Consider the following 57,671-nt stretch of genomic DNA (forward strand, 5'->3'; position numbering starts at 1 on the left):
CGGAAAACTGGCGCACCGAAAACATCGATGGCGGTATCCGCATCTACACCGGCAGCGCCGACCGATTTCTGACGACCGGCGAACATATCTTCCAGATCACCTACACGACCGCACGGCAGATCCGTTATTTCGACGACTACGACGAACTGACCTGGAATGTCACCGGCAATGGCTGGCAGTTTCCGATGGGCGAAATATCCGCAACCATTGTTCTGCCGGATGGGGTGCGTGCGACCGATACCGCCGTCTTTACCGGCGCTTACGGCGCAAAGGGCTCAGATGCCCGTGTTCTGAACGAAGGAAACGAGGTGTTCTTCGCCTCTTCACGTCCGTTTTCAGTCGGCGAAGGCATGACCATCGCAGTTAAGTTGCCGAAGGGCGCAATCGCTGCCCCCGATTCTTCGCAGGAAGCGGGCTGGTGGTTGCGCGACAATCTGGCGATCCTGCTTTCGGGTGGTGGGTTGTTGGCCGTCCTGCTCTATTATCTGCGGGCCTGGTTCGCCGTCGGGCGTGATCCGGCCAAGGGGGTTATCGTTCCACGCTGGGATGCTCCGGACGGGCTTTCGCCCGCACTGGTCAATTACGTCGATAACAAGGGCTTCTCTGGCGCGGGCTGGACGGCGCTTTCGGCATCCGCCCTTGATCTTGCGGTCAAGGGCTATGTGGTTCTCGAAGACCTAAAGACGTCCATCGTCATTCGCCGGACTGAGAAACAGCAGGGTGGGGAGTTGCCTATAGGTCAGAAAACGCTGCTCTCTTCCATCGGCGGACCGGGTAAAACGCTGACCATCGACAAGGCGCATGGCACGCAAGTCGAGACCGTTGGAAAACAGTTTCGCGCGGCCATCGAAAAGGAACATCGCGGCAAATACTACAAGAGCAATGCTGGCTACACGATATTCGGCATCATTCTCAGCATCGTCATTGTCGTCGCAACACTGGTGTTTGGGGAGCTTGATGAAAGTGCCATCGCCGCTGTCCTGGTATTCGGTTTCTTTGCGTTTTTTTTCAGCATTCTGTCGATTGGTATCGGCAGGCAGTTTTCGCGGGGCGCACCGTTGCGCAAACGGATCGGTGGCATCGTCATGCTGGCTTTCGCCGGTTTTGTCGCCTTCTCTGCCATCGGCGGTATCGCCACGCAGCTGCTGCTGGATGTGACACATGACACGAAGTCGCTGGCGCTTGCCGCGATGGGTGGCATCGTGCTTGTGAACGCTCTTTTCCTGTTCCTGATGGGAGCACCCACGCCGCTCGGTCGCAAGCTGATGGATGGTATCGAAGGGCTACGCACCTATCTGACGCTCGCCGAAAAGGACCGGATGAACCTGCGCGAAGCGCCAACGATGTCGCCGCAGCATTTCGAAACGCTGTTGCCCTATGCGGTGGCGCTCGGTGTCGAAAAGCCATGGAGCCGCACGTTCGAAACATGGCTTGCAACGGCTGCAGCCGGTGCCGCTGTGGCGAGCTATGCGCCCGGCTGGTACGCCGGGGGGCACTACGGCAGTTTCGGCGACCGGATTGGTGGCTTCTCCGCATCGATGGCAAACACCATCGCCTCCACGATCCCGCAGCCGGTCAGCTCTTCCGGCTCCAGCTTTTCCGGTGGTGGCGGAGGTGGTTTTTCCGGTTCCGGCGGCGGCGGTGGCGGTGGTGGGGGGTGGTAATCCCAGCAGGTGGTAATTTAACCGATTGCTGATGACTTTTGCTGCTGGTCTTGCTAAGTCCGCCACACTCTTTTGAAACAGATTAAAGTCCTGATCCCATGCCCGATCTTCTGCTAGAACTCCGCTCCGAGGAAATCCCGGCCCGCATGCAGCGCAAAGCTGCCGGCGACCTGAAGAAACTCGTCACCGATGCGCTGGTGGAAGCGGGGCTGACCTATGAGGGTGCGCGCGAATACTGGACGCCGCGCCGTCTGACGCTGGATATTCGTGGCCTGAACGCCCGCTCTGCCGATGTGCGCGAGGAGAAAAAGGGGCCGCGAACCGACGCCAACGAAAAGGCGATCGAGGGCTTTTTACGTGGTGCGGGTCTCAGCGACATTTCGCAGGCGCAGGTCGTTTCTGATCCGAAGAAGGGCGATTTTTACATCGCGATCATCAATAAGCCGGGTCGGCCTGCCGAAGATATCATCGCCGAGGTGATGCCCGGTATCATCCGTTCGTTCCCCTGGCCGAAGTCGATGCGCTCCGGATCGGCTTCCATGCCGAAAGGCTCCAGCTACGGCGGCGTAGAGGGCAAAGGATCGGAAAGCCTGCGCTGGGTTCGCCCGCTGCAGTCCATCGTCTGCATGTTCGGCCCCGAACATGACGAGACGCAGGTTATCCCGTTTGCGATCGACGGCATCGTCGCCGGCAACGTGACCTATGGTCATCGCTTCCATGCGCCTGGCCCGATCACCGTGCGCCGCTTCGAGGATTATGTTGCGAGCCTCGAAAAGGCCAAGGTCGTTCTGGATGCAGAACGCCGCAAGGATATCATTCTGCATGACGCCAAGGATCTGGCTTTCGCCAATGGTCTGGAGCTGGTGGAAGACGAGGGCCTGCTGGAAGAGGTCTCCGGTCTCGTTGAATGGCCGCAGGTGCTGATCGGCACCTTCGAGGAAGATTACCTGCAGATCCCGGCAGAAATTATCCGCCTGACGATCAAGACCAACCAGAAATGTTTCGTAACCCGTCCGCAGGGTGCGACCGAAGGGCTCTCCAACCGTTTCATTCTGGTGTCGAACATTGAAGCCATCGATGGCGGTAAGGAAATCATCCACGGCAATGGCAAGGTCGTGCGCGCCCGCCTTTCAGACGCCAAGCATTTTTGGACCCGCGACCAAGGTGACCTGCCGGACCTCGATACGCTCAAGGATTCCGCTGCCAAGTTCGGTCTCGATCTCAAGAAGCCGCTCGATCAGCGTATGGCCAAGCTCGACGCGCTCAACGTTACCTTTCATGCCAAGCTCGGTTCGCAGGGTGAACGCGTTGCGCGTATTCGCGGTTTGGCCAAGCAGCTTGCGCAGATCGTTGGTGCCGATGCCGCGCTCGTGGACCGTGCTGTCGTTCTTGCAAAAGCAGACCTGCGCACGGAGGCTGTCGGTGAGTTCCCTGAACTTCAGGGCTTGATGGGCCGAAAATACGCAACCCTGCAGGGTGAGGACGAGAGCGTCGCCACGGCAATTGAAGATCACTACAAGCCGCAGGGTCCGTCGGACCGGGTACCGCAGGATAAGGTGGCGATCGCAGTCGCTCTGGCAGACAAGCTGGACACGCTGGTCGGCTTCTGGGCAATCGATGAGAAGCCGACGGGTTCGAAGGACCCCTATGCACTTCGTCGTGCCGCCTTGGGCGTCGTGCGCATCATCTTGGAGCGCAACGTCAGGCTGCCGCTGTTGAGCGTCGTCAAGGATGCGGATCTTCTGACGTTCTTCCATGATCGTCTGAAAGTCTACCTCCGTGATCTCGGCGCACGTTACGACCTGATCGAAGCGGTGCTGACGCCGGAGTCCGATGATCTGCTGATGGTTGCCCGCCGTGTCGAGGCGCTGACGGCTTTCATTACCGGTGAGGATGGCAAGAACCTGTTGGCAGGCACCAAGCGCGCCACGCAGCTTCTCGCGGCCGAGGAGAAGAAAGGCACCGTGGTTGCCGATGGCGTGGCGGAAGAGCTTCTGAAGCTCGATGCCGAAAAGGCGCTTTACGCGGCGATAAAGTCTGCGTCCGCCGATGCCGCCAAGGCAGTTGCGGGTGAAGACTTCCGCTCGGCCATGCAGGCCCTTTCGACGCTGCGCGCTCCCGTTGACAAGTTCTTCGAAGACGTTCTGGTCAACGATGAAGACGCGGCCATCCGTGCCAACCGTCTCGCGTTGCTCAAGGCCATCCGCGAAGCCACCGGCACGGTTGCCGACTTTTCCAAGATCACGGGTTAAGGCAGAACGCGCTGATGGTGGGAAAAATCCTCATCAGCGCCTGCCTGCTCGGCCATGCCGTACGTTATGACGGCAAGGGAAAGCCCCTTTCTCATCCCGCTATCGAGCGATGGAAAGACGAGGGCAGGCTGGTAACAATCTGCCCGGAAATGGCAGGCGGCATGCCAGTACCAAGACCACCCGCTGAAATCGAAAACGGCGCGTCCGGCCTTGATGTGCTGGAGGGCCGTGCCCGTGTGCTGGAAGTTACCGGCGGCGATGTGACCGACGCATTTATCGCCGGTGCCAGAAAGGCGCTGGCATTTGCGCGGCAGAACGATTGTACGCACGCGCTGCTGATAGATGGCAGCCCATCCTGCGGCTCTCTGGCCATCTATGACGGTTCGTTTTCAGGCAGCAAACACGCTGGCAACGGCGTAACCGCAGCGCTTTTGCAAAAATCTGGCATCGCCGTTTTTTCCCATGTCGACGTCGACACGCTGGAGGCTCTGACAAAATAAAAACGCCGGGAAAGACCCCGGCGTTTCTGTTTGTCATTACGTCGCGTGTTTCAGCTTGCCATGCGCATCTGCTGCGCCATGCCATAGAGCTGGTTGCCCGACGCGCCGGACGAGACGCGGAAGCTGCGGATCAGGTTCAGCAGTTCTTCAGTGTCGACAGCCAACGCTTCCGCCGACGCTGTGGTTTCTTCCGCCATTGCCGCATTGTGCTGGGTGGCAACGTCGAGCTGGTTGAGCGACGAGGAGATGGAGCGCAGTGTCGTATCCTGCTCTGCCGCGGAGTGGGCGATCTTGCTGACAATATCGTTTGCCGAGCGGATCTGGTCCGAAATGCGCTTCAGCGCATCGCCGGCCTCGCCGACGAGGCGAACGCCGTTTTCAACCTGGCCGGACGAGCGGGCGATCTGATCCTTGATCTCCTTTGCGGCCGCGGCCGACTTCTGCGCCAGTTCACGCACTTCCTGTGCAACGACAGCAAAGCCTTTGCCAGCTTCGCCGGCACGGGCCGCTTCCACACCAGCATTCAAGGCCAGAAGGTTGGTCTGGAAGGCGATGTCATCGATCACGCCGATGATCTTAGAGATTTCCGATGAGGATTGTTCGATGCCGCTCATGGCACTGATGGCTTCTGCCACCACGCGGTCGCTGCGGATCGCTTCGGAGCTGACGGAGGTGACGCGCTGGGCTGCGTCGGCTGCACCTTCAGCGGTCTGGCGCACGGCAACCGTCAATTCGTCGAGTGCAGCCGACGTTTCCTCAAGATTGGCTGCCTGACGTTCGGTGCGTTGAGACAGCTCGTTGGAAGCCTTGCGGATTTCTTCCTTGGAACCGCCAATGTCGATGCTCTTGGCATTTACCTTGGCCATGGCGGCGTCGAGATGCGTCAAAGCCTCGTTGAAATTGTCGCGCAGCGTTGCATAGCGGCTGCCTAGGTCGCGACAGCGCACGGTCAGATCGCCGGATGCCAGCTTCTCCAGTGCTTCGCCGATGGTGGAAACAACCCGGGCCTGAAGTTCGGCTTCGTCGCGTTGCATGTCGAGATTGGTCTGTCGTTCGCTGTCGAGTTGCTGTTGCTGCTCTTCCTGGCGGCGCTGCATGGCATGCCGCTCGCGCACCTTTTCCTGAAGCGAGGCGGTGGCCTTTGCCATCATGCCCACTTCATTTGTCAGGCCCGTATGCGGAATGGTCATCGAGACATTTTCATTGGCAACTTCGCCAAGCGCCCGGTGAATATCGCCGAGCGGCTTGGAGATGCCACGGATGACATAGAACGCTGCGGCCAGTGCCAGCGCGAAGATCACCGCACCGATGGAGAGGGCCTTGAGAACTTCTGTGCGAACCTGCGCGGTCAGATCGTCGATGTAAACACCGGTGACGACAACGACTTGCCAGGGTTCGAAAGCCAGCGCGTAGGAGCTTTTTGCAAAGTCGTCACCTTCCATGCCGGGCTTTGGACCGTAGAAATCGGTCTGCCCACCGCCATTGCGGCCAAGACGCACGAGTTCGTCGCGATAGGCGTAGCCGTTGCTGTCCGGTTTACCCTTATAGCTCTCACCGACACGCTTGGCGTCGGGGTGGAACTTCATGGTCACATCATAGTCGTAACCGAAGAAGTAGCCATCCGGTGTGAATTTCATCGCGCTGACGGTGGCGAAGGCCTGTTTCATCGCTTCGTCGCGCGTCAGCGTACCGGCTTTTTCCTTGTCCTGGAAAGACTGAAGGACGGAAATGGCTGACTGAACCTGCGTGCGCAACATGCCGTAACGCTCGTTATAGATCGCGTCGGTGGCTGACTTGAGCTGGTAGTAGGTCGCTACGGTAAAGGCAGCCATCAAGGCCACTACCAGAACGATGAGTTGCCGGGAAATCGAGAGGTTTTTCATGGGCGCTCACAAGCGTTAGCGACGTCGCAGCCTGACAGGCCGTACGCGGATGAAAATTCGGGAGAAGGAAATGGCGCGTGATGCGCTTGCTGAGCGGACTGAATGGCGGGAGCGTATTTCAGGCCTTCATGATGTGCTGCATCGCACAACGCTTCTACATAGCGGCCAGAAATTTGAATAAATATTTAATCATCACGTCATTCCACGCGCATTCGCGCAAAATGGGTGTGAGAAATAGAAAAATATACTATTTAATGCTACTCTCGGTAGTGCGGTTTAGGCGGAAGCAGTCTTGCGTTTTATCAATGCCCGCCTTTTGTGAAATCGCTCACTCTGTGCGCAGTTTGAAATCCGAGAAATCTGTACCGCCTGAAGCGACACCCGCTTTGATGGCGCCGGTCGTTGCCGATGCATCAATGCCGACAGGTCCGGTGGCGGCGGTCTCTGGCGCGCTGGTGGCGGGCGCTGCACTCCCATGGCCTGCGATTGCAGTGCCAGCATCCTCCAGCGGCAGCCAGGCGGGATTTTTTGTTACGAATGTCACGGGTGCTCCGCCAAGCCATGCCTCGGTACGGATCATTTCCTTGTGGCCGTTAATTTCGCGCATTTCAGTCTGCTGCGTTCCTGGCGCAATCGACGGGATGGCGTAGGTGTCAGGCCTGGTGCGCTCTTTCAACGGTGGGCAACTGACGCATTTCATGGGCGTGAAGCTGCCGTTGCTGACCTGCGCGCCATCGACATATTCGATGGACGATGCCATTGCCGACCCGCTGGTCAGCGCTATGATCGCTGTCACAAGAGCACGATGCATGGAAAAGCCCCCGAAGTTCAGGCGGTCGAAGCCGCCATATGCCTTCCGAGACTTTATCGGAGTTTCGTTTCCATCCGGTCAGTAAACTTGGTAAAAATTGAACGAATGGCCAAACGCGTGAAGCGGTTCAGGCTTTTTCGCGTGCTACGGCCTGCCAGCCAATATCGCGACGGCAAAAACCGTTGTCCCATTTCACATCGTCCACAAGCGCATAGGCGCGCGTCTGTGCTTCCGTCACGGTCTTGCCAAAAGCAGTGGCGTTGAGAACGCGTCCACCAGTTGCAACCAGCTTGCCGTCTTTTAACGCCGTGCCGGCATGGAACACCTTGGCGTCGGCGCTTGCATCCGGAATATGCGCGATCGGCGTATTCTTGTCATAGGAACCGGGATAGCCCTTCGATGCGAGAACGACAGTCAGCGCGGCGTCGTCTCGCCATTCTGCCGTCACCTGATCAAGCGTGCCCGTCGCTGTGGCGTACAGGATCGGTAACAGATCGCTTTTCAAGCGCATCATCAGCACCTGGCATTCGGGATCGCCGAAACGCACGTTGTACTCGATCAGCTCCGGACCCTTTTGGGTAATCATCAGGCCCGCAAAGAAGACGCCGGAGAAAGGATGGCCGTCTTTTGCCATACCCTTGATTGTTGGCTCGATGATTTCCTTCATGGTGCGTTCCACCATGGCAGGCGTCATCACGGGGGCAGGGGAGTAAGCGCCCATGCCGCCGGTGTTGGGGCCGGTGTCGCCGTCACCGACACGTTTGTGATCCTGCGCGGTGGCAAGCGCGAGCGCCGTTTTGCCGTCGGAAAGGCAGAAGAAGCTTGCCTCTTCGCCGTCCAGAAAAGCTTCAACAACGACTTCAGCACCGGCGGAGCCGAAGGCGCCGTCAAAACAATCGTCGATGGCGGCAAGAGCTTCCGCCTCGTTCATGGCAACAGTCACACCCTTGCCTGCCGCCAGGCCGTCAGCCTTGATGACGATGGGTGCTCCCTGTTCACGCACATAGGCCTTGGCCGGCTCTGCGGACTTGAAGCGCTGGTACGCGCCGGTCGGGATGTCGTAGCGGGCGCAGAGGTCCTTGGTGAATCCCTTGGAGCCTTCCAGCTGTGCTGCAGCCTTTGAAGGGCCGAAGGTGGCAATTCCCGCTGCGCGCAGATCGTCCGCGAGGCCGGCGACGAGCGGCGCCTCGGGGCCAACCACGACGAAATCCAGTGCCTTTTCTTTTGCGAAGGCGATGATGGCGGCGTGATCTTCGACATCAAGCGAAACAAGTGTCGCATGGTCGGCAATGCCAGGGTTGCCCGGTGCGGCGTAAAACTTTTCGAGCAGGGGAGATTGGGTGATTTTCCATGCAAGCGCATGTTCGCGTCCGCCAGAACCGATCAACAGAACTTTCATAGTCAATACCCCTGTAATCTCGTTTCTGCGGCGTTAAGGGCAGGGGCATCAAAGGTCAAGCGTAAAGCGGACGCGAATGCCTGCCTTTCCTGTGGAATCGCCGTCATGGCATGTTGTCATGCCACAATCAGCCTCTATGTTCAGCCCGATTTCAAACAGTCCAGAGAAGAACATGTCCGCAGACAATGCCCGCCTTTCCACATTGATTGCCTCCGAAATCAACGCTCGCGCCGAGCAGGTGAAGGCGGCGATAGGATTGCTGGACGAGGGGGCGACGGTTCCCTTCATCGCCCGTTACCGCAAGGAAGTGACGGGTGGCCTGGATGACACGCAGCTTCGTGTCCTGGCGGAACGCCTTTCTTACCTGCGTGAACTCAATGCGCGCCGCAGCTCAATCGTTGAATCCATCAACGGTCAGGGCAAGATGACGGACGAGTTGATGGTGAAGATCATGCAGGCAGCCACCAAGGCTGAACTGGAAGACCTCTACCTTCCCTACAAGCCGAAGCGCCGCACCCGTGCCGAAATTGCCCGCGAACGCGGTCTTGGCCCCTTGGCTCAGGCCATTTGGGACAACCGTGGAGCCGATCCGTCCAAGCTGGCGGAAAGTTATGTTCAGGGCGAGGTCGCCGATGTGAAGGCGGCACTTGAGGGAGCTCGCGATATCGTCGCTGAAGCGATGACGGAAAATGCCGATCTGTTGAAACGCCTGCGCGACTATATGCGCCAGGGCGCCATGCTGCGCGCCAAGGTGGTCGATGGCAAACAGGCGGCTGGCGAGAAATTTTCCGATTACTTCGAGCATAATGAAAAATGGGCGACAGCTCCCGGCCATCGCGCGCTTGCCATGCTGCGCGGTTGGAACGAGGAAGTGCTGACCTTGACCATCGATGTCGATGCGGACGATCCTTCACCGGTCAAGCCCGCGCAGCGCACCATTGCCAGCAGCTTCGATATTCGCAATGCAGGTCCGGCCGATGCCTGGCTGATGGACGTGGCCGGCTGGACCTGGCGCGTGAAGCTTTCCATGTCGCTGTCGCTCGATCTGATGCGCGAGTTGCGTGAACGCGCAGAAGAAGAAGCAATCCACGTCTTCGCGCGCAACCTCAAGGATTTGTTGCTGGCTGCACCTGCCGGCTCGCGCGCAACGATGGGTCTCGATCCGGGCATTCGCACCGGCGTCAAGGTGGCGATCGTGGATGGCACCGGCAAATTGCTAGACACCACGACGGTTTACCCCTTTCCGCCGAAGAACGATATTCGGGGCACGCAGGCGGAGCTCGCAAGTCTTATCCGTAAACATGGCGTTGAACTGATTGCCATCGGCAATGGCACCGGTAGCCGTGAGACGGAAAAGCTGGTGGCGGATATGCTGGCGCAACTGACCGGGCCAAAGCCAACCAAGGTCATCGTGTCGGAGGCTGGAGCTTCGGTCTATTCGGCATCGGAACGCGCCGCGAACGAGTTCCCCAACCTTGATGTATCGTTGCGTGGTGCCGTCTCCATCGCACGTCGTCTGCAGGACCCATTGGCGGAACTCGTCAAGATCGAGCCCAAATCCATCGGTGTCGGCCAGTATCAGCACGATGTCGATCAGGGCAAGCTGTCCCGTTCGCTCGATGCGGTGGTAGAAGATGCCGTGAACGCCGTCGGCGTCGATCTTAACACCGCGTCTGCGCCTTTGTTGTCGCGGGTGTCCGGTCTTGGTGCGTCGATTGCCGATGCCATTGTCCTGCACCGCGATCAGGTCGGGCCTTTCTCCAGCCGCAAGGAGCTTTTGAAGGTTCCGCGTCTCGGCCAGCGCACCTTCGAACAATGCGCGGGCTTCCTGCGTATCCCGAATGGCAAGGAGCCTCTGGATGCGTCGTCCGTTCACCCTGAAGCTTATGGTGTGGCCAAGAAGATTGTTGCGGCCTGCGGCCGCGACCTGCGCACGCTGATGGGGGACAGTGCCACCTTGAAGGCGCTCGATCCGAAGCAGTTCATCGACGAGCAATTTGGTCTGCCGACGGTCAAGGACATCATTGCCGAACTGGAAAAGCCTGGCCGTGACCCGCGTCCAAGCTTCAAGACGGCAACCTTTGCTGAAGGCGTGGACGAAATCACTGACCTCAAGCCGGGCATGTTGCTGGAAGGTACGGTCACGAACGTTGCCGCCTTTGGGGCCTTCGTCGATATCGGTGTGCACCAGGACGGGCTTGTCCACGTTTCGCAACTGGCCGATCGTTTCGTGAAGGACCCGCATGAGGTGGTTAAGGCGGGTGACGTGGTCAAGGTGCGAGTCGTTGAAGTGGATGTGAAGCGTAAGCGCATCGGCCTTACCATGCGCAAGGACGGCGGCGAGGCCGCCCCCCAGCCGATGCGTGAGAAGGGCAATGCGAACGCGATGCGACATGCCAACGCCAAGCCACAGGGGCGCAACGAAGGGTCGCAATCCGGCGGCGCTTTGGCGGCTGCCCTGGCAGAGGCGATGAAGCGCCGATAACTCAAGGTTGAAATGTTGATGGAATGAAATGCCCTCGCCGTTTTCTGCGGCGGGGGCATTTTCTTATGAAATCGTTCAATTTTTTTGAAAAACAACTATCTTGAAAGTCTCGATGAAAGGAATACGGTCAGGAAAAATTGATAAGCGAGACTTAGCAATTGGGGGTGTCATGGCGTTGTCTCTGCATGCTCTGCTTGAAAAGATTATCAAGATCGGCGATCTCCTCGTAACCTCGCCGACCGGAAGTTACAGCTACGGCGACGGTTCAGGACGAAAGGTCATCCTGAACTTCTCCGATGAGGCCGCAACCCAGGAGATTGCCGCCGATCCCGCCTTGAAACTCGCGGAAGTTTTCATGGAAGGGCGAATGACGGTCGCGCAAGGCGATATCTACGACTTCCTGGCACTGGTCAAAAGCAACACATTGAGCGAGGCGTTGTCCTTCGGCATGATCTGGCGCGGTGTTGCCCGCATCATCGCATCGCGTGTCAAGATGCACTTGCCGGTCAACCACAACAGGAGCAATGTCTCCCATCACTACGACCTGTCGGCCAAGCTTTTCGATTTGTTTCTGGACGAGGACTGGCAATATTCCTGCGCCTATTTCAATCCGTCGGGGATCAGTCTTGAAGAGGCGCAGCGCGCCAAGAAGCGGCACATTGCAGCCAAGTTGATGACCGAACCCGGTCAGAAGGTGCTGGAGATCGGCTCCGGCTGGGGCGGCATGGCCATGTATATCGCCGAAAGCGCAGGTGCAGACGTCACTGGTATTACGCTCAGCGAAGAGCAATTGCGCGTGTCGCGAGACAGGGCGCAAAAGCGCGGTCTTGCAGACAAGGTTCGCTTCGAATTGCAGGATTACCGTTATCTGCCGGCATCGAAGAAGTTTGATCGTATCGTTTCGGTGGGCATGTTCGAACACGTCGGGCCGACCCATTATCGCGACTATTTCGACAAGGTTGCGGAAGTGCTGGACGACGATGGCGTGATGGTGCTGCATTCCATCGGTCAGCCGTATCCGGGTCTGGCGACGAATCCCTTCATCGAGAAGTACATTTTCCCCGGCGGATATATTCCGTCGCTGGCTGAGGTGTTGCCGGCGATTGAAAAGGCGCGATTGCTGGTGAAAGATATCGAAATCCTGCCCATGCACTATGCCCATACACTCAGGCACTGGCGGGAACGTTTCGTCGCGCGCAGGGAGGAGGCAATTTCTCTCTACGACGAACGCTTTTTCCGGATGTGGGAGTTTTATCTCGCTGGCTCGGAAATGGCTTTCAGCCATGAGAACTTTCACATTTTCCAGATCCAGCTTGCGAAGTCGCGCGATGCCGTGCCGCACAGCCGCGATTACATCCAGGCCAACGAAGCAAGGCTGCTCGAATTTGAAAAAAAACGACCGCCGCTGGAAAAGGTCACGTTCTGAGAAGGCAAGGCACGAGGCGAGCTTTTTCGTGCTGGTTAATGGAATGGAAACAGAATCCCTCTAATTCTGCGGGTCTCCTGTCTGTATTGCGTTTCTGGGGACCTTTCCATGTTCAAGCCATCAGTGGCCGTCGCCGCTTGTGTTCTATCGTTTTTTGCCGTCGGCAATGCCCAAGCCGAAGGCTGGTTTTCCGGTGACTGGTATCTGAAACTCGGCGGTGCCGGATTTACGGCGCCGAAGTATCAGGGCGATAACAAGAACGAATTCGGTTTTTCGCCGATCATCTCTCTCGGCCGCGCCGGGCAGGGAGCACGTTTCACCTCTCGCAACGACAGCGCGTCGATTTCGCTGCTGGACAACGGGCCGATCAGCGCAGGTCTTGCCGGACGTCTGATCTCGCCGCGTGATGATGGCGACTCTGCCGATCTCAAGGGCATGCGGCGGATCAAGCGCGGCGGTGAGCTTGGCGGTTTCGCCGAAGCCTATCCGACAGACTGGCTGCGCATCCGCGGCGAAGCGCGTCAGGGTATCCGCAGCCACAGTGGCGTCGTTGCCGACCTTTCTGCCGACGTCTTCACTGATCTCGCGCCCGGCATCCAGATTTCTGCCGGTCCGCGCGCAACTTGGGTCAGCAAGAAGTACAATGAGCGGTATTACGGCGTCACCGCCGAACAGACGGCAGCCGGTGCGCCTTCGCCTTACAGCCCAAATGGCGGTCTGCATTCCGTTGGTGTCGGTGCGGCAATCACCTGGAAGGTCACAGAGAATGCCGAGGTCGGCTCCTTTGCCGAATATCGTCGTTTGACCGGCGATGCTGCTGACAGCACGTTGGTCAGCGAGCGCGGGTCGCGCAATCAGTTCATCGTTGGTGTTCAGGCAAGCTACAAGTTCGGCTTCTCGCTGCCCTGATCCGACGACATCATTGTTATTCAAAAGGCTCCGCAGCGTTCAGCGCTGCGGAGCCTTTCTTTTTCCGCCTAGCACACCATTGTTCGGGCTCTGCTGCATCTGAAAAAGATTCCGCTTTTCGGGCCGATGCTGTAGAACCGATCCATGGTTCATCACAGCGATTTGTCAGGCCGCGTTTCGGACGCGCCATCCAACAATTGGGTTTACCGGATCTTGCCGCGAACCCTCTGGCCCTATGCGCAATTGGCACGGTGGGATCGTCCCATCGGCTGGCAACTTCTGATGTGGCCATGCTTCTGGTCAGCCGCGCTCGCGGCCAATGTTGCGGCGCAGACCGGAACCTTTTCCTGGGGCACGTTGCTTTATCATCTCGCCCTGTTCTTCATCGGTTCGGTCGCGATGCGCGGGGCTGGCTGCACCTACAATGATCTGGTCGACCACAAGATCGATATGGCTGTGGCGCGTACCCGTTCGAGGCCTTTGCCATCAGGCCGGGTCAGCCGGATGCAGGCCAAGGTCTTCATCGTGCTGCAGGCGCTGGCGGGGCTGGGTGTGCTCCTTCAGTTCAACAGATTCGCCATTGCTGCAGGCCTGTTTTCCCTCGTCTTCGTGATGATTTACCCCTTCGCCAAGCGCTTCACCAACTGGCCGCAATTCTTCCTTGGTCTGGCGTTCAGTTGGGGTGCGTTGATGGGGTGGGCCGGACAATTCGCCTCGCTCGACTGGCCGCCTGTGCTGCTTTATGTCGGCGCCATTGTCTGGACGATCGGTTATGACACAATTTATGCGCATCAGGACAAGGAAGACGACACCGCTGTCGGCATCGGCTCAACGGCGTTGTTGTTCGGGGACAGGACACATGGCTGGCTGGTCTTTCTTTATGGCACAGCCCTTGTCTGCCTCTTTTTGTCGTTCTGGATGGCCGGCGTTAACATCCTCGCTTTCAGCGGACTTGCCGTCGCTGCGCTGATGTTGTTCCGACAGGTATGGGTACTGGATATCGACAACGTGGCACAGTGCCTGTCGCTGTTCAAATCCAACAATCGCGTCGGCGCGCTGGTTTTTGCCGGCCTTGTCCTGCCGCTTCTTCTGGCCTGACACGCAATCCTATTGCCCAAACAAAAAGCCCGGCCGCGTTATCCGCGCCGGGCTTTTGTCCTCCTGGAAACTGGAGCTTAGTTGCGGGCGATGATTTCCTTGCCCTCGATCTTCATGCGCATGCCGAGCGATCCGGTCGAGCGGCGTACGAGGAAGCGTGGGCGACGCTCTGCAAAGTAGGAGTGGCGGCGACGGGGACGGGCGTTTTTCGTCCGGACCTTGCCAAGATGTTCTTCCAGCGGACGGGCAACGCCATCGGCTTCAACCATCAGCATGGGAATACGATAGGCTTCCGACCAGCTGCGCCAATCGGCAGCGATATCGCAGAGGTCGTGCGCCACCAGCAAGGGGATGCACAGATCGGGATCGTCGTGGTGAAGTTCCAGCGTGACTGTAACTTGACCGTTGCCATGGTCGATGGCGCGGGCGGCAACGCCCTTGAATGCGCGGGCCGGTAGGGCGAAAGACAGTGGCAGGCCACTGGAGGAAAGCGTCTTGCGCATGACCGCGCCGCGCTCATCGAGCGTTACAGCGACATCGGCCGAGCCTTGTCCCTTGCCATAGGTGACCTGTTGCGGAAACCGCGCGGGATCGACTCTCAGTGTGGCGACGGCCCAGTCGGGCTTAAGAACGGTCTTGGTCATGTTTATTCTACCCTTGTTTTACCTGAGAGCCGGTTTCCGGTCTTCTCATCGGGACTTTTTCGTCCTCTGATATGGTCAAGATAGACCGCCGCTGTTCGAGACTGCTTAAAAATCGCGGTTAAGAAAACTTTGCATTCCCAAATGGTTAGCAAAACGCACCAAGGCATGGTTTCGAACGGGTAAAGCAAATCTAGACAATGCGGCTTTTTCCGCGCGCAGGACTGGATCAAGCTACGGGCAAGGCGAAGCCTGCATGGTGCCATCGGGCTTGCCTTGCGCATGCAGCACTTTCTGGAGTTTTTCGATGGTATCGACCTATCTCAGCTACGACCTTATCAATCGCGATATGAAGGCGAGTCTTTCACGCGTGTCGCAGCAGGCGATGATCGAACGGCAGACGAATTACTACAAGGAAAACATCGGCAAGGTCACAAGTGTCGATGAGTTTCTCGATGACTACCAGCTGTATTCCTACGCCATGGATGCATTCGGTCTGGGCGAAATGACCTATGCCAAGGCCTTCATGAAAAAGGTTCTGGAAAGCGATCTGAACGACGACAACAGCTTCGCAAACAAGTTGACCGATGAGCGTTACCGGGACTTTGCTGCCGCTTTCAACTTTACGCAATCGACGGCTTCCGTGCAGTCCGATGCGCAGCTGGACAAGCTGATCGGCCTATACGACACATCGATTTCGGATCTGGACAACAGCCTTTCCGAGGAGACACGTTATTACAAGTCGATGATGGGAACGGTGACGAATGTCGACCAGGTCCTACGCAACGACAGACTTCGCGCTTACGTCTTCCAGGTTTTTGATATCGACGAAGCGACCTATTCTTACTCTCATATCAAGGGTCTGATGACGAGCGACGTCGATGATCCCGACAGCTATCTCAATCAGAAATACGATGCTGCCTATTCGGATGCCGTCACAAAATTGACCACCAAGAGCAACATTGAACTGCATGCCCAGGTGACGTCCCGAATTGAAGCAATCGATACGGAGTTGCAGGACGCGACGTTGACGACCGAAGAGCGGGCCGCGCTTGAGGAAGAGAAAACCACCCGTCAGGATCAGCTAACCCAGCTCGAATCAGTCCTGCCGCCGCAGGACGAATGGGAGACGACGCTTGCTGCAATCAAGGCGGAACAGTCAAAGCTGAATAGCATCGTCACGCAATACAACAATATGGCGAAGCTCGCTGAGGCCTTCGAATTCAACAATGACGGCACGGTTGCTGCGGGTGGCGCGCAGACCGCTGAAAACCTCACCAGCTTGGTGGATACCTATCTGACCAGCGCGCCGCGTGTGACGCCCACAGTCGCCACGCTGAACCGTGACTACTTCGAATCCAAGATCGGCTCGATCACCTCGGTTGATGAGCTTGTCGCGGACACCAGGATGTTGGCCTACATCAGGACGGCTTTCGATCTCAACGATATGACGATCGTTACGGCCACGATCAAAAACATTCTGACGAGCGACCTGAGTGATCCAGACAATTACATCGCGAAGATCGGCAAGAATGACGAGCGCTACCTTGCGCTCAGGAACGCCTTCAATTTCCAGACGGATGGCACGCTCACCGCAGGCGATGTTCCCCAGTCTGTGACGCAGACGGCAGCCACCACCAACGGCTATATGGTCCATTATAACGACAAGGACGATGAGGCGGACGTAAAGGCTCTCAACCTGTTCAAGAGCGACATTGCGAGCGTGACCTCGGTCAAGGATTTCCTCAACAGCAGCGCTGTTTACGATTACGCCCTCAAGGCCGTTGGTCTTGACCCCGATACGGTCCGGCCTGCCGACATCCGCAAGGTGCTGACAAGCGATCTGCAGGACAAGAAAAGTTATGTCTATACGCTCAAGGACGAGCGTTATGTAAAGCTGGCGGAACTCTTCAATTTCAAATCGGATGGGACTGTCGGCTCTCCGGTGATGGCTCAGTCCCAGATTGAAATGCAGACCATGTCCGCCGACTATATCACGAAGAAGTCCACTTTCGGGACGGAAGCGGACAAGACAGCGGCGACAAAAGAGACGGAATATTTCACTGCTGAAATGCAGAAAATTAAAACGCTCGATGAGTTCCTCGCAAATGACCGGCTGACGAAGCTGGCGATGGAATCGCTTGGCATCGATCCTGAAAGCGTGACGAAAGAACAACTGGAAAAGATGTTCACGTCCGATCTCGATGATCCGGACAGCTATCTCAACAAGGAAATGGACCCGGTCTTCCGCCGTCTTGTGACAGCCTTCAACTTCGATACTGAGGGCAACCTGTTGCGTGAGGACCGCAGTTCGATCCAGACGCGCCGCGGACTTTACGAGACGCTCGACAACTACCTGCAGCAGACGCTCGAAACGCAGGCGGGTGAAGACAATGCCGGTGTGCGACTGGCGCTTTATTTCCAGCGCATTGCCGCCGATACCACGTCCTATTATTCGATCCTGGCGGACACCGCGCTTCAGGAATTTGTAAACACCACCTTCGGCATTCCCGACGAGATGGCGAATGCAGACGTGGATACGCAGGTCACGATGATGAAGAAATACTTCGACATCGAGGACTTCCAGGACCCGGATCAGGTCAAGAAACTGATTTCCCGCTTCACCGTCATGTACGACAGCGAACAGAATACCAGCGATCCGATCCTGACGCTATTCAGTGGCGGTTCGGTCGGTATCAGCGCCGACACGCTGCTCGCGGTTGCCACCCTGAGAGGCCGGTAAGCCAGGCAATAATCCGGTTTTGGCCGCTTACCTGGCGGCCAGAACCTTACCGGGGTTCATGATGCCTGCCGGATCGAACGCGAACTTGATGCGCCGCATCAGATCCATTTCGATGCCGGGACGGATCGAAGCAAGTTCATCACGCTTCAATTGTCCGATACCATGTTCTGCCGAGATCGAGCCATTCAGCGACAGAACGATGCCGTGAACGATTTCGTTCATCTCATGCCAGCGGTTGAGGAACTCGGCCTTGTCAGCACCAACCGGCTGAGAAATGTTGTAGTGAATGTTGCCATCACCGAGATGACCAAAAGCGCAGATGCGTGCTCCTGGTATGGCTGCCATGACAGCCTCTCCGGCTGTCGTCATGAAGTCAGGGATTTTGGAAACCGGCACGGAAACATCGTGCTTGATCGATCCACCTTCGGGTTTTTGCGCATCCGACATGCTTTCGCGCATGTGCCACAAGGCCTGTCTTTGGGCCTCGGATGATGCAATCACCGCATCCTGAACCAGTCCGGCCTCAAAACCCTGCTCAAGCAGCGTCTGCATCATCGTCTCCGCCGTATCGGCCGAATCCGAGGTGGAAATATCAATCAGCGTGTACCATTCATGGGCGCTTTCCAGCGGATCGCGAACGCCGGGAATATGTTTGGCAGTAAATTCCACGCCAATGCGCGGCATCAACTCAAAACCGGTCAGGGCCGTGCCGCACAGATTGGACGCCATTTCGAAAAGCTTGAGCGCGTCTTCGGTGGACTGCAGGCCGGCAAAAGCCACCTGATGACCGAGCGGTGTGGGGAAAAGCCTGAGAACCGCACCAGTGATAACACCGAGCGTACCTTCCGATCCGATGAACAGATCGCGCAGATCGTAGCCTGTGTTGTCTTTCTTCAACCGACGAAGGCCATTCCAGATTTCACCGGTCGGCAAAACGACCTCCAGCCCGAGGCAGAGGTTGCGCATGTTGCCGTAAGCCAGAACCGCCGTGCCGCCGGCATTGGTCGCCAGATTGCCCCCGATCCGGCACGACCCTTGCGAGCCAAGCGAGAGCGGGAAGATGCGGTTGACCTTTTCGGCGGCTTTGTGGATTTCCTCCAGAATGCAGCCGGCATCGGCGACGATGACATTGGCAACCGGATCGATGTCGCGAATACGGTTCATCCGCTCAAGAGACAGGATGATGTCGGTTCCGTCTTCTCGCGGTGTCTGTCCGCCGACCAGTCCCGTGTTGCCGGTTTGCGGGACGATTGGCGTACCTGTCTCGCTCGCCAGCTTCATGATGGCGGCCACTTCCTCCGTCGAGCCCGGCTTCAATAGGAGCGGCGACGTACCGTGATAAAGGCCTCGGTTTTCTACAAGACGCGGCGCCATTTCCGCTTCGTCGCGGATTGCGTTCTTTTCTCCGACAATGGCGATGAAACGGTCGAGGACGGCATTGGAGAGGGCAGAAGCGGTCATTGGCGTCTCTTTGGGATTGGTGGCTGGGGAGGGTTATGGTCTGGGGGCGGCGGCCCGTGAAAGGCGGTCATTGATCGCCTCACCAAGACCGTTGTTGGGAATGGTCGTAACGGCAATGCTGTCAGCGCCACTTGCATCGGCCGCTTTCAGATAGTCGAAAAGATTGGCCGCCGCTTCGGCCAGATCGCCGGACGGGCTGAGGTCAAGGACGATCCGCGCCTTATCCTCGCCATTGACGGCATGGCCTCCGAAACGGATCAGCGCCTCGTCTGGGGTGACGGATAATGCGCCGAGCCTGACGGCTGCCCCTGGGGCGTAGTGGGATGCAAGCATACCGGGCGCCTCGATCGCTGCGGACGCTTGCTCGTGGCGCTCAAGTTCGGCTCCGGCGACACGTTCGATGTCCTCGGTAACGACGCCTCCGGGACGAAGCAGCCTGATCCGGCCATCCGCCTCCACTTTGACAATCGTGGATTCGACACCGACGGCAGCCGCGCCGCCATCGAGAATGAGATTGATCTTGCTACCAAGATCGGCTTCGACATGTGCTGCACTTGTCGGGCTGATCTTGCCGGAACTGTTGGCGCTTGGAGCCGCCAGAGGTCTGTCGAAATGGCGTATCAGGTCACCGGCAAAACCCTGCGGTACACGCACGCCGACCGTATCGAGACCGGCGGTTGCCAGAGAGTGGATGCCGCTTTCCTGTTTCAGTGGCAGAACCAGCGTCAGCGGTCCTGGCCAGAAGGCTTCGGCGAGTTTGCGGGACGTGACGTCGAAGATTGCGTAACGTTCGGCCATGGCAATGTCGGCCATGTGGCAGATCAGTGGGTTGAATTGCGGTCGCCCCTTGGTCTCATAAATTCGTGCAATCGCGGCGGGATTGGTGGCATCGGCGGCAAGGCCGTAGACTGTTTCCGTGGGCAGTGCGATGGGCATGCCGAGGGAAAGTTCTGCGACAGCTTCTTTGAGTGCTGTCTCCCGCTGGTGTTCGATATCGATGTGACGCGCCATGTCCATACCTTTCACGGCGGTCAATAGCGTATTTAAGGCAGGTATGGAAAGCGCTATCGCGGCTTTAAGGTCAGACCCTAGATCGCATTGATGATTTTGCGCATGTCATCTGACCGCGCGCCCAGCATCAGGACGTTTTTCAAGGCGATTTTCGGGTCATGGGTCTGGAACAGCAGGCCGTCGCGGTGGAACGACTTGTTGATCGTTACGCTGCGATCCGGAAGTACGTCCATTGCAATGGCGAAGTACATGCGGGAATAACGCGCATCGATATTTTCGAAGAAATTGTCGGAGCCACTGAGTTCCGCAAAGAAATTGGCGAAATAGAACGACCAGAGCACATGGCGTTGCGCATCGAAACTGGTTTTCGATGCGGTGACGTGACAGTAGCCGAGATGTGGTCGGTCATCGAGAAGATGATGGAACACCATCTTGGGGAAGCGAATGGAATGGTGAAAGGCATTGAGACGGCTGTGCGTCGCGTCTGCGGCGGCTTCCAGCTTGCGCCCGGTTATTTCAGCCACTTCAGCATGGCTGTAATAGGTCCGCTCTTTGGGCAGCCAGCGTTCTTCATAGCGGCTGATGCGTCCCGTACGGAGAAATTCTGAATGTGCGGTCTTCGACCGTACCGGCGTTGTCGCGCGTTTGCTTGCATCAAAGTAGCGTATGCGTGTTGCCTTCTCCACGGACCATACCCTCGTTGCCGCCAATATCCCACTGTAAATTGGGGGATATTAATAGTCCGTTTCGGGGCAGGTGTCGTTTTTTAACGCTGAAAAGTCGCTTCGTGTGCCATATTGCGACGTGTTTGCCGACCGGAATACCTGTCGGATTTCGCTGATAAATGGGCGCGCGACGACCAATATTCGATGTCGCAATTTGTCGCCAATGCGGAAGCCAATGTCGCTGTCTGCGCTCCTGCAAATCTCTACCGGTGTTTAGATGCTTGGTATGTTCCCGCAGCCCGAATTTGCAGATGTCGGGCAGGGTGGATCGATCGAGGATTTGGCCATGGAATTGCGTGATACCGTTTTGCGCCAGCTTAAGAACCGTCGTGAGGGTTTCAGTCTCGAACAACCCTTCTATACGGACCCGGACTATTTCAAGCTGGACATGGAAACGATCTGGTACCGCGACTGGCTGTTCGTCGCCCATGATTGCGAAGTACCAAAGCCTGGCACTTACGTTACGGTGCAGATCGGCGCCTATTCGGTCATTATCGTACGTGGTCGCGATGGCGCAATTCGCGCCTTCCACAACTCCTGCCGTCACCGCGGTTCGCGCGTCTGCACGTCCCACAAGGGGCAATCGGCCCGTCTGGTCTGTCCTTATCACCAGTGGACTTACGATCTGGATGGCAAGCTGCTCTTTGCCCGCCACATGGGTGAGGATTTCGACAAGGGCGAATTTGGCCTGAAGCCCGTCGCCTGCGAAAGCGTCGCGGGTTACGTGTTCATCTGTCTCGGCGCACAGCCGGCGGATTTCTCACCGGTCAGGGCCGAGGTGGAAGCCTACATGGCGCCGCACCGCATCCAGGAAGCGAAGGTCGCGCACGAAAGCACGATCATCGAGAAGGGCAACTGGAAGCTGGTCTGGGAAAACAACCGCGAGTGCTACCACTGCGCGGCCAACCATCCCGAACTCTGCCGCACCTATCCGGAAAATCCGAGTGTGACGGGCACCGATGGCGGTGCAAGCGACCCTGAGATCGGCGGTCATTGGGCACGCTGCGAAGCCGCTGGTTTGCCGAGCCGCTTCAAGATCGACCCGAAGGGGCAGTTCCGCGTTGCCCGCATGCCGCTGATTGGCGAAGCGGAAAGCTATACCATGTCGGGCAAGCGCGCTGTGAGGCGCCAGCTTTCTGATGATGTGACGATCAGCCATATCGGCGCATTGCTTCTGTTCCATTACCCGACGACCTGGAACCATTTCCTGGGTGATCACTCCATTTCCTTCCGCGTGCTGCCGCTCAGCGCCGAAGAAACCATGGTCACCACCAAATGGCTGGTTCACAAGGATGCGGTGGAAGGCGTCGATTACGATCTCGAAGAACTGACGCATGTTTGGAACGAGACCAACGATCAGGACCGCCGTATCGTTGAGGAAAATGCTTTCGGCATCCGCTCGCCCGCCTATGAACCTGGCCCTTACTCTATGGAGGATGAAGGCGGTGTGATGCAGTTCGTCAACTGGTATGCCGACTTCATGGTCGACCGGCTGTCCGGCGACAAGGCAAGGCTTTCTGCAGTCGCGTGATCCGAAGATGAACATGGCCGTAAGTTACAAGCACATCGACGAAATGAAGCCGTGGAGCGACAAGCTTCACCTCTTGGAGTCCGTTTCGGTGACGCCGGAAACGCCTGATGTCATGACGTTTCTGTTCCGCTCGGAGGACGAGAACTGGTTCCGGTATTTGCCCGGCCAATTCGTCACCCTGGAGCTGCCGGTCGGGTCTGAGCCGCTGTTTCGCACCTACACACTGTCGTCCAGTCCCTCGCGGCCTTATTCTCTTTCGGTGACGGTGAAGGCACAGGCCAACAGTATCGGCACGCGCTGGATGTTCGAAAACTTGCGTCCAGGCATGAAAATCAGGGCGCTCGGACCGCTCGGCGATTTTTCCTACGTTCGTCACCCCGGAGAGAAGTATCTCTTCGTCTCGGCCGGGTCGGGCGTAACGCCGATGATGTCGATGGTGCGCGACATGAGCGATCGTGCACCGCAAAGCGATATCGCCTTCATCAACTGCTCCCGTTCGCCTTCGGATATCGTCTTCCGTCACGAACTCGAATATCTGGCGCGCTTCATGCCGAAATTGTCGCTAGGCTTCATTGTCGAGGGCTGCGGAAGAACCGATTTGTGGTCGGGCCTCAAGGGCATGATCGACAAAGCGAAGATCGCATTGCTTGCGCCGGATTTCATGGATCGTACCGTATTCTGTTGTGGCCCGGAGCCCTTCATGGCGGCTGTGCGCTCGATGCTGGAGGCATCGGGTTTCGACATGAGCCGTTACCATCAGGAAAGCTTTGCCCCTGCTGCTCCGGTCTTCGTCGGTGAGAGCGCCGTCATCGATGCGGATGGCGAGGCAATGGCAAGTGTCGGCTTCACGCTGTCGGGCAAGGAAGCGCCATGCCAGCCGGGGCAGACGATCTTGATGACGGCCCGTGCTGCTGGAGTGCGTATCGGTGCGGCCTGCGAATCCGGCATCTGCGGCACCTGCCGCGTGCTCAAACTTTCGGGCGAAGTTGAGATGAGCCACAATGGCGGAATTCTCGATGAGGAGATCGAAGAAGGCTACATTCTTGCCTGTTGCTCACGTCCCTTGACCGATGTGAAGATCGAAGCGTGATGTCATCCTCCATCGCGTTGTGATGGAACTAATTTTCCCTTTTTGCGTTAGATGCGTATCGGGTTCTTTTCGGGTTTCACGGGGCTGACCGTTATCGCCGACGAGAATGGACGATAACCGGCGTGCAGAGCAGCGCGCGACAGCAAATGGAGGAAACACCATGCTGAATTTCCGGACAACGAGCGTTGCCACAGCGCTCGTCGTGTTCCTGACAAGTTTTACACCTTCGCAGGCATTCCAGGTTCCGGTCCCGACCCCAAAGCCGGTTTCGACTGCGTCGGATATTGTCGTGCCGGTCCAGTATCGTGAATGGGATCGGAGAAGGCCACCAGGCGATCGTATGTACCGTCCGCGTCCGCCCCGTGACGGCTATTATAATGGCCATCGCGGCTACAGGGATCGCCGCCCCGGTTACCGTTATCACAACGGCTATTGGTTCCCGCTGGCAGCCTTTGCGGCTGGCGCCATCATCGGCGGCACGGTGGCACAGCCGTCACGTCCCGCCTACGGTGGCAGCCATGTCGAATGGTGCCAGAACCGTTGGCGTTCGTACCGTGCTTACGACAACACCTATCAGCCGAACAGTGGTCCGCGACGCATTTGCGTTTCGCCTTACAGCCGCTGACGGTTGTGTTCGAAAACCCGGATCATTTCCGGGTTTTCGGCCCTTAGGGGCAAATCTGGTAAACGACACGTGATTGCAGCGTTAATGCTGGGTTCAGGCGAAAACTCATAGCCTTAGACATGTAAAAGCCGCGCCAGGGCTGAAAATTGGCCAAAATGGAGAAAACCAGATTCACAATACGGCCTAGTGACCGTCGTGAATGGAGGAAGTCAGATGAAAAGCTATGTTAAGACTATCTTTGCTGCTGGTCTTTCTGCGATCATGGTTGCGGGCGCTATCGTTCCGGCGCAGGCCCTGCCATTGACCATGGCGCCGAAGAGCGTCGAAACGGCAGGCAGCGATGTCGTGAACGTGCAGTACTATCGTGACCGCTACGAGCGCCGTGGCTGGTATAACGGCCATCGCGGTTATCGCGATTACCGTCCGGGTTACCGCCATCGCGACGGTTACTGGTTCCCGCTTGCAGCCTTCGCAACGGGAGCGATTATCGGCGGTGCGCTGTCTCAGCCACGCGAAGTTTATCGCCCGGTACCGGAATACCGTCCGCGTCCAGTCTATCGCGAATATCGTCCGGTCTATCGCGGTGGCATGAGCCGCGCACACGTGAACTGGTGCTATGGCCGTTATCGTTCCTACGATGCCGGTAGCAACACGTTCCAGCCATATAATGGTCCGCGCCAGCCCTGCTATTCGCCTTACGGCTGATCGCATAAGCGCTCAGATTGACAGGAAAGCCGCCCCGCCCGGGCGGCTTTTATTTTGGCCGATCAGAGAATGCGTGCCCGTTTCAGCACGAACCAGGCGAGCGCAATCGAGATGACGATGAACAGGCTCGCTGACAACGTTCCTCCTGTGCCAACCGTAAACGGCAATTCATCCGTATTCATGCCGAAGAAACCCGTCACAAGCGACGGCGGCAGAAGAAATGCGGTCATCAGGGAGAGAATGTAAAGGTGGCGGTTGGTCTCGGACGAGAGTTTGGAATCGATTTCCTCGTGCAGCAGACGGGCTCGTTCCTGCAAGGCGTAGACATCGTGGTCCACTGCCTCAAGACGTCCCATCAGGCGTGAAGCAACATCCTCGAAGCCATCCGGCATCTCGTCTTCATCCACGGCCGATGCGCGTCGCATCAATGTCAGCACCGTGCGAAGGTGGCGGTGCAACCGGACGACCGTGCGACGTAGCGGCGCGAGGCGGCGCCGTTCGTCGCGTGTCTCGCTGTCGTAAACGAGATCCTCGATCGTGTTGAGTTGCTCCGTGGTTTCCATCACCAGGCTGATGAGCGAACGCTGGAATTCCGCGACCAGACCCTCAAAGACATGTGATGGCGTCGTGTAGCGGTTGGCGTTCTTGTCGATTGCCGCTTTCAAGCGATCCACCGAGCGCAGCGGTTGAAGGCGCGTGGTGATAATGAAGCGATCACTGACCGCAAAGTGCAACCATCCGAAATCGCGCGTTTCCTGATCGAACTCGCGCTGGAAATCGACCAGCGTACCATAGAGCGACTTTTCGTCGACGGTGATGGAGGGATGCGTCTCATGGGTGGTGAGAGTCGCACGCGCGGTCGGATCGAGGCCGGGGATCGTTTCTAGAAAGCCTGCCACGCGCTGGTCTGCCAGATTGAGATGCAGCCAGAAGAACCCACCACAATCGACCATTTCGTTGAAACCGGCATCTGGCGCCAGCCGCCGGCAGGGCGCTTTTCCAGGCTGGAAGTGATAGGCCCAGACAAGGCCGGGGATAACGGGTGTTACGAGATCCATCGTGGCAGTCCTGACCGGCTGGATGGGAGGAGGGGAAGCATCCGTCGTTTCGGAATGAAACGGCGGCGGCAGCGCGGCACTTTTTGAGGGCCGGTCCCGCGTGGTTTCGACCCAAGCCGCATGCAGAGCAAATTCATGTGACAGTTTCATAACAGTGACGATGAAGGCTGGCCGGAATTTTCAAATTGACGTTTACGTAAAAATAATTTAGCCCGAAAACAGCATAGTACGGAACAGCTTCGGGAGGAGGCAGGATGTATACCGCGCCGGTAGACGACATTGCGTTCACGCTCAAACATGTCGCGGGCCTTTCAGATGCGCTGGCGAATACCGCGCTGGGTGACCTCGACGAAGATGTGGTGGATGCCATCCTGCACGAGGCGGGTCGTTTTGCGACGGACCAGGTTGCGCCGCTTGCCGACATCGGTGACCGTCAGGGCGCCCGGCTTGTGGATGGCAAGGTCAGCACACCGGATGGCTGGGCCGACCTCTATCGCAGCTGGGCGGAAGCGGGCTGGAACAGCCTGACGGCGCCGGAAGAGTTTGGCGGCCAGAACCTGCCGCACATGCTGAACGTTGCTGCCCTCGAAATGTGGAACTCCGGTTCCATGGCCTTTGCGCTGGCGCCCACATTGACCATGGGCGCAGTCGAGGCCCTGGTGGCGCATGGCAGCAATGACCTTAAGCGCGCCTATCTTCCCAAACTCGTTTCCGGCGAATGGACCGGAACCATGAACCTGACTGAGCCCCACGCCGGCTCGGATCTCGGGGCGCTGAAAGCGCGTGCCGAACGTAAGGCCGACGGCACTTACAGGATTTTCGGCCAGAAGATTTTCATTACATGGGGCGAGCACGACGCGGCGGACAACATTATCCATCTCGTTCTCGCGCGCCTACCGGATGCGCCGGCCGGAACCCGCGGCATTTCGCTGTTCCTTGTTCCGAAATTCCTCCTGGATGACAACGGTCGTCCTGACGGCAGAAATGACGTGTTCTGCCATTCGCTGGAACACAAGCTGGGTATCCACGGTTCGCCAACCTGCACGATGATTTTCGGTGACGGCAAGTTCGGAGAGGAAAAAGGCGCGCTCGGCTGGCTGGTGGGTGAGGAGAACAAGGGCCTCGCCTGCATGTTCACGATGATGAACAATGCCCGCCTTGCTGTTGGAATGCAGGGCGTGGCAATCTGCGAGGCAGCCACTCAGAAGGCGATTGCCTATGCCAGGGAACGTACGCAGGGCAAGGCGCCGGGCTGGCAGGGTTCCGGCATGAGCCCGATCATCGAACATCCCGATATCGCCAGAACGCTTCTGACGATGAAGGCGCTGACGCAGGGTTCTCGGGCGATTTCCTTCAGTTGTGCGCACGCCATCGACATGGCGCATGCCGCTGAAAACGATGTGGATCGCAATCACTGGCAGGAACGTGCTGCCCTGTTGACCCCGATCGCCAAGTCCTTTTCCACCGATGCGGGCGTTGATGTCGCTTCTCTGGGCATTCAGGTGCACGGTGGTATGGGCTTCATCGAGGAAACCGGTGCAGCCCGTTACCTGCGCGACGCGCGCATCGCACCGATCTATGAGGGCACCAACGGCATCCAGGCAATCGACCTCGTCATGCGCAAGCTGCCCTTGTCCGGCGGCGCGCAGGTACGCGGCTTCATTCAGGAACTCAAGGAGATCGCTGCGCGTCTTTCCGCCTCCAACCGGGACGATCTCGGCAAGTCGGCGACCTATCTGGAGACGAGCCTCAACGATCTCGAAACAGTCACGGATTGGCTGCAGGAGCGCATCAAGAGTGGCGAAACTGATATCGCCCTTGCTGGTGCAACCCCCTATCAGCGGCTCTTTGGCCTCACGTTGACTGGTGCCTACCTTGCCAAGGGCGCGCTTGCTTCCGTCGATGATGGCAAGGGTGCGCATCGTGCATCGTTGTGCCGTTTTGCTGCGGAAAACCTGCTTGCTGAAACGGCGGCACTCAAGGATCGCGTCATGAGCGGCGCAGCAAGTCTTGCAGCGGCGCGTGCCGTGCTCGGTTGAGGAGAACTGGATGTCTGACGATCATATTCTTGTCGAACGGATCGCCCACGCGCCGGAAGTTCTGGCCATTCGGTTCAACCGGCCTGAAAAGAAAAACGCCATTACCGACGCCATGTATCGCCGCATGGCAGAAGCCCTTGTTGCAGCCAACAATGACCCGGAAACGCGCGTCGTTGCGTTTCTCGGCACGGAAGGCTGCTTTTCTGCCGGGAATGACATGGCCGATTTTCTGGCCTTCGCAATGGCTGGCGGCAAGGGCAAACTCGCTGTTCTGGATTTCCTGACGGCGCTGGCAACCTTTGAGAAACCGCTGGTTTCGGGCGTGGATGGACTTGCAATCGGTATCGGCACGACGCTGCATCTGCATTGCGATATGACGGTTGCTTCCAGCCGCAGCCTGTTCAAGACGCCCTTCGTTGATCTGGCGCTGGTGCCGGAAGCCGCTTCCAGCCTGCTTGCGCCACGCATCATGGGCCATCAGCGCGCTTTCGCCTTGCTCGCGATGGGAGAAGGTTTTTCTGCCGAGCAGGCATCTGCCGCCGGGCTGGTCTGGAAGGTTACCGAACCGGAACACGTCGAGACTGAGACGCTGGCAATCGCCATGCGTCTTGCGGCTAAACCGCCGGAAGCGCTGAAAATCGCTCGGGATCTGCTGCGCGGCAAGTCGGATGACGTGTTGGCCCGCATTGAAGACGAGGCGCGGCATTTTGTGGCGCGTTTGCAGAGCGCGGAAGCTAGAGCGGCCTTCGAAGCATTCATGCGCCGTTAAGCGTGCCGGTGGGAATTTCCGGTTATTAAGGAACTCGGCAATATCTGCCGGGTTAGATCGCGAAATCCGCCATCAGCCGAAAGCCGAGCCCATGCGAAATACTGTCTTCGCCGCGATTACCATGATCCTGTCGACCAGCGTGGCACAGGCGGCCACCGTGTCTCCACAAATGTCATATCCTGTTGGGCAGGACATCATTCTCGCGCAATCGGTCGTCACGCAGGATGGCCAGAACTTTTATTCCGGCAACAACCGTCAGCGTCAGCAGCGTGCACGCTTCGTCTGCGTCATCACGCCGCCTGACAGTGCCAATCGCAACCGGCCATATGTCTGTCCGGTCCAGCAGGGGCGGGTGGGTGGACGTTGCCGCTGCTCCGGCGTGGTGGGCAACGGCAACATCGATACTGCCTGGTAAACAGTCTGGAGACTATTTCTCCAGTGTCGCAACCGCTTCCACATGCGGAGACCAAAGGAACTGGTCGACAGGTGTGACGCGGGTCAGGCGATAGCCGCCTTCCATCAGGATGGAGATATCGCGTGCGAGCGTCAGCGGATTGCAGCTCACGGCGACGATCTTCTTGACGGTACTGCGTGCAAGTTCCTTGCACTGAAATTCCGCGCCCGCGCGTGGTGGATCAAACACCACGGCATCGTAATTCTTCAATTCACTCGTCATCAGCGGACGGCGGAAAAGATCGCGCTTTTCCACGCTGACCGGTTTCAGGCCTTGCGTGTTGCGAGCCGCGAAATCGAGTGCCTTGAGCGGCTTGTCCTCGGCTTCCACCGCATGCACCTTGCCGATGCGGGCAAGCCTAAGGGCAAACGTACCGGTACCGGCAAAAAGATCGGCGATGCGCTTCGACTTGCCGATATGGGCGAGAACGAGTTCAGCCATGGCGTCTTCGGCCTCTTTCGTGGCCTGGGTGAAGCTGCCAGCCGGTGGTGATACCGAAACGCCACCAAAATCCAGCAGCGGTTTCTGCGGTTCGATGAGGATTTCACCGGAAAGCGAGACACGCGCGATGCCGCGCATGGAAAGCACTGTCTCTGTAAGGGTGCGGCGCTGCTTGTCGCTGACAGACTTGATCCCCTCAATGGAGATATCGAGGCCGGACAGTGTTTCCAGCACCGTCATGCGGAACGGTTCCGTATTCGAAGGCAAGGTAATGCCGATGGCGCGCAACGCGTCGAGCCGGGACACGATGCCCGGCGACATGACGGGACATTCCTCGATGGCGACGATGTGGTGGCTGTTTGCCTGGCTGAAACCCAGCAACAAGCCCTTTTCCGTCTTGCGGGCGGCGAACACCGCACGGCGGCGCTCACCGGGGCGACAGATCACGAGATCGCCGATCTCGGGCGTCAGGCCTTTCGATTTCAGGGCGGAAACGACCAGATCGCGTTTGAAAGCGCGATAGGCATCTTCCGACAGATGCTGAAGCGAGCAGCCGCCACACGTACCGTTCTTGCCATCGGGGCCAAAATGCCGACAGGCTGGCTCACGGCGTTCCGGCGAGGCCTCTGCAATCGACATCACGGTACCTTGGTCTTTCACCCGTGCGATGGCGACAGTTTCGCCCGGCAAGGCGAACGGCACGTAGACCGTGCCGTCGGGACAGTGCGCGATGCCGTCGCCCTGAGCGCCGAGACTTTTGATTGTGACCGTCTGCGTACTCATGGCTTTTCGCCTCCGAGAAGAAATTCGATATTGCCGTCTCCACCGGAAATCGGCGATGGGATAAGGCCAAGACTTTTCCAGCCCATGTCCTCTACCAGCCAGCGCTCCAGCTCAGCTGCAACGGCCGGTGCCGTCTCCGGCTCCTTGAGAAGCCCTGCCTTGCTGATGGCATCCCGGCCAGCTTCGAACTGCGGCTTGACCAGAAGTGCGGCAAAACAACCCGGAGCGGCAAGCTGCAATGCCGGTGCGAGCGCGAGCTTGAGCGAAATGAAGGAGACGTCGGAGACGATGAAGCTGATGTCTCTGTCGTCGATATCGTCACCGGTCAGATAACGGGCGTTCAGTCCCTCGAGATTGGTCACACGCGGATCGTTTTCAACGCGGGGATGCATCTGCCCGTGACCGACATCGATCGCTGTCACGTGCTCTGCGCCGCGCTGCAACAGCACTTCTGTGAAGCCCCCGGTCGAGGCTCCGACATCCAGACATTCGCAGCCGGATGGGTCGAGCTTGAAATGGTCGAGAGCTGCGACGAGTTTGAGGGCCGCACGCGAGACATAATCCTGCGCGGGGTCGCTGATGGCGATGTCGGCGTCCGCGGCAACGGAGGCGCTCGGTTTGGTGACGATCTTGCCATTGACGCTGACGGTGCCACGGCTAACGGCATCCCGCGCCCGCGATCGGCTGGCGAAGTGGCCCAGCGACACGAGAAGCTGGTCAAGTCGTTCATTTTCAGATGTTTTGGACATGGAAAACGTCAATGACTGCCAAAAGTCGCGGATGCAAGCGATTTATCATTTTGAACGGTCCAGCGTCGCTCAAGTGCGTGCGCCAAGGTGTTATACACCACAACCAATTAATTCAATTTAAAGGCTTGTCGTGCACTGTCCGGGCAACGGTCTGTGCGGCCACTGGAACTGCCATGAAGGCACATTCTCCAAATTCCTGAATTGTGGCCGTTGCGGCTTCCACGCCTGCGCTTGGGCGTGCCTGCGGCGGTGCGCTGAGAGAGCCTGCGATGTCGCTGAAAAACCTCCCGATCAACATAAAACTTATTGCCACGTTCTTCGCACTGATGAGCGTCTGTCTCCTCGCTTCCGCGGTCGTCTTCTGGCAGACCCTGGGCAGCGAGCGGGTTGCGATTGAAAACAACAGAACCAACGACATCATTCAGTCGGTCAACGCTGCCAAGGCGGCGATGCTGGAACAGGCCGTCAACCAGCGCGGCTTTCTGCTGTTCCGCAGCGACAGCACCTATAACGACGTTTTCGCCCAGCGTGAGCTGATGCTGAAGAAGCTTGCGGAGGCACGCACACTTGCTGCCGACAAGCCGGAAATTCTCAAAGCCATCGACGAGATGCAGGCGACGGCAACCGTGTTCTTCAAGGAGCTGGCGGAGCCGCAGATCGCGGCGCGCAAGACCACGGAAGCACCGATTTCCGAAATCATCGAAATCGGCCGCAACCAGGCCAAGGGCCAGCTCGACGGTTTCCGCGCAGCGGCTGCCAAGATCAATGATCAGCTTGAGGGTTTGTCCAACACCTATTCTCAGGAACAGGCCCAGGCGGCCGACAATCTGAAATTCGCGCTGCTCGGCGGCGGTGCTGTGGCCGGTCTGTTGGCCGTTGGCCTGATCTGGGCGCTGTCGCGGGCAATCGTCACGCCGATCGTCGGCATGACGGCAGCGATGAGCAGGCTGGCGGAAGGCGATCTTGCTACGGAAGTTCCGGCCGTCGACCGCCAGGACGAAGTGGGCAAAATGGCAAAGGCCGTACTTGTCTTCAAGGAAGCCGGGCTTGAGAAATCCCGCCTTTCCGGCGAAGCCGAGCGCATGCGCTCCGTCACCGAGAACGAACGCCGCAGAAACGAAGAGGAAAAGGCGCGTGACGAGGCTGCCAACACCTTCGCACGTGATGAGCTTGGCAAGGGACTGGCCGCTCTCGCCGATGGCGATCTCGCTTACCGGATCGAAGCGCCGTTCGTACCGGCAATTGAACCGATCCGCCACGACTTCAACAATGCCGTCGCGAAACTCCAGCAGGCTCTGCGCACGGTTGGCGAAAATGCAGCAGCCATCAATGCGGGTGCTTCCGAGATGCTGTCGGCTGCCGATGATCTGTCGCGCCGCACCGAACAGCAGGCGGCCTCCATCGAAGAAACGGCAGCCGCGCTGGAAGAGGTAACGACGACGGTTCGCGATTCCGCCAAGGGCGCGGAAGAAGCCGGCAACCTGGTCCAGCGCGCACGCGCCGGTGCTGAAAAGTCCGGTGTTGTTGTCCGCAAGGCAGTGGCCGCCATGAAGGAAATCGAAAAGTCCTCCGGCGAGATTGGCAACATCATCGGCGTGATCGATGATATCGCCTTCCAGACCAACCTCCTGGCGCTCAATGCCGGTGTTGAAGCTGCCCGTGCGGGTGAAGCAGGCAAGGGCTTTGCAGTTGTCGCTCAGGAAGTGCGTGAACTGGCGCAACGTTCCGCCAATGCCGCCAAGGAAATCAAGAGCCTGATTGGTGCATCCAGCCAGCAGGTCGAAAACGGCGTCAATCTCGTCGATGAAACCGGCAAGGCGCTGGAGCGCATTGTTGCCGAGGTCGAAGAGATCAATGCTCACGTCAGCTCCATTGTAACGGCTGCACGTGAACAGTCGACCGGTCTGCAGGAAATCAACACGGCCGTGAACACCATGGATCAGGGCACCCAGCAGAATGCTGCGATGGTTGAGCAGCAGACGGCGGCAAGCCATGCACTTGCCCGTGAAGCCGAAGCTCTGAACGGTCTGCTTGGTCAGTTCCGTATGGGCGGAATGGGCGGCGCGACCGCAACCCGCACCGCATCGGCACCGCGCTCTTCCGCGCAGCCAGCCTTCCAGCCGGCAGCAGCGCCGATGAAGAAAGCCGCTCCGATCAAGGCGGCATCGGCTGCAGCGCGCCCGGTGGCCTCTCCGGCCCGGGCACTTGGCCAGAGCCTTGCGCGTGCTTTCGGCGCCAAGCAGGAAACGGCTGTTTCGGCCAAGGAACAGGACTGGACGGAGTTCTGAGACACTTCGAGACAGATCGCTAGATCACAAAAAACCTCCGCGAAGCGCTCTTCGCGGAGGTTTTTTCATTTTCGGCCAAGTGGCGAAAGCTTGCTTATCCCGCAAACCCGACATCGATCCGGCGTTGGCCAAGTGCGTTGAAGACCGTCGAGACGATCCCTGCGCGGTCGAGGCCGGCGTCGGCATACATGGTTTCCGGCTTGGCCTGCTCGACCCACAGATCGGGAATGGTCAGTGTTCGCACCTTTGGCCCGTGATCGAGCAATCCAGCGGACGCCATGAAATGCAGAACATGGGCACCGAAACCGCCGACAGAACCTTCTTCGATTGTGACAAGAACCTCGTGATGCGCCGCAAGCTGGCGGATCAGATCAAGATCGAGCGGCTTGGCAAAGCGCGCATCGGCCACCGTCGTGGAAAGGCCCGCGGCATCGAGATCTTCCGCTGCGGCAAGGCATTCGGCAAGACGCGTACCGAAGGAGAGCAGGGCGACCTTGGTACCCTCCTTGATGATCCGGCCCTTGCCGATTTCAAGGATCTGGCCACGTGTCGGCATTTCGATGCCGACACCTTCGCCGCGTGGATAACGGAAGGAGATTGGACCCTCGTCATAGGCTGCTGCGGTGCGGACCATGTGCTTCAGTTCGGCTTCGTCGGATGCCGCCATCACCACCATACCAGGCAGGGTGGCAAGGAAGGTCGTATCGAACGAGCCTGCGTGGGTCGGACCGTCCGCGCCAACGAAACCGGCACGGTCGATCGGGAAACGAACTGGCAGATTCTGGATCGCCACGTCATGCACGACCTGATCGTAGCCGCGTTGCAGGAAGGTCGAATACAGCGCGCAGAACGGTTTGTAGCCGTCTGCAGCGAGGCCCGCAGCAAAGGTGACAGCATGTTGTTCGGCAATGCCTACGTCGAAGGTACGCGCCGGGAAAAGTTCGGCAAGCTTGTCCAGCCCGGTGCCGTTCGGCATGGCGGCGGTTACGCCGACGATCTTCTCGTCAAGTGTGGCTTCCTGCACGAGAGCTTCGGCAAAAACGCTGGTGTAGCTCGGTGCGTTCGGCTTGGCTTTCGCCTGCGCGCCGGTGATGACATCGAACTTGTTGACGCCGTGATATTTGTCGGCCGCCGCTTCGGCAGGAGCGTAACCCTTGCCTTTCTGCGTCACAACATGAATGAGGACAGGACCTTTCTGGTTATCGCGCACGTTGCGCAGAACCGGAAGCAGGTGCTCGAAAGAGTGACCGTCGATCGGGCCGATATGGTAGAAGCCCAATTCCTCGAACAATGTGCCGCCGGTCACGTAACCGCGTGCGTGCGTCACCGCGCGGGTAATGGCGCGATCCACCGTCTTGCCGAGATAAGCTGTCAGTTTCTTGCCGAAATCGCGGAAACCCATGTAGGTCCGGCCAGAGGCGAGGCGGGCGAGATAGGCACTCATCGCTCCCGTGGGTGGTGCGATCGACATGTCGTTGTCGTTCAGAATGACGATCAGCCGCGCATCGAGTGCCCCGGCATTGTTCAGCGCTTCGAATGCCATGCCCGCCGACATGGAGCCATCGCCGATCACCGCGATAACCTTGCGGTCGCTCTTGTCCAGTCCGGCGGCAACAGCCATGCCAAGACCGGCCGAGATCGAAGTGGAGGAATGGCCAGCGCCGAAATCGTCGTATTCGCTTTCAGCGCGACGGGTAAACCCTGACAGGCCGCCTTCCTGACGCAGCGTGCGAATGCGGTCGCGTCGTCCGGTCAGGATCTTGTGCGGGTAACACTGATGTCCGACATCAAAGATCAGCCGATCTTCGGGCGTGTTGAAGACCTTGTGGATGGCAATCGTCAATTCCACCACGCCGAGACCCGCGCCCAGATGCCCGCCTGTCTTGGACACGGCATCGATCATCTCGTCGCGCAATTCCCTGGCCAGTTGCGGCAGGTCGCGATCGTCGACGTCCTTGAGGTCGGATGGGAGTTTCACCCGGTCAAGCAATGGTGTCTCTGGCATTCCGGTCAATCGTTCGGCCTTTTCTCGTCATCGGCAAAGCGCGCCTTCCTCCGTTTCCCGAGTGGCGTTCAGCTCTGCATGTCGTTCACTTCTATCGAATTTCAACCCTCGGGCAAAGGGACAAACTCTTCTTCGTCGCCCGGAACGATATCGAAGCGTCCGGTTCTCCACTCCTGTTTGGCTTGCTCTATGCGTTCTTTTGATGACGAAACGAAATTCCACCAGATATATCGGCGTGAATTCAGTGCCTCGCCACCGAAGATCATGATGTGACAGCCGGTTGCTCCGCCCTGCAGCGTGATGTCGTCGCCGGGGCGGAAGACCAGGAGCTGATCGGCTGCGAAGACATCACCCGCGACCTCGAGCGAACCGGAAAGAATGTAGATCGCGCGTTCTTCATGGTCGGCGGAAAATGGGAATTTGACGCCCGGTTCGAGCGTGAGGTCCACATAAAGCGTATCCGTAAATGCCGAGACGGGAGAGGGCAGTCCCTCGAAATTGCCAATCACGACGCGTCCGGAAACACCTTTCGTATCGATCAGGGGCATCGCCTCCTTGCCGGTATGGGCAAAGGTCGGTGCGATCTCTTCCATCTGATCAGGCAATGCCAGCCAGGTTTGCAGGCCGGACATCGAAAGCGGATGGCCACGCAGGTTTTCCGGTGTCCGTTCCGAATGCACGATGCCGCGCCCGGCGGTCATCAGATTGATGTCTCCTGGCCGGATGACAAGCTCCGTACCGAGGCTGTCACGATGCTTGATTTCACCGTCGAAGAGATAGGTGACGGTGGAAAGGCCGATATGCGGATGTGGTTTGACGTCAAGCGCTTCGCCGGCTTTCAGGATTGCCGGGCCCATGCGGTCAAAAAAGATGAAAGGGCCAACAAGCCGTCGCTGCCGTGTTGGCAGGGCGCGACGCACAGCGAAGCCACCAATGTCGCTGGAACGCGGAATGATGAGATTTTCGATGGCATCACAAGCGAAGGCATCGCCCGCGGCAGGATCATTTCCGGGAAAGAAGGACATCAACACTCTCCAAAGTCGATCTCGGCAGAGTAGCACAAAGCTGCGCCCTTGGCAGATCGCGATAGTAAACAGTGCGTCAGTCTTTTTGCCTCAACCGCCTGAGCGCTCAACCATCGAAGCGGCCGCAACGCTCGGATCGGTAGACCATTGGTTGCGAGTTCGGCAATTCTGATATGATTGCCGAACTCAAGCTATGTATTATTCGCCGTCGAGAGGTTCTACGCCCTGCGGTCTGCCGGCGCGGTCAAGACGGATTTTTTCGATACGCTTCTCGGCTGCGTTCAATAGCGTTTCGCAATGTTTTTTCAGGGCTTCGCCACGCTCGTAGATGGCGATGGATTCGTCCAGAGCCACGTCGCCGCGCTCCAGCCTTGCGACAATGCTTTCCAGCTCGGCGACAGCTTTTTCGAAAGAATAACCGCTGACGTCGGCTGTGTTGGCATTTTCCGTCATATTCAACCCTTCATCATTCTCAAGATATGCATGGCTGCCGATTCCGCCAGCCCTTCCAGATCATAACCACCTTCGAGCAGGCTGACGACCCGGTTTGACGCGTATTTGTCGGCCATTTCCAGAAGACGACCCGTCGCCCAGTCGAAATCCTCACCGACCAGATTGATGTGTGCCAGCGGATCGCGGTGATGCGCGTCAAAACCGGCGGAAATGATGATCAGGTCAGGCGAAAAGTCGGCAATTGCTGGCAGGACTCGCGACTTGAATGCCTCGCGAAAATGGTCACTGCCGGTATTCGGCGAAAGGGGCGCGTTGACGACGTTGTTCTTGACGCCGGTTTCATTCTTGTCACCACTCCATGGATAAAGCGGCATCTGGTGCGTGGAGCAGAACAGCACCGATGTGTCGTTCCAAAAAATGTCCTGCGTGCCGTTTCCGTGGTGCACGTCCCAGTCAACAATGGCGACACGTTCGGCGCCATGAACCTTTTGTGCATGGCGGGCGGCAATGGCGGCGTTGTTGAAAAGGCAGAAGCCCATCGCCTTCGCGGTTTCGGCATGATGGCCAGGCGGGCGGGCAGCGACGAAAACATTGTCGGCCTTGCCGGAGAAAACATCATCCACACCGGCCATCGCAGCGCCAATTCCGGTCAGTGCCGCCTGCAGGCTTTTCGGCGAAGCATAGGTGTCGGCTTCGATACGGTTGAGCTCTCCATCTTCTTCCGGAATGCTGCGCATCACGGAAAGCAGATGTTCTTCGGGATGCGCCAACAGCACGACATCTTCATTCGCCTGCGGTGCCTGCTTGCGCTCCAGCCTTTCGAAATTGGGATGCTCGAGGGCAATATTCAGGGAGCGCAGGCGATCAGGCCGCTCGGGATGGCCTTCAGGCACGATGTGTTCGAGAAAAATCGGATGTTCGTAGAGGCGCGTCGCCATTCTTTCCCTCCCGGAAAACGGTTTTCAGGCGCGTTGTGGCAGGAGCGGGTAACCGGCCATGACGGCACGGCCTGCCAGAGCTGCCAGCAGCGCCTTCAACGCGTCACCGGGAATGAAGGCCATCGAACCGAGAAACGCCTTGGTAAAGCCCATGCCGGTGACCAGAGCCAGATATGTGATGCCGAAAGCATAGAGGACGACAACGCCGCCGATCAGGCTGGCAACAAAAAAGCCTGCGCCCTGTGCCAGAGCCGACTGATTGCGGTTTACCAGCTTTTCCGAAAGATAGCCGGTGACGAATACCGCGGCGATCCAGCCGATGAGGAAGCCGGTCGTTGGGGTGGTGAAAATCGACAGGCCGCCGCGCCCGCCGGAAAGAACCGGAAGACCGATGGCGGCAATGAGAATGGTCAGAAGCACGGCCAGCGTGCCGCGTTTTGCACCGAGTACCACGCCCGCCAGCATCACACCGAGAGACTGTGCCGTTATCGGGACTGGAATGAAGCCGAGCGTAATCGGCGGCAACAGCCCAAGCGCAATAATGATGGCGGCAAACAGCGAGATCAGCACGAGGTCACGGGTTTTCATGGCAGCGGTTCCTGATGATTGTCAGGCTGTCAGCTTTGGCCTCTGAAACCGCGCGCGTCAATGGCGTCGGCAATCGCGTCCGCATCCTTCAACGTCATAATGATGACAGGAACGATGATTGTACCGGGTTTGGCCGGCACACCGCGCGCCCGGTGCGCATCCTTCACCGCATGATAACGGTTGACGATTTCTGGTACGAAACGCACCACGAGTCCGACGGCAAGGCCAATGTCGGCGGCTCGGGCAAGTCCAAGCTTTTCAAGTGGTATTGCCGCCAGAGTTATCTCGTCCATAAACTGCGAAATGCTGACAGTGATGGTGATCGCCGTGGCGAGAAAGGCAAGCGAGGTCAATCGCAGCAGCGCAATCGTAGCATCATTTGCAGAAACAAAGGCGTAGCTGAAAGCGGCAACCAGAAGAATTGTCAGCATCACGGGACGAAGCCGGAAGGCGATATCCTTAAGGGGTAAGCGTGTCTGCTGCAGAACGACAGCGGCGACGATAACGGCCGCTGAGAGCAGCACGAGGTCACGCGTCAGGAACAACGCGACGCTGAAAGCGGCAAGTGCAACGAGCTTGATGCGCGGAGAAAGTCGATGAAGCCAACCAGATCCCTCAACGTGCAGCGATTTCATGATGCGGCCACCTCCAGATAGCGGTCGATCGCCTCTTCAGGTGCTGCATCGGCCACCAGCGATCCCTGATGGAACACCAGCACTCGGTCGAAATTTGCCAGCAACGGCAGATCGTGGGTGATAACGATCAGATCCTGCGACAGCGACGCCATTGTCTTTTCGACGATGGTGCGGTTTTTCAGGTCGAGCTGATTGGTCGGCTCATCGAGGATCAGCACTTTCGGCTCCGTGACGAGAAGCGCAGCAAGGGCCGAAAGCTGCAACTCGCCGCCGGACAGTTCATGGGCACGTCTGTCTTCGAGATGGGCAATGCCAAGATTGGTAAGGACTGTTTTTACTCGTCCCTCTGTTTCCGCTTTGCCAAGGCCAAGCCGCTTCAGGCCGAAGGCGATATCCTCGCGCACGATCGGCAGAATGATCTGGTTATGTGGGTTTTGAAAAATGAACCCGACAGTCCTGAGTACGGCCTCTGCGTCTCTCACCGTATCGAGCCGGTTGACTGTGACCGTACCGCTTGTCGGTTTGTTGAGGCCATTGATGAGGCGGGCGAATGTCGTCTTGCCCGAACCGTTGAGACCAACGACGCCGATACGCCGTTCCGTGAGTGTCAGTGACAGGGGGAGCAAGATGTGTCGGCTTTCAATGGTCACGCCGGCTGCTTCGAAACGAATGTCCAAGGTGCTGATGTCCTTACGAACGGAATGCGAAAACGGAGAACATTTCGCATGAGGTTCCGCTCAAATCATAATCGAGATCGGTTCGGGTTCTATAACCTCTCATCAAAAGAAGCGAAACAAGGAACAAAAAAAGAACATTGCAATCGCTGCAAAGCCGTCCTACCGTCAGCACCATGGCGATTCAGATATCGAATGAAGCAGCAAGACGGATTTTCCTGGCGCGGCAGGGGCTTTGCTCACCGCCTGGAAGAGCGCTTTCGAAGGATGGGCTGCTTCAGCTCATCACGGATATCGGCTTCGTGCAGGTCGATAGTATCGGTACTGTCGAGCGTGCTCACCACCAGATTATCTTCTCCCGAAATCAGACCTACAAGCGCGAGCATCTGACCGCGTTGCTGGAAAAGGATCGGGCGCTTTTCGAACATTGGACGCATGATGCGTCCATTCTGCCCACGGCTTTTTATCCCTATTGGAAACATCGCTTCCGCCGCCGTGAGCCGATCATCCAGGAACGTTGGCGCAAGTGGCACGGCGAAGGGTTCGATGCCGCGTTTGGCGATACGCTTGAGCGTATTTCGGCGGGCGGCCCGGTCATGGCACGAGAGCTGAAGGAAGACGGGCATCAGTCCGGAGGCTGGTGGAACTGGCATCCCTCCAAGACGGCGCTCGAATATCTTTGGCATACCGGCAAACTTGCGATTTCGGGGCGGGTGAACTTTCAGAAAGTGTACGACCTGGCCGAGCGCGTCATTCCTCTCGAACATCACGAGGCGGAAATAGAGCATGAAGCCTTTGTTGATTGGGCCTGCCGGGAGGCGCTGGGCAGGCTCGGCTTTGCGACGCATGGCGAAATTGCCGCATTTTTCGATATCGTTACCCCGCAGGAAGCGAAGGATTGGGTTACCAGCCATCGCGATGAATTGAGCGAAGTCTTCGTCGGTGCGAATGATGGCAGCAGTGTCCGCCAGTCTTACGCCTTTGCGGATTTCAGCGCCGATGTTTCAGGTCAGCCGGAGCCGTCCTCCCGGGTTCGTGTTCTCAGCCCTTTTGATCCGTTGCTGCGCGACCGAAATCGAACCGAACGGCTGTTCGGGTTTTATTACCGCATCGAGGTTTTCGTACCGGAGCCGAAGCGGCAATACGGCTATTACGTTTTTCCGCTTCTCGAAGGCGACCGCCTGATCGGCCGTATCGACATGAAAGCGGACCGCAAGGGGGGAACGCTGGACGTGCGCAAGCTGTGGCTTGAAGCTGGTGTACGCGGCTCCGCCGGGCGCCTGGAAAAGCTGGATGCTGAGCTTGCCCGTCTTGCCCGTTTCACAGGGGTCGAGCGCGTGAATTACCTCGACGGTTGGCGGGACTAGATATTGCTGTTGTTCATGGTTTTGTTTCCATCCTCTCGGGCCTGAAACGCCGAGAGGATGGGCATTGTGTTGCTCAGGATCAGCAGATTTCCGTTGCGGAAATTTTGATGCCGAAGCCTTCCAGACCCACATAGTGACGCTCGCGGGTCGTCATCAGCTTGATTGAGCTGATGCCGAGATCCTTGAGAATTTGCGCGCCAAGGCCGATTTCCAGCCATTCGTTTTCGCGTGAACGTGCCTGCGCATGCGCCTCTTCGGGATCACGCGCCTTTCGGCGGCCAGGCACCTGACCGACACCAACCGAACCTTCGCGCAGGTAGATGATCACGCCTCGACCTTCTTCGGCGATCTTCTGCATATAGTGGCGTACCGGCTGGCGACTGCCGAAAATGTCGTCGGCAACATTTTCCGGATGTAGGCGAACGGGAATGTCGATGCCGTCACGGATATCACCGAAAATGACGGCCATATGCTGCATAGGGTCCCAGGGCAGGGAGTAGGTTTGCGCCTTGGCGGGACCGAACGGGGTCTCGACGGTGAAAGACGATTCCATTTCCACCAGCGTTTCCTTGCGCTGGCGATAGGCGATCAGATCGGCAACCGATACCTGCTTCAGACCGTGGGTTTCCGCAAAGGCGGAAACCTGTGGACCACGCGTAACCGTTCCATCGTCATTGACAAGTTCGCAGATTACGCCAATCGGCGGCAGTCCTGCGAGCCTGCAGAGGTCGACGGCTGCTTCCGTATGGCCAGACCGCATCAGCACGCCGCCTTCGCGGGAGATGAGCGGGAAAATATGTCCGGGGCGGGTAAAGTCAGCCGGGCCGACATTGGGGTTGGCGAGGTTGCGAACCGTCAGCGTGCGGTCTTCCGCAGAAATGCCGGTTGTCGTGCCGTGCTTGAAATCGACCGTGACGGTGAACGCCGTTGTGTGGGCGCTGTCGTTTTCCGCCACCATGGCGTTAAGGTTCAGCCGCTTGGCTTCTTCGCGCGGCATCGGCGCACAGACGATGCCGGAGGTGTGGCGGACGATGAAGGCCATTTTTTCCGGCGTGCAGTGAACCGCCGCGATAATCAGGTCGCCTTCGTTTTCGCGATCGTCATCATCCGTCACGACGACGAGTTCACCGGCTTCAAATGCGCGGATAGCCTCAACGACGCGCTTCTGGTCATATGCCATTTCGGGTGTTCCTCATTTCAGCCGGCCGGTCTGACCGCGGTCTCTCAAATAATGGTCGGCAACGGTGCAGGCGATCATTGCCTCACCGATCGGAACGGCACGAATGCCGACGCAAGGGTCATGGCGACCCTTGGTGCGGACATCGACGTTCTTGCCATCGGCATCGATGGACTGACGCTCGGTCAGGATCGACGACGTGGGCTTGATCGCAAATCGCGCAATCACCGGCTCGCCCGTCGCAATGCCGCCGAGAATGCCACCGGCATGGTTGGACAGGAACAAAGGTTTACCGTCATTGCCCATGCGCATTTCATCGGCGTTTTCTTCACCGGAAAGCTCTGCAGAGGCAAAACCTTCGCCAATCTCGACACCCTTGACGGCGTTGATCGACATCAGATTTGAGGCGATGTCCTGATCGAGCTTTGCGTAAATCGGCGCGCCAATGCCAGCAGGAACGCCCTCGGCGACCACTTCAATGACGGCGCCGATTGAAGAACCTGCCTTGCGAATGCCGTCAAGATACTCTTCCCAGACGGGAACCATCGCGGCATCCGGGCAGAAGAATGGGTTCTGGTCGACCTGATCCCAGTCCCAGTTGTCGCGGTTGATCTTGTGTTTACCGATCTGAACCAGCGCACCCCGGACATTCAGGCTTGGTACAACCTTGCGGGCAATGGCACCTGCGGCAACACGCGCAGCCGTCTCTCGGGCCGAAGAGCGGCCACCGCCACGATAGTCGCGGATGCCGTATTTGAGGTCATAGGTGAAATCGGCGTGGCCGGGGCGGAAGCGACGGGCAATCTCGCCATAGTCCTTCGAGCGCTGGTCAGTGTTTTCGATCAGCATCGAGATCGGTGTGCCGGTGGTGATCAGCGTTTCGCCGTCCTCATCCAGCATCACGCCGGACAGAACCTTGACGATATCGTCTTCGCGACGCTGGGTGACGAACCGGCTTTGGCCGGGTTTTCTCTTGTCCATCCAGTGCTGCACTTCGGCAAGCGTAAAGCGGATGCCGGGCGGGCAGCCATCTACCACGCAGCCCAATGCAGGACCGTGGCTTTCTCCCCAGGTGGTAACGCGAAAAAGATGACCGAAGCTATTATGCGACATACTGCTACAGACCAGAAAAAACAGGGCACACCTGCGGACAGGCAGCCGTTGGAAACAAGCGGACCTGTCATAGTGGAAAATCGGAATAAGGCAAAAGCCTTTCTTTCGATCAGCGTCGATGATCCGGTGACGCAGTGTTCATGGTTGTTCGGCGTTCGGAAAAAAGCGGCTTTAGAGCCTTGTCGCCAATGACCTTGAGGAGGCGATTCGATGTCCTTCGCGCGGAGCGCGGTCATGAAACAAATATGAAAGGAACGTCCTTTTTGATGAATACTGCAGGTTTTCCCGTGTTGCTGGAAAATGCGGTGTAAAATTTCCTAACGGCTTGATCGTTCCGCGAAATCCGTTCATCAATTGGGCCGAAAATGTCATGGTTGCGGGCAACTTCCGCCACATTCGAAAGGCACTTCTTCATGCATCAAAAGTTTTCACGCAAATCCACGAAAGCTAGATCGATGCGTTTGATGATTGCCGCCCTTCTGGCCACCGCCAACCTGTTGGCCCCGATCAACGGGTACACCCAGAGTGTCGACGTGGAAGGCACGATCAGCAAGATCGACGTCAACGCGCTGACCATCACGCTTAACGATGGAAAAACCTACCGTGTGCCTGAGGAGTTCAACTTCGAAGGTTTGAAGGCGGGTGTGAAAGTCGTGGTCTTCTACACGGAAGTGGATGGAAAGCGCGTCGTCGATGACATGGACGTGCTGCAATAAGAGGATCTGCAGTCATTCTGGTCCGTCGCCGGAATGACATGGGGTGTTGTCCCGTTAGGTCAGGAAATCCATTCCGCGAAGTTCTTGTCTATTTCGACCTTCATGATGCGGTCCTGCGGGATTTGCGTCGTTGACGCTTCGTGCTTGTCCATGCCGGAAATCAGACGGAAGATCGAGCGAATGACGCCGCCATGGCAGACGCAAACCGTCTGTCTGTCGATCGATGACAGCCATGCGCCGATCCGCCATGAGAGAATTTCGTAGCTTTCCGCATCCTGGCCCGGCGGGATGAAGTCCCACTTGTTGGCCTTGCGCTCCCTTACCCGCTCTGGAAAACTCTGTTTGAGTTCAGGCAGGGTGTGGCCTTCCCAGTCACCGAATGACAATTCGACCAGTCGGTCGTCGGTGCGATAGGCGAGGGGATCAAGACCCATGGCGCCGCGCATCAGTTCCATCGTTTCGCGTGTACGCCCGAGTGGGCTTGCGACATAATCGAAATCGCCGGCGGTGGCGCCGAGAATACGCGAAAGCGTCTTGCCGTTTCCGGCCGCCTGCGAGCGGCCGAAATCATTGAGCGGGACATCTTTCTGTCCCTGAAGCCGGCGTACCGCATTCCAGTCTGTCTGTCCGTGCCGGATCACATAGACGAGCAAAGCGGTACCCCTGTTTCAGAAATGCCCTAAGGTCAGTCCTTGACCACGGAAATGTCAGGCGCGTCGACAGCCTTCATACCAATGGTATGGTAACCGGAATCCACGTGATGAATTTCCCCGGTAACGCCGGTCGACAGGTCGGACAGCAGATAGAGTGCCGATTTGCCGACTTCCTCGATCGAGACCGTGCGCTTCAGCGGCGCATTGTACTCGTTCCACTTCAGAATGTAGCGGAAATCGCCGATACCGGAAGCGGCAAGCGTCTTGATCGGGCCGGCAGAAACGGCGTTAACGCGAATGCCGCGGTTGCCGAGGTCGACGGCGAGGTAACGTACGCTCGCCTCGAGTGCAGCCTTGGCAACGCCCATGACGTTGTAGTTCGGCATGACCTTCTCAGCGCCATAATAGGTCAGCGTGATGATCGATCCACCATCGTTCATCACCGGCTCGGCACGTTTTGCAACCGCGGCCAGCGAGAAGACGGAGATATCCATGGTACGGTTGAAGTTGTCGCGGCTGGTATCGAGGTAGCGGCCGGTCAGTTCGTCCTTGTCGGAGAATGCGATTGCATGCACGACGAAGTCGATCTTGCCCCAATGCTGTTCCAGACCCGCAAAAACCGCATCGATCGTTTCGAGGTCCGTGACATCACAGTGGCCAGCCATAAAGGCGCCAAGCTCCTGGGCAAGCGGCTCGACGCGCTTCTTCAGCGCATCGCCCTGCCAGGTCAGTGCGATTTCTGCACCTGCATCTGCGCATGCCTTGGCGATACCCCAAGCGATTGAACGGTTATTTGCGACGCCCATGATGAGGCCGCGTTTGCCAGCCATAAGGCCGGATGCCTGAGCCATCTTATGCTCCCTGATACTTTCGATTGATCCTGCCTATGGCATAGGCTGCAATCCTGTTCAAGATTGCCCAAGGTCATCAACTGTTAGGGAGCGTAACAAAGGGTGCTTTGTCCAAGCTATTCGTGAAACAGTCACAAATAAAGGCCTTCGCGCATGTGGCGCATCAGGTCAGTGACCTTGTCGTCAGGCTTTTCGAGCAGCAGGATACGCAGTTCAACGACAAAATCGCCAAATCCGCCGTTGCCGTCGGGAAGACCCTTGCCGTCGAGCCGCAGCATCTTGTCGGACCCGGACCAGGCGGGAATTGCCACGGTTTCTTCGCCGCGCGGAGTTTGTACTGTCGTCTCACATCCGAGGACGGCATCGCTCAGAGAGACCGGTAAGGTTGTATGAATATCATAGCCGCGAATGGAAAAGGCGTCGTCTCTGGCCGCCAGCAAGGTAATCGAGAGGTCGCCCCGCGCCATGTTAGGAAGCTTCAATCCCTGTCCTTTTAGCCGCACGACATGGCCATCAGTCATGCCGGGTTCAAGCTGGAAACGGACTTCGCGGTCTTCGGGCAGCAAAAGGGTAATCCACTTGCGGTCTAGAAGATCGGCGACGCTTACTGTCGCTTCCGCGGTGATGTCAGGCGCTTTTTCGAGCGCTGGCTGGTTCGGAAGGAAGCGGCGTACCAGCGCTCCGAACAGGTTGGAGGCGAGAGAAACCGGTGCTTCCGTCTTGTCCTCGTTGAGAGAGGGAGAGGCGGTCTCGCTGGGTGGCGTTGCCTCTGATTTTGCGGCAGTAGCCTTGGCAGCTTCGGCTGCCGCCTGCTGCACCTTGGGGTCGTTTTGCGCCTGTGCGCCGAAAATGCGTTCAACGACATCTTCGGCAGCTTCTACCGTTCCATCGGCCTTCTGGCCGGCTGTGGCACGGTTGCGCGCTTCGGCACGCGCCAGCTCTTCCATAAGCTTTTCAGCGGCTTTTGCACGTTCAGCAGCTTCGCGTGCCGCCTGCCGTTGCTGCATGATGGTCTGATCGCGCCGCTTGTTTTCGGCAGCCTGACGGGCCTGATCGTAAAGACCACGTTTTTTGGGGTCCTTGAGAAGATCGTATGCCTGTCCGATTTCCGCAAAACGCGCGGTCGCGTCCGGGTCGTCACGATTGGCATCGGGATGAACGGATTTCGCCTTGGTCCGCCATGCGGCCTTGATTTCATCGTTGCCGGCGTCTCGTTGTACGCCAAGGATCGAATACGGATCGCGCATGCGAAACACCAGTCACGTTGGCTCAGGTGCCTGCCGCCGTCTCATGGCGCAATCCTGAAACTAACCCCTCCGAAAAGGGATGCCCGCGTTCATTCGCGTTCATGCCCTCGGTTTATCAACGTCGACTGTTGCAATAAGTTGCTAATCACTCCTTTACGGAGGAGGGGCGTCAGGGTGTCGTCGGCTTTATTCCACGCGCCAAGGTAAACAGTTTATTTCTGCTCGAAACGGGTCAGCAACCATTCGCCGGTTTCGGAAAGGCAGGCCTGGCCTGCATAACTTGCCACACCTTCGAAAGAGTGGCGCGTCGTTCTGAAATCGCGGCAGACGAAGCCGCTGGCACTGTTTTCATGGATGGCAGTCACGACGCCAGCGCTGCCGGTGGTTGCATTGGCCCAGGGCAGGGGCTGATCGGCAATCTTGGTCAGATCGGCCGACGTGACGGCGTTTCTGATGGTCGCGTCATCGGTCTGCGGTGCATTGTTTGGCTGGTTGGGAACGGAAGCGGTTGAAAGCGAGCGGTCAACCTTGTCGCCACCGAACAGATCGAGGCTGACGCATCCGCTCAGCACCACAAGCATTGAAACGACTGCGGAAATTTCCGCCGCCGATGACAGGAGGCTCTTTGTTCGACTGTTCGACTTTGCTATGACGATCACCATCTTTCGCCAGACTACATCTCTGGTGCCCAAACACAACTCGGGAGCATTTTAGTCAATATGTCGGAAACGGGGTTAACATCCAGTGACTTCACTGAAGAAAATGAACCGTTCACACTTTTTGCCGAGTGGCTGAAGGACGCAACGGCTTCCGAAATCAACGATCCGAACGCTGTCGCGCTGGCAACGGTGGATGAAAACGGGCTGCCCAATGTGCGCATGGTGCTGTTGAAGGGCGTAGATGACCGCGGCTTCGTTTTCTACACGAACTTCGAAAGCCAGAAGGGCCGAGAGATTCTCGGACAGAAAAAAGCGGCCATGTGTTTCCATTGGAAGAGCCTGCGCCGTCAGGTGCGCCTGCGTGGTGAGGTGGAGGTCGTCAGCGACGCGGAAGCGGATGCCTATTATGCATCGCGTCCTCGCGGCAGCAGGATTGGCGCATGGGCATCGAAGCAGTCGCGGCCACTGGAAGGACGTTTCGCCTTGGAAAAGGCCGTCGCCGAATACACGCTGAAATATGCTGTTGGTGAGATCCCGCGTCCGCCACACTGGTCCGGGTTCCGAATTCGTCCTCTCAGCATCGAGTTCTGGCATGATCGACCGTTCCGTCTGCACGACCGTATGGAATTCCGTCGTGAGACGCCGGATGCTCCCTGGTCTAAGGTTCGGATGTTCCCGTAACGCCGATTGGCGGCGCGCTTATTTCAGCAGGGAATCGAAGATCGGCAGGCCGATGACGGCGGAGATGGCAATCAGGCTGTAGCAGATCCGGCGGAACGTTACGTCATCTGCGACCCCGTGCAGTCGCGCGCCGCAATAAAGACCAGCGGCATAAAATGGGACGGCGAGCAGCGAGAAGATGACGACACTCGCCGTAAAAAGGCCTCCAAGGAAGTAGCTCGTGACGGACAGCACGGTCGAAATGGCGAAATAGAGAATCACATTGGCCCGTACGAATGGGCCTTTCAACGCGCCACCCAGCCAATAGGCAACAACGGGCGGACCGCCCAGTTGCGCTGCGCCGGAAAACAGCCCCGCGACAAAGCCGGTGACAATGGTCAGGGGTGTTTTAGGCCGTCCGCTATAACGCCAACCGGAAATCAAAAAGAGCAGCAACAACACGACGACGCAGGAAATCAACCAGCGCAGTGTCAGCGGATTGCCGTAGGAAAGGAGCGCAGTTCCCGCCGGGACACCGATGACGGCTCCCGCCGACATCGTGAAAACCTCGCGCCGATCGGCCATGCGCCACGCCGCCGGTATCATGCCGAGCGTCAAAACACCGTCGACAACGAGAAGAACAGCTGATGCGATCCGAGGGCCGACGATGGCGCTTGCGAGCGGGATGAAAATGAGCGCTGCGCCAAATCCCGAAAAACCACGCGCAAGACCAGCCAGAAGTGCCGCGCCGGCGAACATCGCCAGAACCGCAGGGCTTCGCCCGTCGGTAAGTTGGTAAAAAAGATCGGGGTAGGGCATGGCGGGCAGCAGTCGGAGAATTTCGTTTGCCTCAGTCGTAGCTGCTTGTCTGCCATTTGTCGTGAGAAATTACCGCCTTTCCTAAGGGAAGTCGCAGGCTGATCGGTCCCGGTGATTCCGTTCGACAACATCGGGGAATCATGATTAGAGTTGGGCGAATTAGAACAAAGGATGAACAAATGCTTGCGGTAATGATGCGTCAATTCGAAAGCGCGTCGCAGAAATATGCCGATGCGAATGGCATTACGCGTGATTCCGACTGGTTCATGCTCAAGCTTCAGGAAGAGGTGGGCGAGGTTACGCAAGCGTGGAACCGGCTCAGTGGCCGCGGACGCAGTAAAGGCAAAACACAGGAAGAAATGCGCCAGGAACTTGCCGATGAAACCGCTGATCTTCTCGGTCATGTCCTGCTTCTGGCCTACCAAAACGGTCTTGATATCGAAGCATCGGTCAAACGCAAATGGCGTTTTACGCTTGCCGGGATGGATGCTCAAGCACCACTGAAAACGCCGGAATGAGCGATTTCCAGAAGTTTGGCGACGGCAAATAGGTCGTCACAGATCGCCACGCAACGTTCCTGCATTTCGGGCGTCGGTGGTGCTACATCGGGCACCATGATCGCCGCCATGCCCGCCGCCGAGGCCGATCGGATGCCATGATAGGAATCTTCCAGGGCAAGGCATTGGGTTGGGTCGATGTTCAGCCACTGAGCAGCCGTCAGATAGGGATGTGGAGCTGGTTTCGGTTCGGCATAATCACCACGCGCCACGATCCGGTCGAAACGTCGGGGAAGATCGAATGGCGACAGATGCCGTTGCACGGCTTCATGTTGTGACGACGTTGCTATAGCGCGCCGGATATCGAGGCGATCCAGCAGATCGAGGATTTCGATGACGCCAGGTTTAAGTGCCACGCCCTCTGCCATCATTGTGCGAAGATTGCGCAGCCACGCGTCGCGAAATGTATCGATCGGAAAATTCGCGCCATAGTCCGCGATGATGGTTTTGGTAATCACCGCCCAGGGGCTACCGCAAACCTTCTGGTATGTTTCAACCTGCATGCCATGGCCGCCTTCATCGGAGGCCGCCAGGAATGCATCGCGGTAGAGAACTTCACTTTCGATCAGCAGCCCGTCCATATCGAAGATGACGGCTTGGGGCATAAAGGGAAGCATTCTGTCCTCAACCAAACCGGAACGGGCGTTCGCCAAGGCTTTCGAACGGTCGAATGAGGTAACCATCCGGATCGGAAACGATGAACTGGCGGTTGCCAGATTCGATCGGGCCACGCCTGTACCATTTCTCTTCGAGCGCCAGCACCAGTTCAATGCCGGCCCGTTCAAGGCGCGACAGGATCGGCTGCAAGGAGGGAACGGCGAGCTGAAGATTCATGCCGCGTCCGAGCGGCGTTTCGAGTGGCGCGTTGCCAGAAACGAAAGTACGGGTCGCGCCGATCTGATCGATCATCAGTTGCGCATCACCCAGGCCCAGATAGGCGAAGCCTTCTTCCGGGCGTTCAAAAATCACATGAAAACCGATGAGATCGCAGTAGAAGGCGCGGCTTTTTTGCCAGTCGCTGACGGCGAGTTCGGGAACGAGAGCATTACTGAGACCGGTCATTTCATCCTTTTGAACTGATAAAAACGCAGGGTCGTATTCCTCCCAATAGAGACAAAACCTTATCGATTTCTCACGGTCCTGTCATAAAAATCTGCCCGGGCGCTATTGATCGCCGGGGCAGACACGCCTTGTCAGGCCTTGGTGCCGCCCACTGTAATCTGGTCCATGCGCAGATGCGGTTGGCCAACGCCGACCGGAACCCATTGTCCAGCCTTGCCGCAATTGCCGATCCCCGTGTCCAGCTTCGAGTCGTTACCGATCATCGTCACGCGCTTCATGGCATCAGGGCCGTTGCCGATCAGCATTGCGCCCTTGACCGGTGCGCCAATCTTGCCGTTTTCAATCATGTAGGCTTCGGTGCAGCCGAAAACGAATTTTCCGGAGGTGATATCCACCTGACCGCCGCCAAACGACACGGCATAAATGCCCCGCTTGACGGAGGCAATGATTTCTTCCGGCGTCTTGTCGCCTGAAAGCATGTAGGTATTCGTCATGCGCGGCATTGGAATATGCGAATAGCCTTGACGGCGGCCATTGCCGGTGGGGCGCATACCCATCAGACGGGCGTTCTGCCTGTCCTGCATGTAACCGACGAGTTTGCCGTTTTCGATCAGGACATTGTAACCGGACGGCGTCCCCTCGTCGTCGATGGTCAGCGAACCACGACGGGCGTCAATCGTGCCGTCATCGACCACCGTTACGCCGGGTGCGGCGACCATCTCGCCCATGAGCCCGGCAAAGGCGGAGGTCTTTTTGCGATTGAAGTCTCCTTCCAGGCCATGTCCGACGGCTTCATGCAGCATGACGCCAGGCCAGCCGGAACCCAGCACGACGTCCATCGTGCCAGCGGGGGCATCAATCGCCGTCAGATTGACGAGCGCCTGCCGCAACGCTTCATCCGCACCACGCTGCCAGTTTTCCGTGGTGATGAAATCGCCGAAGCCGATGCGACCGCCAATGCCGTAAGAGCCGCTTTCCTGTCTATCGCCTTCGCCGGCAACGACGGAAATATTGATGCGGGTCATCGGTCGAATGTCGCTGACGCGGTGTCCGTCGGCGCGCAGGATGTCAACAACCTGCCAGCTTGCCGAAACAGTCGCCGTTACCTGACGGACTTTGGGGTCCTTGTCGCGCAGATAGGCGTCGATCTCGGTGAGCAGCCGAACCTTTTCTTCGAAGCTTGGGGAGCCGATCGGGTTTTCGTCGCCATAGAGCTTCTTGTTCGTGCGCTGGGGCGCTGCGGCATAGGAGCCGGAATAGCCCTTGGTGACGGCGCCGACGGCGTCGGATGCGCGCTTCAGCGCCGCCTGCGAAAGCTCGCCCGCATGAGCGTAACCAACCGTTTCGCCAGCAACGGCGCGCAGGCCAAAGCCCTGATCCGTGTTGAAAGAGCCGCCCTTGAGGCGACCGTTGTCGAATGTCAGCGATTCTGCCTGGGCATGCTCGATGAACAATTCGCCGTCGTCGGCTCCGGCAAGCGCTTCGCCGACCGCCTTGCGCAGCGTCCCTTCGTCACAGTCGAAAAGGCTCACAAGATCATTGGTCATTCGAACGGCTCCGGTCTTTATCGTTTCAAGACCGATTTAGGCACTGATGCGACCAGAAGCAAGGCCGGGCTTGTCAGCCGATTACGGCAGGGCGTCGTAGCCTTCAGCAAAACCGGTAAGCTCGATCGGAATGCCGACACGGTCCTGGTCCACCGATTCACGCAGGGCAAACACGGCATTCTTTCCGGCGCGCAGCACTTTCAGCAACTCGTCGTCGATATCGACTTCGACGTAGCACCCTTCCGAGAAGCAGCGTGTGAAATAGGCGCGGCCGATGTTGTTGTTGTCGATGTAGAGCTCCATGCCATCCTTCAGCAGCACGCCGAGGGGAGCAAGGATACGCAGAATGCGCGACTTGCGATCTGCCGTTTTCAGCACGACCACCGAAAGTCCGACTTCAGGCCGGTCGTCGGCAATGACGTTCTGCATCAGGGCGCATTGGTCGTCCGACGCACCGGCGGGCTTGTCGCAGATTACCGACCAGGCACCATGCGTCGATTTCGGCGTTCCGGGCTGTTGCTGGGCAACGCTCGGCACGGCGGACGCGATGAAGGCAAAACCGGCAGCGGCGAGAAAAGTGCGCGCGAGCGGGGAGAGACGCATGGAAACCTCTGGAATTCGAATCAGTGCGGCTATTTTGACGCTGTAATCGGGAAAAAAAAGCCTTCCCCCTTCAATTCCAGTGGAGTTGGGCGGAAATAGGACTGCTAAGCTCTTATTGATCTTCGTTTTTAACATACGGATGTGCCCGGAATCAAAGGTCCGTGATGTCTTCTGGCTACCATTCAGGCGCATTTGGTTCGATTGTTCGCGCAGAACTGACGAATGGCAAAATTGCCTTGCCTCCGTGTCGCCGGGCATATTGCGACAAAGGGCAAACTGTGGTTTGAAGTTAGTACCATAAGCATGGATTCTGCGTTTGTGATTGATGGAGATCAAGCAACAAGCGCGTGAGGGAGAGGGTACCGTGATTAATAGGATTTACGCAGCAATGGCGGGCATGACCTGTCTGCTCACGGCTGTCGGCGCCCACGCCGATCAGCCGGTGCATTGGCAGATGGGCATGCAGGAGGCCGCCACGCCGATCATGCACGAAATTCGGTGGTTCGAACAATATACGCTCTGGTTCATTGTTCCCGTTACGATTTTCGTTCTTGCCTTGCTCATCGTCGTGGCCTTGAAATTCCGCGCTTCGGCAAATCCTGAGCCTTCCACGACAAGCCACAACACGGCCATCGAGGTCGTCTGGACACTGGCACCGGTTCTCATTCTTCTTTTCATCGCTTTCCCGTCGTTCAATCTTCTGAACGCGCAGCTCACACAGCCGGAAAACCCGGATCTGACGTTGAAAGCCACAGCCACACAGTGGCTCTGGAATTATGAGTATCCGGCCGCCGAGGGTGCCGAGCCGGTCGCTTTCGACAGCTATCTGCTGAAGGATGCCGACCGTGCTGCAGCGGGCAAGGAGGACAAGGCCCGCTATCCGCGTCTTCTCGCCGTTGACAACGAAATGGTCGTCCCGGTCGGCAAGACCGTTCGCCTTCTTGTGACGGCTGCGCCCACCGACGTGATTCATGCTTTCGCGATGCCGGCTTTCGGCGTCAAGATCGATGCGGTTCCGGGTCGTCTGAACGAGACCTGGTTCCGGCCGGAAAAGGAAGGCCTTTATTATGGGCAGTGTTCCGAGCTTTGTGGCAAGGATCATGCCTTCATGCCGATCGCCATTCGGGTGGTTTCCGAAGAACAGTATAACACCTGGCTTGCTGCCGCCGCTTCCGATCTGAACGGCGCCAACCGGGCTCTGATGGCTTCCGTCGACGGTGCTCCGCGCACTGTTGATGTCGCAGCCAACGAAACCAACTGACGACTTGGAGTGAGGACATGGCTGGACATTCCCAACACGACGATCATCACTCGCATGGTCTTTCCGCACATGACGATCACGCTCATGATGCACATCATTCACACACACCTGGCTTCTTTGCGCGTTGGTTTCTGTCGACCAACCACAAGGATATCGGCACGCTGTACCTGATCTTCGCCATCATGGCGGGCATCGTCGGCGGTGCGCTCTCCGTCGTCATGCGAATGGAGTTGCAGGAGCCGGGCATCCAGATCTTCCACGGTCTGGCATCCATGGTTTACGGCTTCGAAGGCGATGCGGCCATCGATGGCGGCAAGCACATGTTCAACGTGTTCACGACCGCTCACGCGCTCATCATGATCTTCTTCATGGTCATGCCGGCGCTGATCGGCGGCTTTGCCAACTGGATGATCCCGATCATGATCGGTGCGCCAGACATGGCGTTTCCGCGTCTGAACAACATTTCCTTCTGGCTGCTCGTTCCCGCTTTCACGCTGCTGATCCTTTCGCTTTTTGTTGAAGGGCCAGCGGGTGCATTTGGTGTTGGCGGTGGCTGGACGATGTATCCGCCCTTAGCGACCAGCGGCATGCCGGGGCCGGCGGTAGATCTCGCGATCTTCGCGCTCCACGTTTCGGGCGCGTCGTCTATCCTCGGCGCGATCAATTTCATCACCACCATTTTGAACATGCGTGCACCTGGCATGACGCTGCACAAGATGCCGCTGTTTGCCTGGTCGGTTCTGGTTACGGCCTTCCTGCTGCTCTTGTCGCTGCCGGTTCTGGCTGGTGGCATCACCATGCTTCTGACCGACCGTAACTTCGGTACGGCCTTCTTCTCTCCGGAAGGCGGCGGTGACCCGATCCTCTATCAGCACCTGTTCTGGTTCTTCGGCCATCCGGAAGTGTACATTCTGATCCTGCCGGGCTTCGGCATCATCAGCCACATCATTTCCACCTTCTCCAGAAAGCCGGTCTTCGGTTATCTCGGCATGGCATACGCCATGGTGGCCATTGGCGCGGTCGGCTTCATCGTGTGGGCGCACCACATGTATACGGTCGGTCTGTCGCTCGAAGCGCAGCGCTATTTCGTGTTCGCAACCATGGTCATCGCGGTGCCGACCGGTATCAAGATCTTCTCGTGGATTGCAACGATGTGGGGCGGTTCGCTGAGCTTCCGTACCCCGATGATCTGGGCAATCGGCTTCATTTTCCTGTTCACCGTCGGCGGTGTGACAGGTGTGCAGCTCGCCAATGCCGGTCTCGACCGTTCGCTGCACGACACGTATTACGTTGTTGCCCACTTCCACTACGTTCTGTCACTGGGCGCCGTCTTTGCAATCTTCGCAGGCTGGTACTACTGGTTCCCGAAGATCAGCGGTTACATGTACAACGAAACCATCGGTAATCTGCATTTCTGGGTAATGTTCGTCGGTGTGAACCTCGTGTTCTTCCCGCAGCACTTCCTGGGTCTTGCAGGCATGCCACGTCGTTACATCGACTATCCGGATGCCTATGCCGGCTGGAATATGGTATCGTCCTACGGCTCCTACATCTCCGCCGTTGGTGTGCTGATCTTCCTCTTCGGTATCTGGGAAGCCTTCGCCAAGAAGCGGCTTGCGGGCAACAACCCCTGGGGCGAGGGTGCGAATACGCTGGAATGGCAGCTTTCTTCGCCCCCGCCTTACCATCAGTGGGAACAGCTTCCGCGCATCCGCTGAGGCATTTTGTCCAAGCGAACCTTGCGGCTGCACATGATAAATGTCAGATGCAGCCGTATTGCATGCGCTATGAAGCATGCCGGTGGAGGACAAGCAGAGGTGTCGCGGTGGAGCGGCACCTGAAGAAAAGCAGGATAGGAAATGACCGTAATCGACAATCGCGAAACGCTGGGCGTTGAAAGCTCCGGGCTCTCGGAAGCCGGCGCGCGCGATTATTTCGAGTTGTTGAAGCCGCGCGTCATGTCGCTCGTCGTCTTCACCGCGTTCGCAGGCCTCGTGCTGGCACCGGGAGAAATCAATCCCATTCTCGGCATCGTCGCTGTTCTCTGTATTGCCGTGGGCGCTGGGGCGTCCGGCGCGTTGAACATGTGGTATGACGCCGACATCGATGCCGTTATGAGCCGCACTGCCAAGCGTCCAATTCCGTCAGGACGTATTGCTCCGCGTGAGGCGCTCGCCTTCGGTCTGACGCTTTCAGCCTTTTCGGTCGTCATCCTTGGCCTGGCGGTCAATTGGTTTTCGGCCGCACTTCTGGCTTTTACCATCTTCTTTTATGCTGTCGTCTATACGATGTGGCTGAAGCGCTCGACGCCGCAGAACATCGTGATCGGCGGCGCCGCAGGCGCATTTCCGCCCATGCTCGGCTGGGCCTGTGTCACCGGTGGCGTCTCGCTCGATAGCATCATTCTGTTTCTCATCATCTTTCTTTGGACGCCGGCGCACTTCTGGGCGCTCGCGCTTTTCAAGATGCGTGACTATGGCTCTGTCGGTGTTCCGATGATGCCGAATGTCGCGGGTGAGCGGTCTACTAAGAACCAGATGATTGCCTACGCCGTTTTGACGGCGGCTGCAGCCGTTGCCCCGTGGTTCACCGGGCTCGCCAGTGCTGGTTACGGAATTTTCGCAGCGGTCTTGAGCGCCATTTTCGTCTACTGTTCGTTCGACGTGCGACGCATGCCGGAAGGCGATGAAAAGATGCTGCCTGCAAAGAAGATGTTCGCCTATTCGATCCTTTATCTTTTTGCGATCTTTTCGGGTTTGCTGGCGGATCATTACGCCGTAGCTCTGAAGTCTGCGATGTCGGGAGTGTTTTGATGGAAACGGTCGAACTGAGCGAAACGCAGAAGAAATCGAGACGCGGTCGCAACATCGCGCTCGGCGTTCTGCTGGCTGGTCTTGTGGTGCTGTTTTACATCATCACCATCATCAAGATTGGTTCTCACTGACCATGTGAGACCGGAGGAGGGGAGGAGGACATGGCGAATATGGGCGCGGATACGGGAACGACCGGCACGCAACGGGTGAGCAATCGCTCGATCCTCGTGCTCTGTCTTGTTTTCTTTTTCGCCATGATCGGCATGGCCTATGCTGCAGTGCCGCTTTACACGCTGTTTTGCCGGGTGACGGGATATAACGGCACCACGCAACGGGTGGAGCAATATTCCGACGTTATTCTCGACAAGACGATCAATGTGACCTTCGACGCCAATACGTCGAACGGCCTCAACTGGGATTTCCGTCCAGTCGACAAGATGGTGAAGCCGAAGATCGGCGAAACCGTACAGGTGATGTTCAAGGCGACGAATCGCTCACCGGTTCCAACGACCGGCACGGCCGTGTTCAACGTCACGCCGATGGAAGCTGGCGCCTATTTCAACAAGGTAGAGTGTTTCTGCTTTACGGAAACGACGCTGCAGCCGGGTGAAACCCTGGAAATGCCGGTTGTGTTCTTTGTCGATCCTGAGATCGTCAATGCGCGTGAAACACGCAACATTCATACTTTGACGCTTTCTTATACGTTTT

General features: G+C 57.8%; 52 protein-coding genes (2 of these 52 running past the window's edge). 24 read left to right on the forward strand and 28 right to left on the reverse strand.

Annotation, left to right across the window (positions count from 1 at the left end):
* From FY156_02215 to FY156_02225, 3 genes are all read left to right on the forward strand, one after another.
* Window positions 1-1,664, forward strand: partial view of a DUF2207 domain-containing protein gene (locus FY156_02215; protein ID UXS00388.1) — the 3' portion only. The gene continues 274 nt to the left of window position 1, outside the view; only the last 1,664 of its 1,938 coding nucleotides appear in the window; its start codon lies beyond the left edge, outside the window; it ends in the stop codon at window positions 1,662-1,664.
* A gap of 98 nt (window positions 1,665-1,762) precedes the next feature.
* Window positions 1,763-3,916, forward strand: a complete 2,154-nt coding sequence (locus FY156_02220) for a glycine--tRNA ligase subunit beta (protein UXS00389.1) — start codon at window positions 1,763-1,765, stop codon at window positions 3,914-3,916.
* A 14-nt stretch (window positions 3,917-3,930) separates the two neighbouring features.
* The gene (locus FY156_02225) at window positions 3,931-4,416 is read left to right on the forward strand and encodes a DUF523 domain-containing protein (protein UXS00390.1); all 486 of its coding nucleotides are present in this window, start codon (window positions 3,931-3,933) and stop codon (window positions 4,414-4,416) included.
* A gap of 50 nt (window positions 4,417-4,466) precedes the next feature.
* Here the strand turns inward: FY156_02225 and FY156_02230 are convergent, their stop codons facing one another.
* The 3 genes from FY156_02230 to purD form a co-directional block, all read right to left on the reverse strand.
* The gene (locus FY156_02230; protein UXS00391.1) at window positions 4,467-6,299 is read right to left on the reverse strand and encodes a HAMP domain-containing protein; all 1,833 of its coding nucleotides are present in this window, start codon (window positions 6,297-6,299) and stop codon (window positions 4,467-4,469) included.
* A 328-nt stretch (window positions 6,300-6,627) separates the two neighbouring features.
* Window positions 6,628-7,110, reverse strand: coding sequence for a hypothetical protein (locus FY156_02235; protein ID UXS00392.1), 483 nt, complete (start codon window positions 7,108-7,110; stop codon window positions 6,628-6,630).
* A 127-nt stretch (window positions 7,111-7,237) separates the two neighbouring features.
* Window positions 7,238-8,509 (reverse strand): phosphoribosylamine--glycine ligase, encoded by a 1,272-nt coding sequence (gene purD, locus FY156_02240; protein ID UXS00393.1) that lies wholly within the window; start codon window positions 8,507-8,509, stop codon window positions 7,238-7,240.
* Between the two features lie 172 nt (window positions 8,510-8,681).
* Between purD and FY156_02245 the strand changes: the two genes are divergently transcribed.
* From FY156_02245 to FY156_02260, 4 genes are all read left to right on the forward strand, one after another.
* Window positions 8,682-10,994: an RNA-binding transcriptional accessory protein gene (locus FY156_02245; GenBank protein UXS00394.1), complete on the forward strand. Its 2,313-nt coding sequence runs from the start codon at window positions 8,682-8,684 to the stop codon at window positions 10,992-10,994.
* Between the two features lie 169 nt (window positions 10,995-11,163).
* Window positions 11,164-12,420 (forward strand): class I SAM-dependent methyltransferase, encoded by a 1,257-nt coding sequence (locus FY156_02250; protein ID UXS00395.1) that lies wholly within the window; start codon window positions 11,164-11,166, stop codon window positions 12,418-12,420.
* A 108-nt stretch (window positions 12,421-12,528) separates the two neighbouring features.
* Window positions 12,529-13,329 (forward strand): MipA/OmpV family protein, encoded by an 801-nt coding sequence (locus FY156_02255; GenBank protein UXS00396.1) that lies wholly within the window; start codon window positions 12,529-12,531, stop codon window positions 13,327-13,329.
* Window positions 13,330-13,473: 144 nt separating this feature from the next.
* Window positions 13,474-14,427: a 4-hydroxybenzoate octaprenyltransferase gene (locus FY156_02260; GenBank protein UXS00397.1), complete on the forward strand. Its 954-nt coding sequence runs from the start codon at window positions 13,474-13,476 to the stop codon at window positions 14,425-14,427.
* A 77-nt stretch (window positions 14,428-14,504) separates the two neighbouring features.
* Here the strand turns inward: FY156_02260 and FY156_02265 are convergent, their stop codons facing one another.
* On the reverse strand, window positions 14,505-15,071 hold the full coding sequence (locus FY156_02265; protein ID UXS00398.1) for a hypothetical protein: 567 nt from the start codon (window positions 15,069-15,071) through the stop codon (window positions 14,505-14,507).
* 304 nt (window positions 15,072-15,375) lie between these two features.
* On the opposite strand from FY156_02265, the gene FY156_02270 reads away from it, so the two are divergent.
* Window positions 15,376-17,811 (forward strand): DUF1217 domain-containing protein, encoded by a 2,436-nt coding sequence (locus FY156_02270; protein UXS00399.1) that lies wholly within the window; start codon window positions 15,376-15,378, stop codon window positions 17,809-17,811.
* 27 nt (window positions 17,812-17,838) lie between these two features.
* Here FY156_02270 and FY156_02275 read toward each other — a convergent pair whose 3' ends face one another.
* The 3 genes from FY156_02275 to FY156_02285 all read right to left on the reverse strand — a co-directional run bounded on the left by FY156_02275 (window position 17,839) and on the right by FY156_02285 (window position 20,969).
* Window positions 17,839-19,272, reverse strand: a complete 1,434-nt coding sequence (locus FY156_02275) for an FAD-binding oxidoreductase (GenBank protein ID UXS00400.1) — start codon at window positions 19,270-19,272, stop codon at window positions 17,839-17,841.
* 33 nt (window positions 19,273-19,305) lie between these two features.
* Window positions 19,306-20,283, reverse strand: coding sequence for a threonylcarbamoyl-AMP synthase (locus tag FY156_02280; protein ID UXS00401.1), 978 nt, complete (start codon window positions 20,281-20,283; stop codon window positions 19,306-19,308).
* A gap of 77 nt (window positions 20,284-20,360) precedes the next feature.
* Window positions 20,361-20,969 carry a hypothetical protein gene (locus FY156_02285; protein UXS00402.1) on the reverse strand — a complete coding sequence of 203 codons (609 nt, stop codon included), beginning with the start codon at window positions 20,967-20,969 and terminating at the stop codon, window positions 20,361-20,363.
* 325 nt (window positions 20,970-21,294) lie between these two features.
* Here FY156_02285 and FY156_02290 point away from each other — a divergent pair, with 325 nt between their 5' ends.
* The 4 genes from FY156_02290 (at window position 21,295) to FY156_02305 (ending at window position 24,959) form a co-directional block, all read left to right on the forward strand.
* Window positions 21,295-22,539: an aromatic ring-hydroxylating dioxygenase subunit alpha gene (locus FY156_02290; GenBank protein ID UXS02988.1), complete on the forward strand. Its 1,245-nt coding sequence runs from the start codon at window positions 21,295-21,297 to the stop codon at window positions 22,537-22,539.
* Window positions 22,540-22,546: 7 nt separating this feature from the next.
* Entirely contained in the window at window positions 22,547-23,629 is a 1,083-nt protein-coding gene (locus FY156_02295; GenBank protein ID UXS00403.1) for a hybrid-cluster NAD(P)-dependent oxidoreductase, read from the forward strand.
* A gap of 160 nt (window positions 23,630-23,789) precedes the next feature.
* On the forward strand, window positions 23,790-24,254 hold the full coding sequence (locus FY156_02300) for a BA14K family protein (protein ID UXS00404.1): 465 nt from the start codon (window positions 23,790-23,792) through the stop codon (window positions 24,252-24,254).
* Window positions 24,255-24,467: 213 nt separating this feature from the next.
* The gene (locus tag FY156_02305; protein ID UXS00405.1) at window positions 24,468-24,959 is read left to right on the forward strand and encodes a BA14K family protein; all 492 of its coding nucleotides are present in this window, start codon (window positions 24,468-24,470) and stop codon (window positions 24,957-24,959) included.
* A 62-nt stretch (window positions 24,960-25,021) separates the two neighbouring features.
* Here FY156_02305 and FY156_02310 read toward each other — a convergent pair whose 3' ends face one another.
* A complete protein-coding gene (locus tag FY156_02310) occupies window positions 25,022-26,017 on the reverse strand; it encodes a transporter (GenBank protein ID UXS00406.1) in 996 nt (331 codons plus the stop codon).
* Window positions 26,018-26,271: 254 nt separating this feature from the next.
* Between FY156_02310 and FY156_02315 the strand changes: the two genes are divergently transcribed.
* The 3 genes from FY156_02315 to FY156_02325 all read left to right on the forward strand — a co-directional run bounded on the left by FY156_02315 (window position 26,272) and on the right by FY156_02325 (window position 29,240).
* Window positions 26,272-28,056 (forward strand): acyl-CoA dehydrogenase, encoded by a 1,785-nt coding sequence (locus FY156_02315; GenBank protein ID UXS00407.1) that lies wholly within the window; start codon window positions 26,272-26,274, stop codon window positions 28,054-28,056.
* Between the two features lie 10 nt (window positions 28,057-28,066).
* A complete protein-coding gene (locus tag FY156_02320) occupies window positions 28,067-28,825 on the forward strand; it encodes a crotonase/enoyl-CoA hydratase family protein (protein ID UXS00408.1) in 759 nt (252 codons plus the stop codon).
* 91 nt (window positions 28,826-28,916) lie between these two features.
* On the forward strand, window positions 28,917-29,240 hold the full coding sequence (locus tag FY156_02325) for a hypothetical protein (GenBank protein ID UXS00409.1): 324 nt from the start codon (window positions 28,917-28,919) through the stop codon (window positions 29,238-29,240).
* A 12-nt stretch (window positions 29,241-29,252) separates the two neighbouring features.
* Here the strand turns inward: FY156_02325 and FY156_02330 are convergent, their stop codons facing one another.
* Window positions 29,253-30,503: a class I SAM-dependent RNA methyltransferase gene (locus tag FY156_02330; protein ID UXS00410.1), complete on the reverse strand. Its 1,251-nt coding sequence runs from the start codon at window positions 30,501-30,503 to the stop codon at window positions 29,253-29,255.
* Window positions 30,500-31,252 carry a TlyA family RNA methyltransferase gene (locus FY156_02335; protein UXS00411.1) on the reverse strand — a complete coding sequence of 251 codons (753 nt, stop codon included), beginning with the start codon at window positions 31,250-31,252 and terminating at the stop codon, window positions 30,500-30,502. Before FY156_02335 ends, FY156_02330 begins: the two co-directional genes overlap by 4 nt.
* 269 nt (window positions 31,253-31,521) lie before the next feature.
* Between FY156_02335 and FY156_02340 the strand changes: the two genes are divergently transcribed.
* On the forward strand, window positions 31,522-33,540 hold the full coding sequence (locus FY156_02340) for a HAMP domain-containing protein (protein ID UXS00412.1): 2,019 nt from the start codon (window positions 31,522-31,524) through the stop codon (window positions 33,538-33,540).
* Window positions 33,541-33,634: 94 nt separating this feature from the next.
* Here FY156_02340 and dxs read toward each other — a convergent pair whose 3' ends face one another.
* From dxs to FY156_02375, 7 genes are all read right to left on the reverse strand, one after another.
* Window positions 33,635-35,554 (reverse strand): 1-deoxy-D-xylulose-5-phosphate synthase, encoded by a 1,920-nt coding sequence (gene dxs / locus FY156_02345; protein UXS00413.1) that lies wholly within the window; start codon window positions 35,552-35,554, stop codon window positions 33,635-33,637.
* Window positions 35,555-35,646: 92 nt separating this feature from the next.
* Complete coding sequence (locus tag FY156_02350) at window positions 35,647-36,570, reverse strand: pirin family protein (GenBank protein ID UXS00414.1); 924 nt, start codon at window positions 36,568-36,570, stop codon at window positions 35,647-35,649.
* A gap of 198 nt (window positions 36,571-36,768) precedes the next feature.
* Window positions 36,769-37,023: an exodeoxyribonuclease VII small subunit gene (locus FY156_02355; GenBank protein ID UXS00415.1), complete on the reverse strand. Its 255-nt coding sequence runs from the start codon at window positions 37,021-37,023 to the stop codon at window positions 36,769-36,771.
* A 2-nt stretch (window positions 37,024-37,025) separates the two neighbouring features.
* Entirely contained in the window at window positions 37,026-37,961 is a 936-nt protein-coding gene (locus FY156_02360) for a histone deacetylase family protein (GenBank protein ID UXS00416.1), read from the reverse strand.
* 24 nt (window positions 37,962-37,985) lie between these two features.
* Window positions 37,986-38,549, reverse strand: a complete 564-nt coding sequence (locus tag FY156_02365) for a biotin transporter BioY (GenBank protein ID UXS00417.1) — start codon at window positions 38,547-38,549, stop codon at window positions 37,986-37,988.
* A 29-nt stretch (window positions 38,550-38,578) separates the two neighbouring features.
* Window positions 38,579-39,184 (reverse strand): energy-coupling factor transporter transmembrane protein EcfT, encoded by a 606-nt coding sequence (locus FY156_02370; protein UXS00418.1) that lies wholly within the window; start codon window positions 39,182-39,184, stop codon window positions 38,579-38,581.
* Entirely contained in the window at window positions 39,181-39,861 is a 681-nt protein-coding gene (locus FY156_02375; protein ID UXS00419.1) for an energy-coupling factor ABC transporter ATP-binding protein, read from the reverse strand. The genes FY156_02370 and FY156_02375 overlap by 4 nt, the downstream gene beginning before the upstream one ends.
* A 173-nt stretch (window positions 39,862-40,034) precedes the next feature.
* Here FY156_02375 and FY156_02380 point away from each other — a divergent pair, with 173 nt between their 5' ends.
* Entirely contained in the window at window positions 40,035-41,225 is a 1,191-nt protein-coding gene (locus FY156_02380) for a winged helix-turn-helix domain-containing protein (GenBank protein UXS00420.1), read from the forward strand.
* Window positions 41,226-41,304: 79 nt separating this feature from the next.
* Here the strand turns inward: FY156_02380 and ribB are convergent, their stop codons facing one another.
* Window positions 41,305-42,405 carry a 3,4-dihydroxy-2-butanone-4-phosphate synthase gene (gene ribB, locus FY156_02385; protein UXS00421.1) on the reverse strand — a complete coding sequence of 367 codons (1,101 nt, stop codon included), beginning with the start codon at window positions 42,403-42,405 and terminating at the stop codon, window positions 41,305-41,307.
* A gap of 12 nt (window positions 42,406-42,417) precedes the next feature.
* Window positions 42,418-43,515 (reverse strand): chorismate synthase, encoded by a 1,098-nt coding sequence (gene aroC, locus FY156_02390; GenBank protein UXS00422.1) that lies wholly within the window; start codon window positions 43,513-43,515, stop codon window positions 42,418-42,420.
* 455 nt (window positions 43,516-43,970) lie between these two features.
* Here aroC and FY156_02395 point away from each other — a divergent pair, with 455 nt between their 5' ends.
* Entirely contained in the window at window positions 43,971-44,231 is a 261-nt protein-coding gene (locus FY156_02395; GenBank protein UXS00423.1) for a DUF1344 domain-containing protein, read from the forward strand.
* A 59-nt stretch (window positions 44,232-44,290) separates the two neighbouring features.
* Here the strand turns inward: FY156_02395 and FY156_02400 are convergent, their stop codons facing one another.
* The 4 genes from FY156_02400 to FY156_02415 form a co-directional block, all read right to left on the reverse strand.
* Window positions 44,291-44,884 carry a histidine phosphatase family protein gene (locus tag FY156_02400; protein ID UXS00424.1) on the reverse strand — a complete coding sequence of 198 codons (594 nt, stop codon included), beginning with the start codon at window positions 44,882-44,884 and terminating at the stop codon, window positions 44,291-44,293.
* 32 nt (window positions 44,885-44,916) lie between these two features.
* Window positions 44,917-45,735 (reverse strand): enoyl-ACP reductase FabI, encoded by an 819-nt coding sequence (gene fabI, locus FY156_02405; GenBank protein UXS00425.1) that lies wholly within the window; start codon window positions 45,733-45,735, stop codon window positions 44,917-44,919.
* 131 nt (window positions 45,736-45,866) lie between these two features.
* Entirely contained in the window at window positions 45,867-46,982 is a 1,116-nt protein-coding gene (locus FY156_02410; GenBank protein UXS00426.1) for a DnaJ domain-containing protein, read from the reverse strand.
* A 212-nt stretch (window positions 46,983-47,194) separates the two neighbouring features.
* Window positions 47,195-47,563: a hypothetical protein gene (locus tag FY156_02415; GenBank protein UXS02989.1), complete on the reverse strand. Its 369-nt coding sequence runs from the start codon at window positions 47,561-47,563 to the stop codon at window positions 47,195-47,197.
* 138 nt (window positions 47,564-47,701) lie between these two features.
* Here FY156_02415 and pdxH point away from each other — a divergent pair, with 138 nt between their 5' ends.
* On the forward strand, window positions 47,702-48,322 hold the full coding sequence (gene pdxH, locus FY156_02420) for a pyridoxamine 5'-phosphate oxidase (GenBank protein ID UXS00427.1): 621 nt from the start codon (window positions 47,702-47,704) through the stop codon (window positions 48,320-48,322).
* Window positions 48,323-48,340: 18 nt separating this feature from the next.
* Here pdxH and FY156_02425 read toward each other — a convergent pair whose 3' ends face one another.
* A complete protein-coding gene (locus tag FY156_02425; protein UXS00428.1) occupies window positions 48,341-49,120 on the reverse strand; it encodes a sulfite exporter TauE/SafE family protein in 780 nt (259 codons plus the stop codon).
* A gap of 179 nt (window positions 49,121-49,299) precedes the next feature.
* On the opposite strand from FY156_02425, the gene FY156_02430 reads away from it, so the two are divergent.
* Window positions 49,300-49,638, forward strand: coding sequence for a pyrophosphatase (locus tag FY156_02430; GenBank protein UXS00429.1), 339 nt, complete (start codon window positions 49,300-49,302; stop codon window positions 49,636-49,638).
* Here FY156_02430 and FY156_02435 read toward each other — a convergent pair.
* From FY156_02435 to FY156_02450, 4 genes are all read right to left on the reverse strand, one after another.
* Window positions 49,611-50,294, reverse strand: coding sequence for an HAD family phosphatase (locus tag FY156_02435; protein UXS00430.1), 684 nt, complete (start codon window positions 50,292-50,294; stop codon window positions 49,611-49,613). The genes FY156_02430 and FY156_02435 overlap by 28 nt on opposite strands.
* Window positions 50,295-50,301: 7 nt before the next feature.
* Complete coding sequence (locus tag FY156_02440) at window positions 50,302-50,739, reverse strand: VOC family protein (protein ID UXS00431.1); 438 nt, start codon at window positions 50,737-50,739, stop codon at window positions 50,302-50,304.
* A gap of 131 nt (window positions 50,740-50,870) precedes the next feature.
* Window positions 50,871-52,286: a metalloprotease TldD gene (gene tldD, locus FY156_02445; GenBank protein ID UXS00432.1), complete on the reverse strand. Its 1,416-nt coding sequence runs from the start codon at window positions 52,284-52,286 to the stop codon at window positions 50,871-50,873.
* A gap of 81 nt (window positions 52,287-52,367) precedes the next feature.
* Window positions 52,368-52,889, reverse strand: coding sequence for an invasion associated locus B family protein (locus FY156_02450; protein ID UXS00433.1), 522 nt, complete (start codon window positions 52,887-52,889; stop codon window positions 52,368-52,370).
* 364 nt (window positions 52,890-53,253) lie between these two features.
* On the opposite strand from FY156_02450, the gene coxB reads away from it, so the two are divergent.
* From coxB to FY156_02470, 4 genes are all read left to right on the forward strand, one after another.
* A complete protein-coding gene (coxB, locus tag FY156_02455; protein UXS00434.1) occupies window positions 53,254-54,150 on the forward strand; it encodes a cytochrome c oxidase subunit II in 897 nt (298 codons plus the stop codon).
* Between the two features lie 17 nt (window positions 54,151-54,167).
* Window positions 54,168-55,868 carry a cytochrome c oxidase subunit I gene (ctaD, locus tag FY156_02460; protein ID UXS00435.1) on the forward strand — a complete coding sequence of 567 codons (1,701 nt, stop codon included), beginning with the start codon at window positions 54,168-54,170 and terminating at the stop codon, window positions 55,866-55,868.
* Window positions 55,869-56,009: 141 nt separating this feature from the next.
* The gene (locus FY156_02465; GenBank protein ID UXS00436.1) at window positions 56,010-56,963 is read left to right on the forward strand and encodes a protoheme IX farnesyltransferase; all 954 of its coding nucleotides are present in this window, start codon (window positions 56,010-56,012) and stop codon (window positions 56,961-56,963) included.
* 161 nt (window positions 56,964-57,124) lie between these two features.
* A protein-coding gene (locus FY156_02470) for a cytochrome c oxidase assembly protein (GenBank protein UXS00437.1) crosses the window boundary here: on the forward strand, window positions 57,125-57,671 show its 5' portion. 71 nt of this gene lie beyond the right edge of the window; the window shows 547 of its 618 coding nt (coding positions 1-547); the start codon lies at window positions 57,125-57,127; its stop codon lies off the right edge, out of view.

This window comes from Agrobacterium tumefaciens (assembly GCA_025559845.1).
Lineage (GTDB): Bacteria > Pseudomonadota > Alphaproteobacteria > Rhizobiales > Rhizobiaceae > Agrobacterium.

Coding starts and splice junctions, on each gene's coding strand:
- FY156_02415 (UXS02989.1), bottom strand. CDS start 47,563: ATGCTTGTGGTGCTGAGCGGATGCGTCAGCCTCGATCTGTTCGGTGGC.
- FY156_02435 (UXS00430.1), bottom strand. CDS start 50,294: ATGCTTCCCTTTATGCCCCAAGCCGTCATCTTCGATATGGACGGGCTG.
- FY156_02280 (UXS00401.1), bottom strand. CDS start 20,283: ATGGCGCGTCACATCGATATCGAACACCAGCGGGAGACAGCACTCAAA.
- FY156_02255 (UXS00396.1), top strand. CDS start 12,529: ATGTTCAAGCCATCAGTGGCCGTCGCCGCTTGTGTTCTATCGTTTTTT.
- tldD (UXS00432.1), bottom strand. CDS start 52,286: ATGACCAATGATCTTGTGAGCCTTTTCGACTGTGACGAAGGGACGCTG.
- FY156_02295 (UXS00403.1), top strand. CDS start 22,547: ATGAACATGGCCGTAAGTTACAAGCACATCGACGAAATGAAGCCGTGG.
- FY156_02380 (UXS00420.1), top strand. CDS start 40,035: ATGGCGATTCAGATATCGAATGAAGCAGCAAGACGGATTTTCCTGGCG.
- FY156_02220 (UXS00389.1), top strand. CDS start 1,763: ATGCCCGATCTTCTGCTAGAACTCCGCTCCGAGGAAATCCCGGCCCGC.
- FY156_02430 (UXS00429.1), top strand. CDS start 49,300: ATGCTTGCGGTAATGATGCGTCAATTCGAAAGCGCGTCGCAGAAATAT.
- FY156_02395 (UXS00423.1), top strand. CDS start 43,971: ATGCGTTTGATGATTGCCGCCCTTCTGGCCACCGCCAACCTGTTGGCC.
- FY156_02355 (UXS00415.1), bottom strand. CDS start 37,023: ATGACGGAAAATGCCAACACAGCCGACGTCAGCGGTTATTCTTTCGAA.
- FY156_02425 (UXS00428.1), bottom strand. CDS start 49,120: ATGCCCTACCCCGATCTTTTTTACCAACTTACCGACGGGCGAAGCCCT.
- FY156_02300 (UXS00404.1), top strand. CDS start 23,790: ATGCTGAATTTCCGGACAACGAGCGTTGCCACAGCGCTCGTCGTGTTC.
- FY156_02225 (UXS00390.1), top strand. CDS start 3,931: ATGGTGGGAAAAATCCTCATCAGCGCCTGCCTGCTCGGCCATGCCGTA.
- FY156_02450 (UXS00433.1), bottom strand. CDS start 52,889: ATGCGTCTCTCCCCGCTCGCGCGCACTTTTCTCGCCGCTGCCGGTTTT.
- FY156_02250 (UXS00395.1), top strand. CDS start 11,164: ATGGCGTTGTCTCTGCATGCTCTGCTTGAAAAGATTATCAAGATCGGC.
- FY156_02235 (UXS00392.1), bottom strand. CDS start 7,110: ATGCATCGTGCTCTTGTGACAGCGATCATAGCGCTGACCAGCGGGTCG.
- FY156_02270 (UXS00399.1), top strand. CDS start 15,376: ATGGTATCGACCTATCTCAGCTACGACCTTATCAATCGCGATATGAAG.
- FY156_02350 (UXS00414.1), bottom strand. CDS start 36,570: ATGTCCTTCTTTCCCGGAAATGATCCTGCCGCGGGCGATGCCTTCGCT.
- purD (UXS00393.1), bottom strand. CDS start 8,509: ATGAAAGTTCTGTTGATCGGTTCTGGCGGACGCGAACATGCGCTTGCA.
- FY156_02275 (UXS00400.1), bottom strand. CDS start 19,272: ATGACCGCTTCTGCCCTCTCCAATGCCGTCCTCGACCGTTTCATCGCC.
- FY156_02265 (UXS00398.1), bottom strand. CDS start 15,071: ATGACCAAGACCGTTCTTAAGCCCGACTGGGCCGTCGCCACACTGAGA.
- FY156_02365 (UXS00417.1), bottom strand. CDS start 38,549: ATGAAAACCCGTGACCTCGTGCTGATCTCGCTGTTTGCCGCCATCATT.
- pdxH (UXS00427.1), top strand. CDS start 47,702: ATGTCGGAAACGGGGTTAACATCCAGTGACTTCACTGAAGAAAATGAA.
- FY156_02330 (UXS00410.1), bottom strand. CDS start 30,503: ATGAGTACGCAGACGGTCACAATCAAAAGTCTCGGCGCTCAGGGCGAC.
- FY156_02320 (UXS00408.1), top strand. CDS start 28,067: ATGTCTGACGATCATATTCTTGTCGAACGGATCGCCCACGCGCCGGAA.
- FY156_02305 (UXS00405.1), top strand. CDS start 24,468: ATGAAAAGCTATGTTAAGACTATCTTTGCTGCTGGTCTTTCTGCGATC.
- FY156_02325 (UXS00409.1), top strand. CDS start 28,917: ATGCGAAATACTGTCTTCGCCGCGATTACCATGATCCTGTCGACCAGC.
- FY156_02260 (UXS00397.1), top strand. CDS start 13,474: ATGGTTCATCACAGCGATTTGTCAGGCCGCGTTTCGGACGCGCCATCC.
- FY156_02230 (UXS00391.1), bottom strand. CDS start 6,299: ATGAAAAACCTCTCGATTTCCCGGCAACTCATCGTTCTGGTAGTGGCC.
- ctaD (UXS00435.1), top strand. CDS start 54,168: ATGGCTGGACATTCCCAACACGACGATCATCACTCGCATGGTCTTTCC.
- FY156_02340 (UXS00412.1), top strand. CDS start 31,522: ATGTCGCTGAAAAACCTCCCGATCAACATAAAACTTATTGCCACGTTC.
- FY156_02360 (UXS00416.1), bottom strand. CDS start 37,961: ATGGCGACGCGCCTCTACGAACATCCGATTTTTCTCGAACACATCGTG.
- FY156_02440 (UXS00431.1), bottom strand. CDS start 50,739: ATGACCGGTCTCAGTAATGCTCTCGTTCCCGAACTCGCCGTCAGCGAC.
- FY156_02370 (UXS00418.1), bottom strand. CDS start 39,184: ATGAAATCGCTGCACGTTGAGGGATCTGGTTGGCTTCATCGACTTTCT.
- FY156_02315 (UXS00407.1), top strand. CDS start 26,272: ATGTATACCGCGCCGGTAGACGACATTGCGTTCACGCTCAAACATGTC.
- ribB (UXS00421.1), bottom strand. CDS start 42,405: ATGGCATATGACCAGAAGCGCGTCGTTGAGGCTATCCGCGCATTTGAA.
- FY156_02335 (UXS00411.1), bottom strand. CDS start 31,252: ATGTCCAAAACATCTGAAAATGAACGACTTGACCAGCTTCTCGTGTCG.
- FY156_02310 (UXS00406.1), bottom strand. CDS start 26,017: ATGGATCTCGTAACACCCGTTATCCCCGGCCTTGTCTGGGCCTATCAC.
- FY156_02410 (UXS00426.1), bottom strand. CDS start 46,982: ATGCGCGATCCGTATTCGATCCTTGGCGTACAACGAGACGCCGGCAAC.
- FY156_02290 (UXS02988.1), top strand. CDS start 21,295: ATGGAATTGCGTGATACCGTTTTGCGCCAGCTTAAGAACCGTCGTGAG.
- aroC (UXS00422.1), bottom strand. CDS start 43,515: ATGTCGCATAATAGCTTCGGTCATCTTTTTCGCGTTACCACCTGGGGA.
- FY156_02245 (UXS00394.1), top strand. CDS start 8,682: ATGTCCGCAGACAATGCCCGCCTTTCCACATTGATTGCCTCCGAAATC.
- FY156_02465 (UXS00436.1), top strand. CDS start 56,010: ATGACCGTAATCGACAATCGCGAAACGCTGGGCGTTGAAAGCTCCGGG.
- fabI (UXS00425.1), bottom strand. CDS start 45,735: ATGGCTCAGGCATCCGGCCTTATGGCTGGCAAACGCGGCCTCATCATG.